This window comes from Pseudoalteromonas sp. Z9A6, assembly GCF_011378805.1.
GTDB lineage: Bacteria > Pseudomonadota > Gammaproteobacteria > Enterobacterales > Alteromonadaceae > Pseudoalteromonas > Pseudoalteromonas distincta.
This window is the reverse complement of sequence record NZ_WTKZ01000036.1, coordinates 1-42,054: the sequence shown is the minus strand read 5'-3', so window position 1 is coordinate 42,054 and position 42,054 is coordinate 1. Positions and strand designations below refer to the sequence as shown.

Genomic DNA, 42,054 nt, shown 5'->3' with positions numbered 1-42,054 from the left:
TTTCTTAATAATACTGAAATGACACAGATTTCTAAACACTACCAAAAAAATGGAACAATTGACTGATGAGCTAAATCACTTAGTGCATCGATTTAAAGTTTAAATAAGCTGATTATTTGGTTAGATAGCTCTTTAAGGTTTTGAAATATAACTGTACTTATGTTGTTTGCTAGCTCGAGTTCAGTTTGAATAGTCATTATAAATATAAAAAGGGACTTTAAAAGTCCCTTTTTTAATGCAATTTTAACCTTGAGAAGTCAACAAAGCCTAAAGTGAATTAGTATTATTTTTTATCAAAAGCGCGTTTCATGTAGTTAGGTGTAGCGAGTGCACCATGATGAATACCGCTGTTGTAGTATTCACTTTGCTCAGCTATTTGTGCTGCGCCGTCTTCTCTAAAACCGTCAAATGCTTGTGATTTACGTGCAAGTGTTACCGACCATAAACCGCTTGGGTAAATTGGTTGCGGGAATGGCAGTGTTTGTAAATCGTTAAAGCCTACGCTTAGCATTGCTTCGCGCATTTCAACTAATAATGGCATATGCATAAGAGGTGATTCGCTTTGTTGTACTAAAATACCACCTGGGCGCAGTGCATCTAAACAGCTTGTGTAAAACGCATGATTAAATAAACCTTCACCTGGACCCACCGGATCGGTGCCATCAACAATAACCACGTCGATAGATTCGCCAGCGGCTTCGCGCATGTATTTAATACCGTCGTCAAACATAACCGTTGCACGGGCGTCGTTGTTAGATTCACAAAGCTCTGGGAAGTATTTTAACGACATTTGCGTTACTACTTCGTCTATATCTATTTGCGTTACAGTTTCTACGCCTGGGTGTTTTAATACTTCGCGTAAAGTACCGCAGTCGCCGCCGCCAATAATAACGACGTTTTTAGGGTTTGGGTGCGCTAAAAGTGCAGGGTGGCTGATCATCTCATGATAAAAGAAGTTTTCGCGGGTTGTTACCATAGTACACCCGTCGATGATCATTAAATTACCAAAGTCTGTGGTTTCAAACATTTCTACCTTTTGAAAAGGAGACTGTTTTTCATCTAACTTTTTATTAATACGTAATGAAAATGCGCTGCCATCGCGGTCGCTAATTTCAGTAAACCACTTACTTTGATCTAAATTTGCCATAGTTACTATTACACTTTTTTAGGTTGAGTATGAAAAAGGGGCAATTCTGCCAGTGCTTGGCGTTTTGCTCAATGACATTTTAACTGATTTGACGAATAAAGTTAGTTAGGAGTGAGTGAAAGTTCAATTTTTGTTAGCCTAGTGGATAGTGACGTATTAAAATGCGCCTTTATACCTAATTGACTAAAGAAGAGTTGCCATGACCTGGGGTTTAGAAACAGCACGCGCCACTTATAACGTTGCTCATTGGAGTGATGGTTATTTTGATATTAACGCACAAGGCGAACTGGTGGCTTACCCAGATGGCGACCAAACAAAACCGGCCATTTCTTTAACGCAATTAACAGAGCAGTTTAAACAACAAGGTTTAACATTGCCGGTCTTAGTACGCTTTACTGATATTTTAAAAAATCGTGTAGACACCCTTACTAACGCGTTTACGCAAGTGCGAGCAAATCGTGAATATAATGGCAAATACACCTGTGTTTACCCAATTAAAGTAAATCAGCAACGCTCTGTAGTAAGTAAGCTATTAGCGCATCCAAGCGGACTTGTTGGCCTAGAAGCAGGCTCAAAGCCAGAACTTATGGCTATTTTGGGCGTAGCAAAAGAGCCAATCACTATTGTGTGTAACGGCTATAAAGACAGTGAGTTTTTACGCCTAGCGTGTATTGGTCAAGCAATGGGCCACAGCGTAAAAATTGTGGTAGAAAAGCTTTCAGAACTGACCACACTACTTGAAGAAATAGACAACCTAGGTATTGAACCGGCTATTGGTATTCGTATTCGCCTAAACTCAGTAGGCAAAGGCAAGTGGCAAAACACGGGCGGCGAAAAAGGCAAGTTTGGTTTAACGGCAGGCCAAGTACTAAGTGCTGTTGAAGTGCTGAAAAAGCATAATAAGCTGCACTTAATGCAAATGGTGCACTTTCATATTGGTTCTCAAGTCGCCAACATTCGTGATATTCACCGTGCTTTGCGTGAATGTGCACGCCACTTTGCTGAGCTTACACAATTAAACGTACCGTTAAACACCGTTGATGTAGGCGGCGGCTTAGGCGTTGATTACGAGGGCTCTGGCTCGCGCAGCGCGTGTTCAATGAACTACACCGTAGAAGAGTATGCGCGTAATGTAGTAAATGCATTTGCAGAGGTGTGCGATCAGCATAACCTTACGCATCCGGCCATTATCACCGAATCGGGGCGCGCTTTAACGGCTCATCATGCGGTATTAATTACTGATGTAATTGACGTAGAAAAAGCGCCCAATCATTTAAATCCAGAGCCACCGCTTGAAAATAGCGCATTAGTGCTTGATGAAATGTGGCAGTGTTTACAGCGTTTAAACCCGCGTATGGCACTTGAGATTTATCACGACGCTATGCACTTATTTAGCGAAGCGCACGATCAGTACGTGCATGGCTTAGTAAGCATGCTAGAGTGGGCGAAAATAGAGCTGCTTTACTTTACTATTTTACATCGTGTACGTGCATCGCTTAGTAATAATGCGCGCGCGCACCGTGAAGTACTCGACGATTTAAACGAAAAGCTTGCCGATAAACTCTTTGTTAACTTTTCATTATTTCAGTCGTTGCCTGATGTATGGGGTATTCAGCAGTTGTTTCCGGTTATGCCAATCGAAAACTTAACTCAACCATTGACTCAGCGCGCGATTATTCAAGATATTACCTGTGACTCTGACGGGCAAATCCGCGAATACGTTGAAGGCGCTGGTATCGAAACCAGCCTACCAATACCAGAATATAAGCACGGTGAGCAATACCACATTGCTATGTTTATGGTGGGTGCATATCAAGAAATTTTAGGCGATTTACACAACTTATTCGGTGACACTGATTCAGTGCATGTAGAGCTTAATGATGAAGGTTATGTGTTAACCAATGCCATAAAAGGTGATAGCGTTAAGGATGTATTAAAGTTTGTTGACTATGATAGCGCCATTTTAGCTGACAACTTTGCGTACCAAGTTAATAAACTTGATGTATCAGCGCAGTGTAAAGAAGGTTATTTAGCTGAGCTTAATGCAGGCCTTGAAGGCTATACCTATTTTGAAGATTAATTTGTAAGCAACTGAAAGCGCAGTATTAGTGGCTGCGCAATGTTTAAAGGAATGGAAGTAATGTCAGTTATTCGCGGTGTATTTAGTATTATTTTTTACACAATAAACACACTTTTTTGGTTTGTGCCTATTTTTATTTGTGGGCTTATAAAGCTTATACCTATTAAGCCTCTACAAAAGGTTATGAGCTGGGCTGCAAAGCAATTTGCAACTATTTGGGTGACCTTTAATAGCTTAAATCAAAAGTTATTTACGCCAACTAAACTTAATGTAACTGGCCTTGAAGACCTCAAGCTAAAGGATTGGTACCTAGTAATTGCAAATCACCAAAGCTGGGTCGATATTTTAGTATTGCAGCGCGTGTTTAACCGTAAAATTCCATTTTTAAACTTCTTTTTGAAAAAAGAGCTTATTTACGTGCCTATTCTAGGTTTGTGTTGGTGGGCGCTTGATTTTCCGTTTATGACCCGCACGAGTAAAAGCCAATTAAAAAAGAATCCAAAACTGCGTGGCAAAGACTTAGAAACCACGCGTAAAGCCTGCGAAAAATTTAAAGAGATGCCAGTAAGTGTGGTTAACTTTGTAGAAGGCACTCGTTTTACTACACAAAAGCACGCGCGCCAAAATAGCCCGTTTCCACATTTATTAAAACCAAAAGCGGGCGGTATCGCTTTTGTAATGCAAGCGATGGGCGAGCAAATTACTAAAGTGGTTAACGTTACAATTCATTACCCTGATGGCATTCCTACATTCATGGATTTTGCAGGTGGTAAGGTAAAAAATATCAACGTACACGTGGATGTAAGGCCTGTAAGCGAAGAGCTTATTGGTGACTACACCGGCGATTCTGAATTTAGAGTACGCTTTCAAAGCGAGCTAAATCGTTTATGGGAAAATAAAGAGCAAACATTACAATCGCTCGAAAAACACCCCAAATAAAAGGCAAAAATATGAGCTTACAGTTATGCTAAAAAAGTGGTTACCAAATTGGCTTAACGGCTTAATTGTGGGCTGCGTATTGTTTTCTAATGTAATGCTTTTTGGCTCACTAGTATTTGTACTAGGGCTTATTAAGTTATTACTGCCTTTGTCTGTTGTTAACTCTTTATTGCACAGCGCTTATCGAGGGTGGTGCAATGGCAATCGGTTTGGCTTGTGGTTAGGTTGTCCTAATATTATGGTTGATATAAGTGGCGATTTAAATTCAAAAAGTTGGTATTTACTTATATGTAATCACACGAGTTGGTTAGATATAACTGTGCTTAGCTCATTACATGCATTACCAGCCCCTAAGTTTTTTTTAAAAGATGAATTAAAATACGTGCCTTTTATTGGCACTGGTGCGTGGGCTATGGGTATGCCGTTTATGAAACGGGTAAGCAAAGCACAGCTTGCTAAAAACCCAAAATTGAAAGGGTTGGATGTAGAGCGCACAAAGCACAGCTGTCGCAATTTTCGTCACTATCCTACTACCATCGTTAATTTTGTTGAAGGCACACGCTTTACGCCAGCTAAGCATAATCTGCAGCAAAGTCCTTTTAAGCACTTATTAAAACCCAAAGCGGGTGGCATTGCTTTTGCGCTTGAAGTGCTAGCCAACCAATTTGATGCCATGCTAAATACAAGTTTAGTGTATAGCGGTAAAACAGATCACGTTTGTCGGAACTTACTCAAAGGCGAGCTAGATTCTATTTATGTTTCAATAGACGTAACGCCCATTAATGACAATATGCAGGGCAGCTATCAAACCGATGACGTATTTAAAGCTAATTTTCAACATTATGTGAATGAGCTATGGGTTGCGAAAGATCAGCAGCTTGCCGATATTTATGCTCAACAAGATTTACCTGAACCACAAATCAGTAAGGAAATTGAAACACTATGACCAACACCCACCTACAGGAGTTAATAGCTCCTTGGTTTGAAAAAGTACCCGATGCGGATTTTCTTAGTTCTATTACCGCAGTTTCAATAGGGATTTTTTCTTTATTAATTGTTTACTTATTTACTCGTAGGTTAATGTTACCAGGCATTCAAAAAGTGGTAACTAAGCTTTCGCCTCAACGTATTGGTTCGTTGTCGCCTATGCTTAATAAGCTTAATAGACGTATTGCAGGTATGCTTTGCTGCGTATTATTTTTGGCGACCTTTGACAGTGTTTATCCGGTTAATGAGCTGACCGCTGAAATTTTGAAAACGGTTGGCCAAGCCATACTAATTATTCATGTAGGTTTTATTTTTAGCAGTATTGTAAGCATTGCGGGTTCTATTTATAACCAATTGGAGTTTGCACGCGAAGTCCCTATTCAGGGCTTAATTCAGGTTGTTAAGCTAATCACCTTTATTGTGTGTGCTATTTTAATTGTAAGTATTTTCCTTGAGAAGTCACCCACTTATATTCTCTCTGGCTTTGGTGCTATTGCTGCTGTTACGTTATTAGTATTTAAAGACACTATTTTAGGCTTTGTAGCTAGTATTCAAATCGCAGCAAATCGCCTAGTAACCTATGGTGATTGGATTCAAGTAGAAAACTATGGCGCCGATGGCGAAGTAATTGATTTGGGTTTAAACACTGTAAAGGTACGTAACTGGGATAACACCATTACAACTATTCCAACTTATATGCTAGTTGCGGGTTCGTTTAAAAACTGGCGCGGTATGCAAGAGTCGGGCGGTAGACGTATTAAACGTTCACTTAATATAGATATGCACAGTATTTGTTTAGTAAGTGATGAATTTAGAAAGCAAATAGATGCGGCTATTCCGCTTCATGACTATATCCGAGTGACGACATTACCCGCTCAAGTTTCTAATTTAGGGCTGTTTCGTCGTTATGCTGAGGGCTATTTAAAGCAGCACAGTAAAATTAATACGTCGCTTACGTTAATGGTACGAGAGCTACAACCAATGAACCACGGGTTACCGATTGAGTTTTATTGCTTTAGTGAAGACAAACGCTGGATTTCGTACGAGCATCTACAAGCCGAAATAATGGACCATTTACTTGCAGTATTGCCAGTGTTTGGGCTTAGGGCATATCAAAGTGTGAGTGGGCAATTAAGCCCTCCTAACGAGCAACAAACAGATAAGCCAACATTTAGAGTGATGGCAAATAGTGCTGCAAAAGACCCACAGCAATAAATAAAGCTAAGAGCCACCAAATAGGTGGCTTTTTAAATGGCAGCCATGCAAATGTAATTATTAGTAACGCAACCTGCCAAAGGTTATGCACAGCCGATGTCCAAATTGGTGAATACAATGCGGCCGCTAAAAAACCGACTACCGCTGCATTAAGCGCCGCTATTGAACTTGCAAAACGTGGCTTACTTGCCAAATTAATCCAACTCTTCTGAAACGCCAGTATAAGTAAAAAACCAGGCATAAATATAAGCAGTGTAGCTATAAGGGCACCCACTAAAGGTTGCTCAGTAGTAAGTTGTGCGCCTAAGTAAGTAGCAATAGTAAACATTGGCCCTGGCACTGCCTGTGCACTCGCGTAAGCACTTAAAAACTGATCATCACTCAATGCTGGTACGCCAGCTTGAAGTACCGGCAGTACTACGTGTCCGCCGCCAAACACCATTGCACCCGCTTGGTAAAAAGGGGTAAACAAAGCAAACTCATGCCCTAGTGGAATAAAGCTAACCCCAAGTAAGAGCGCAAATAACCCCAGTGCAATCCAATTAATATTACTGTTTTTACTGCTAACATCGTCTGCTACTGTGCCAAGTTTTAATAAAGGCCATATAGCACCTACTGTTGCAGCGGTGATTAAAATCGCTATTTGAGTTCCCATCATTGGAAATAACACCAAGGCAAGTGTACTCATTATCGCAAGTAACTTAAGCGCAGCACTTGTACAAAAGCTTTTAGCCATACTAAGTGTTGCATCCGCGACTATAACAACGGCAAATAACTTTAAGCCTGCAATAATTGCAAAGTAAACAGCGTCAAACTGATGGGCACTAACCGCAAGCAGCACCATTATTAAAAACGAAGGCAAGGTAAAGCCTACAAAAGCAGCTATACCACCCAGTACTCCTGCACGCTCAACACCAATAGCAAAACTAACTTGGCTAGAGCCTGGCCCTGGTAATGCTTGGCTTAAACTAATAAGTTGTGCGTAACGGGTGTTAGTTAGCCAATTTAACGAATCTACAAAGTGGCGCTTAAAATAGCCTAAATGCGCAGCGGGGCCACCAAAACTCATGCACCCTAGTAAAAAAAATTGTCTAAAAATAGCAATTAACATTGCGCCAATATCCTTTGTAAAATTCATTAAATTGTCACAGCGTAGTATGACATTTTTATTAAAACGGCACATTAGTTTGAGGTCTGTTTAACAATCAAGCAAGATGCGCTGCTTTTAACACTCTCTTCATAGTTTGTTCATACATGTATTTGCATACTCTTGCTAAATTCTTAATGAATAGGGTATCACCATGACTTTAACTAAATCACTTTTAAGCGTAACCGTAGTAGCTGTATTACTTTCTGGTTGTGAAATGAATAACACCGGCAAAGGTGCGGCTATTGGCGCAGCAGCGGGTGGCGTATTAGGTAAAGCAACAAGTAACCATAAAGATAAGCGTATTTTTATAGGCGCTGCTATCGGCGCACTAGCTGGCGCTGCAGTGGGCAACTACATGGATAAGCAAGAAGAAGCATTTCGTGATGAACTTGCAGGCTCTGGTGTTGAAGTTGTACGTGAAGGCGATAACTTGCGTTTAGTTATGCCATCTAATATTACGTTTGCGACCGACCAATCTTATATTTCGTCTGGCTTTAACGATACCTTAGATGCGATTGCTAAAGTGATGAACAAATACGAAAAAACGTACCTAAGTATTGAAGGCCATACAGATAGCACAGGTAAAGACAGCTACAACATGAACCTATCGCGTGAACGTGCTCAAAGCGTTAAAAACTACTTAGTGAACCAGCAAATCATGGCTGAGCGTGTAAGTACTATGGGTTATGGCGAAACACGTCCAATTGCGACTAACGATAGTGCAAATGGCCGTGCTCAAAACCGCCGTGTAGAAATTCAAATAGTACCAAACACTGAAGAATAATTAGTCTTTATTAAACTGTAATTCACACAGTTTTTGATACAACGGGTTACTTGCTACTAATTCTTGGTGGGTACCCGTTGCTATAATCTCTCCATTTTCCATGACTACAATCACATCGGCATGTTTAACCGTTGCTAGTCTATGGGCAATAATAAGCGTGGTGCGGTTTTGCATTAAATGCTCAAGCGCAGCTTGCACGTGGTGCTCACTTTGAGCATCGAGTGCACTGGTTGCTTCATCTAAAAGCAGTATTTCAGGGTCTTTTAAAATAGCGCGTGCCAGTACAATACGCTGCTTTTGCCCACCCGATAACCTCACACCTTGCTCACCTAAAAAACTGTTATAACCTTGCGGTAATTGTTTAATAAATTCATCAGCATGAGCATGTTTGGCAGCGGCATATACTTGCTCGTCACTTGCTTTTGGGTTGCCGTAGCGAATGTTATGCATTACATCGGAGCTAAATAAAATAGGGTTTTGCGCTACCATACCCATTTTACCTCTGAGGGTATTAAGCGATAATTCTTTAATGTTTATATCTTTAAATTTGATGGCTCCGCTAGCCGGATCGTAAAAGCGCTGTAGTAATTCAAATAAGGTTGTTTTACCTGCGCCAGAAGGGCCAACAATAGCCACAGTTTGGCCTTGAAGTATATTTAAACTTATTTTATTAAGTGCGCTTACGTCTGGGCGAGAAGGGTAGTTAAAGCCTATATTCTCAAGCGTAATAGCAGGGCTGTTACTATTTTTTAGTAAGTTACTATCTTGTGGATTTAGTGGGTTTTCTATCTCACTTTTAACAGCAAGTAACTCAAGTAATCTTGCAGCTGCGCCTGCTGCGCGTTGTAGTTCGCCATATACTTCAGCAACGGTTGCCACCGACATTGCTACCATAATAGCGTAAAACACAAAGGCTCCTAGCTCACCGCCAGTCATGGTACCTGCTAATACGTCGCTGCCGCCGACCCACAGCATTGCGCTAATAGCGCTAAAAGTTAAAAATATTACCGCTGCAATTAAAAACGAACGTTGCTTAATGCGGCTTTTAGCCACATTAAAGGCTTTTTCGGTTTCAAGTGCAAAAGCGTGCTGCTCTTGCTCTTCGTGGCTATAGCTTTGCACTACTTTAATATTTTGTATGATTTCGCCGGCATAGGTACTTATGTCGGCAATAGCATCTTGGCTAGAACTTGCAAGTTTGCGCACCTTTTTACCAAATATCATCATAGGAACAAGTACCAACGGCACACAAGCAACAACTACTAAAGTAAGTTTTAAATTAGTAAACAACAGCATAGCAAGCCCACCAATCAACATAAGTACACTGCGAAGCGCCATAGAAAATGATGAACCAATAATTGATTGCAGTAATGTTGTGTCGGTTGTCAAACGCGACATAAGTTCGCCACTGCGGTTTTCTTCAAAGTAGCTTGGGTGCAAAGTAACAATGCGATTAAACACGGCTTTGCGAATATCGTTACTGACTCGCTCGCCAATCCACGACATTAAATAAAAACGGCTAAATGTGCCAACGGCCAATAAACTAATTAAACCAATAAGCACCAATACAGCTTGTTGTAACTGATCTTTAGAGCCTGCAATAAAGCCATGATCTATGACAAACTTAACACCTTGCCCTAATGACAAGTTAACGCCTGCCGTTACGAGTAATGCGGCTAGAGCGGCGACTACCATCCATCTATACGGTTTAATAAAAGCAAAAATAGGTAATAAACTACTAAAAGCGGCTTTTTCGGGCTTAGGTGTTGTTTTTGACATAGTGGATTCTTTTTAAAGGTTAAGGTATAGATATGGCACTAAGATAATAAAAATCAATACTCTTAAATATTAGCATCAATAAGGAAACGTTATGACTACTGCAACTGTAAGTGGAGAATTTAATGTAAATTTAGCCCCAATAGAAGGCTACGCAAGCGGCCAAAACGGCGTTAATTTAGGGCGCATGTCGATAGATAAAACATTTAAAGGTAGCTTAAATGCTACCAGCCAGGGCGAAATGCTAAGCGCCATGACACCCACGCAAGGCGGTGCCGGTTACGTTGCCATAGAGCAAGTAATAGGCGAGCTTGACGGCAAAAAAGGCAGCTTTGTACTGCAGCATTTTGGCACGATGGATAAAGGCCAAGACAGCCTAATTTTAAATGTAATTCCCGACTCAGGCACTCATGAGCTAGAAGGGTTAACGGGCAGTATGAAAATATGTATTGAGCAAGGGATTCACTACTACGATTTTGAATACACTTTATAATACCAATCCGCAATATTACTTAATCATTTTGCGGGCCTAAACGTGTCGCTACCTGCGTTAAAAAATTCTCATTTAGAACAACTAAATAGCGAATTTTTTGCCTAGCTATCAACACGTTTTTCCATCCTCAAAAAAGATCACTTAAATAAGCGAATTGGTATAAGACACTCAAGGATTAAAATGCAAAAAGTAATCGAATTTAGAAAGACCCGTTTTTTGGGTGGGGTAGATATAGTCGCACTGAATGACCGCATACAGGAATTAAACCAAGATGGCTGGAAAGTAATAAACGCAGTGCCATTGACAGGCTTTTATGGCCAAGTGCATGGTTATACTTTGTTTATTGAAACTGACGAGCTTTAAATGACATTTACAGTATGGTTAAGCCTAGCGGCTATTTGTATGATGGGCGCAATGTCGCCAGGACCAAGTTTAGCGGTGGTTTTAAAGCACTCACTTAACGGTAGTATGAAAAACGGTATGCTTGCCGCGCTCAGTCATGGTACTGGCGTTGGCTTGTATGCCGGTGCATCGTTATTAGGGTTAGGCGCTTTAATGACGCAGTTTCCAACTGTTTATCAAATACTCGTTTACTTAGGTGCGGCCTATTTGGCGTATTTAGGTATAAAAATATTGCTAGCAAAACCAAGTAATGACGAACTTGAAGTACAAAAAAGTGAGGTAAGTGCAGCTAAAGCATTACAAGATGGTTTTGCCATTGCTTTTTTAAACCCCAAGCTCGCGATTTTCTTTTTAGCCTTGTTCTCACAGTTTATTGACCCTCAGCTACTTACTTTAAGTGTGGGCATAATTATGTGCTTAACCGTGTTTGTAATTGATACCGGTTGGTACTTGCTGGTGGCGTTACTGACAGAGGTTTCAAAAAACCGCTTTGGATTTACCAAACAAAACCCGTGGCTTGATAAAATACTGGGAGTCGTATTTATTGCTCTTGCGATAAAAGTGGTGCTTAGCCTTTAAATAGCGTTCCAAATGCAGGTGTCTGTACGCGCATACACCTGCAGCCTAACCCTCATGCCCTGCATACGTATTCATCACATTAATTTTACCTTTTAGTTACAATTTGTTGGTTGTGTTTTGAACAACACAGCAACACCTGACAACAATAACTCAAAGGTTCACACACATGGACAAGTTTAAACTAAGTGCACTTATGCTGGCTTTATTTGCCGCAAATAGTGCATTGGCTGCAAACGAAGGCTCAACAAATCAATCACCCAGCACACAAGCTGAAGATTTAGAAATTATTGAAGTGCGAGGCTTTAGTCGCAGTTTAATCCAATCTTTAAATCAAAAGCGTTTTAGCGATACGGTGTCAGAACAAATTTCTGCCGATGATTTAGGGGCATTGCCTGATATTTCAATGGCCGATGCGCTTACACGATTACCAGGTATTTCAGCAGTAAGAACGGGCGGCCAAGCGGCGCAAATTAATATACGCGGGCTGTCGGGCGGGTTTGTATTTTCAACACTTAATGGCCGCGAGCAAGTATCTACAAGTGGCAGCCGCAGTATTGAGTTTGACCAATATCCGTCAGAATTAATTAGCTCTGCGGCGGTATACAAATCGCCAAAGGCATCGCTTATTGAAGGTGGCGTGGCCGGTACGGTAGAGCTTGAAACCGCCAGCCCACTCAATAACGACCAAACACATAAATTTGTAGCTAATGTGCGCGGTATGTATAACGACCGCGCCTCAGAGGTGTCGGATGCCACTGAGTTTGGCGACCGAATTAGTTTTTCGTATCAAGGCAAATACCTAGACGACACATTAGGCGTAGCGCTTGGCTATGCGCGTTTGTTTCAGCCAAGTGTAGCAACGCAGTTTATTGGCCTTGCGTACAACGATACAAAAGACGTTGATGGCGCAGCTAACGACACCAATGGCCCTTTAGCTAATCCAGAAAACGAATACATTAGCGAAGGCTTTGAGCTACAGCATTTAGGCGGCGAAGAAACCCGTAATGGTTACTTAGCAGCTGTAGAGTGGGCGCCGGTAGATAACTTTAAATTAAAAGGTGATGCGTTTTTATCGCGCTTTGATAAAGAGTCGTTTGCTCGCGGCTTGAGGGTTAAATTAGGCGGGCCAACAGCTGCATATGCTAACGCTCAGCTCGATGGTAATGCCGTAATAGGCGCAGCGGTTAACCGCACTTCGCAAAGCTATACCCGCGTTGAAATAGTAAACGACGACAACCAAGACTTTGACGAAGTAGATAGTTTTGGCGTTAATGCCGATTGGCAGGTAACCGATAGATTAAGCGTAAATGCCGATGTGTCGCTTTCTCGCGCAAAAAGTAATTTTAGAAATGGCTTACTGTGGAGCTTAGTAGCAGAAGATGCCAATGCAGAAACGCCAGTATTTGATAACAACGTAGCAATTAACTATCAATTAAACGGCTTAAATTTACCTGACGTTGGGTTTAATCAGGCGGCCGCCTTTAGCGATATAGACCGTGTAATGGTCAGCAAATATGGTATTTACCCAGATCAAACAGAAGATGAAGTAACGGCATTTAGGCTCGATTTTAAATACGAGTTAGAAAGCGATATATTTAGTTCCGTAGAGTTTGGTGCGCGCTACTCAGATAGAGAGTACAGCCGAAAACGATCGGTATTTGAGTACGGTAACGACGGGGCGTTTTCAGCAACGCAACCGCCTTTACGTTTAACCAACGATATGGCCTCTGTGGTTGACTGGCAGGGCGAGTTTAGTTATTTCCCATCGTATTTAGCGATTGATTTAGACAAAGCGCTCAATGCGTGGTTTCCAGATGGCACGCCCGAGCCTGTTCAAACATGGGGCAACGCCGATGGCGTAGACGACGCGCAAGGTTACACAAGTAACTATTCGTGGACAGTGCTACAAAGCGGCTCGGTGTTTGAAGATGTGCTAGCTGCGTACGTTATGGTAAACATTAACACGCAAATAGGGGGGCTCGACCTATCGGGTAATGTGGGTGTGCGCCGCGTTGAAACCGACCAATCAGCAACGGTACTAGAAAACGTAGCAGGCGATGCGCGCTTAGGTGCGCAAAATATTGTTGATGAGAACGGCATTGTAAATGATTTATACGCGCCTAATGTATTAGGCACTAAATACACCGACTACTTACCATCATTAAATTTAAATCTGCAACTTAACGACAATTCACTTGTGCGCTTTGCTGCGGCTAAAGTAATGTCGCGTGCGCCAATTAACCGCTTAGCGGGCGATGCCAGTGCAAACGTAAGCGATGATGGTGTTATTAATGGTTCAAGTACTAATAACCCATTTTTAAAACCCTTTTATGCCGACCAATACGACTTATCTTACGAATATTATTTTGAAGAAGGTAACGGTACTATCGCAGCAGCGTTATTTTATAAAAATATAGACTCGTTTGTTGAAACCTTATCAATCGAAAACTTCGACTTTAAAGGCAATGGCTTTAACGTACCTGACTCTATAGAAGACCCCGTTAGTGGCGAGCAAGTTGCGACAACAAACGGTATTTACACCACGGCAGTTAATAACGGTGAAGGTGGCTATATCAGAGGGCTAGAGCTTGCTTATACGCAAGTGTTTACCTTTTTACCTGAGCCATTTAATGGCTTAGGCGCTAACGCAAGTTACTCATACACCGAAAGTGAAATTGAATCGATTACCAGCTTAGGGGGCGACACGTTATCGCAATCTTTACCTGGGCTATCTAATAACGTGTTTAATGCCACGGTTTTTTACTCAATGGATGATTTTGAAACCCGCCTTAATGTGCGTTACCGCGATGAATTTGTATCAGAGCAGGTTGCCATTAACGAGCAAGTGGTTAATTTTGATGCTGAAACCGTAGTCGACTTTCAAACCTCTTATCGCTTTAGCGACTCGCTAACAATGCTTTTGCAAGTTAATAACTTAACCGATGAACCAACCCAAAGTTACTTTGGCTCAGAGCAACGAACAGGGACGACTCAGTACTTTGGTCGTCAGTTCTACCTTGGTTTTACATACAGTCATTAATTAGCAAACGGAGCGTTTAAAAATGAAAATTATAACTATGTCTAAATATTTGCTAATAACGTTAGCGTTAATGCTATTAGCAGCGTGTGGTGGAACAGGTGATGTTGAATCTGGTGAACCATTACTTACCTGTAATGTGCCACAAGTCCCTAATGAAGCGGGGTCACAATGTGTCGATCCCGAACCTATATCGTGCCCTGCACCTACAGTACCTGATGAAAATAACGAAAGTTGCGTGGTTGACGCCGACCCAACCCTGCCAGACCCTGTTGTATTTGCAGGGGAGGGAGAGGCGGTTTTATTTTATAACCGCTTAGCCGATGATAACTACGAAGGCTACCGATTACATTCGTGGAATAACGATGTGTGTGATGCTTATGCACCACCATTTGATACCAGTGATTGGGCTAACGGCCATGAATACGATGGTATTGATCCAAACTACGGTGCGTACTGGATAATTAACCTTAAAGAGGGTTATAACGAATGTGCTAATTTTATTATTCATATTGGTACAGAAGGGTCAGGTAAGGCGTTTGGTGATGTTGATTTAACCATGCCGCTGATGCAAGACGATGAAACCTTTCAGCGTATGAACTTTACCATTCATGGCGAGCCTTCGGTGTTTGAATACCCTATATTAAGTTTAGGCGAACGCGCAGTTGCTATAACAGGTGCTTCAGCGCATTGGATAGATTTAAATACTATTTTGTATAAACCAAGTAACGAGTTTACAAGCCTAATTAAGTTACATTCATCAGCTACGGCTGAGCTTGAAGTGGATATTGATACTGGTTTAAACGGCGATACTGTTACGCTGCAATCAAGCAATATAACTGATGAGCAAGCGTCAAAAGTACCGCATTTAACCACCTGGAACGCATACGAAGGAAGTTGGGATACAAGCACGGCTAAAGCACTTATTAAATCGCAGCTTGTTATTGCAGGTTACGATAGTGAAGGCACGCTGCTAGAAGCAAGCTATGTGCAAACCGCTAAAGCACTCGATGCCCTTTATACGCAAGGCGAAGACGATGCTAATGAAGCTGTGCTGGGTGTAAACTATGGCAATAACGCGATTGATGTAACTGTGTGGGCACCCACCGCTAATAACATGATGCTAAATGTGTTTGATGATGCAAAAACACAAGTGCACTCTACTCCAATGACATTAAATACACAGACAGGTATTTGGCAGGCAAGTTTAGATATGCAATACGACCGCCACTACTACCGCTTTAATTTTGATGTTTACCACCCACTGACTCAGCAAATAGAGTCGCTTTGGAGCACAGACCCTTACTCACTAAATGTATCTACCAATGGTTTATACAGCCAGTTGATTAATTTAGCCGATGAAGACACTAAACCCGAAGGCTGGGATACACGCCTTATTCCTACTGTAGAAAACCCAGAAGATGCGATTATTTACGAGGGCCATGTACGTGACTTTAGTGCGCGCGATAACAGCGTAACAGAGGCTAACCGCGGTAAATACCTTGCATTTACTGAGCTAAATAGTGCTCCTATGCAGCACTTACAAACTTTGGCTCAAAATGGCTTAACGCACTTTCATTTATTACCTATTACTGATATTGGCACCATAGATGAAGACGTCAGTAAGCGTGTAGATATTAGCGATACGCTAGGAGATTTATGTGAGCAAATCAACGATGAAGCCGATGCGTGTAAAACCCAAGATAAAAACAGCACCATTATTGATTTAATGGGCGGTTATTTACCAGGCTCAGATGACGCACAAGCACTTGCTGATGCTATGCGCAGCTTAGATAGCTTTAACTGGGGTTACGATCCGCATTACTTTATTGCGCCTGAAGGCTCGTACGCCTCAAGCCCAGAGGGCATTGCCCGCGTTAAAGAAACCCGCGCTATGGTGCAATCACTGCAATCTATTGGTCTGCGCGTAGTGCTTGATGTGGTTTATAACCATACAACATCGTCGGGTATTTGGGACAAGTCGGTATTTGATAAGCTAGTACCGGGTTACTACCATCGCTATAACGAAGTAAGCGGTGAAATAGAGCGCTCAACGTGTTGTGAAAATACAGCTACAGAGCATGTAATGATGGATAAGTTTGTTAGTGATTCATTAGTTATTTTGGCGCGTGAATTTGGCTATGACAGCTTTAGATTTGATGTAATGGGGCACATGCCAAAATCGTCAATTCTTGCAGCACGTGATGCAGTGCAAGCTGTTGATGAAGATAACTACTTTTATGGCGAAGGTTGGGACTTTGGTGAGGTGGCAAATAACCGCTTATTTGTGCAAGCCAAACAAGCCGATATGGCCGGTAGCGAAGTAGGTACCTTTAACGACCGTATTCGTGAAGCCGTTCGCGGCGGCGCATTATTTAGTAATAGCTCAACGGATGGCAATTTAGCAGAGCAAGACACGTTACGTTTGTCACTTGCGGGTAATTTACAAAACTACGTTTTAAAAGACTTTAAAGGTAACTCAGCAAAGGGTAATAGCTTTACTTGGAATACTCAGCCAACGGCGTATGCACTAGACCCTGCCGATAGCATTCATTACGTATCAAAACACGATAACGAAACACTATGGGATCAGCTGCAATATAAACACAGCACTAATATGAGTATTGAGCAGCGCGTTCGTGCTCATAATATGGCATTAGCACTTCCGCTTATGAGCCAAGGTATTCCATTTATGCAAATGGGCGCCGACTTGCTGCGTTCAAAATCGATGGATCGTAACAGCTACGACTCGGGCGACTGGTTTAACTTTGTGGATTTTACCCAAAATACCAATAACTGGAATATTGGCTTGCCACCCGCACAAGACAACGAAGTGAAATGGCAAGAAATTATGCCTATTTCTGCTAATACCCAAGCGGCTGCACAGCCACAAGATATTACCTTTGCACATGATGTATTTAATGAATTTTTACAAATACGTAGTAGCAGCCCACTCTTTAGATTAACCACAGAGCAAGATGTTATTGAGCGGGTGGGTTTTCATAACGTAGGTAAAGCGCAGCAACATGGCTTAATAGTAATGAGCATTGATGATGGCGAAGGGCTAACAGACTTAGACCCTGCATTTGATGCGCTTGTTGTCGTGATTAACGCAACCGAGCAAATCCTTAGCCATACTATTGCCACCGCAGCGGATTTTGAATTACACAATGTATTAAAAAACAGTGTTGATGCAAGTATGGCTAGCGCCAATTTTGCTGCTGGCGATAACGAAGGCACATTTACTGTACCGCCTTATACATTAGCTGTATTCACTAAAAACCAAGGTGAGAGCCAAGGTGTTGGTTTAAGTGCAAATGCGACCGTAGGCGCGCCTGATGTAGTACCTTATGGCAGCACCGCTGTGTTTGTGCGCGGTAGTTTAAACGACTGGGGCACACGCGATGCATTTGAATATATTGGCGATGGTGAATACCGTATAGCAATTGCACTGAGCGCTGGCGATTACGAATTTAAAATTGCCTCAGAAGATTGGTCTACGGTTGATTTTGGTGCGCTTTCTGACGCTGATAAAGATGTAGTTGAAAACCAAAGCGAGCCATTAACGCGCTCAGGTGCAAACATGACATTTAGCGCTGCCATTGATGCAACGTATGTATTTTCGCTTGATGCTTCAAACCCTGAAAATCCAACGCTTACTTTATACAACGAAGAGCCATTTATAGGCACCGCTATTTATGTGCGCGGTACGCTTAATGACTGGGGAGTAACCGATGAGCTAAGTTATAAAGGTAAAGGTATTTACACCTTTACTAAAACACTGAGCGCTGCAAGTTATGAATTTAAAGTAGCGTCAGAAGATTGGAGCACGGTTGATTATGGAGCGGCTGAGGGAGATGCCAGTGTTATGGTTGGCACTGTAGAGCAGTTGTCGGTTGCGGGCGCGAATATGACCATCGACATTGCAGAAGAAGGTGAATACCAGTTTATATTTGACGCCAGTGATTTAAATAACGTATCGCTAAAAGTGCTCAACGCTGAAATGTTTGCACAAACGACAGTGTTTATTCGTGGCAGCTTAAATGACTGGAGTACTGATAACCCGCTGATGTACGAGGGTGATGCAATTTACTCTACATCAATAGAGTTAGAAGCGGGTGACTACGAATTTAAAGTAGCGTCTGAAGATTGGAGTACCGTTGATTACGGTGGAGCAGGCGATACGCCGGTAGTGGCAATTGATGAACTAACACCACTTGAAGCCGTAGGTGCCAATATAGCACTAAATATTACCGAACAAGGTACTTACACGTTTAATGTAATAGGCCCAGATAGAGAAAATGTAAGCATACTTATTAATAAGCAGTAGCAGTTTGTTTTCCCAGACCTAAGCCGAGCATAGCCCTGTATGCTCGGCTTTTTTGTATGTACATAAGTGTGTGAAAGTATATTTGAATGCTAATTATAAATGTTTGGACTAAATTGCATTCAATATTAGATTGGCGTACTTTTATAAATCCCCAACCATACAAAAGAAAGCTAATGAGTAACTTAACCTTAAAAAGTGCTAATTTTGATCCTAAAGTAAAACAATACTGGATGGTTACTGCCTCGCTATTTGCAATGTTGGCTCTTGTTACTATACCGCTTATACCTATCATTTTACTGATTGTATGGCTGGTGGGCGGACGAATACTCGCAGCTATGTCAGCTGACTTATTACCACAAAAATTGGTAGTTAAACGTGGCATATTATTTAAAGAAGAAAAATCTATTCCGCTTGAAAAAATAACCGATGTTGGGTTAAGCCAAGGGCCGCTTATGCGAATTTTTGGATTATATCGTTTAAGTTTTGAAACAGCTGGGCAGTCAGGAAATGGTGCTTTAGTGTCTTTGCTTGGTGTAGTTAATGCGAGTGAGTTTAGAGAGGCGATACTTGAGCAAAAAGATGTATTGGCTAATCAAGGTAAAGCGTCGCAGCAGGCAACAGAACAAAGTGAGAAAGAGCTACTGAGAGCACTTACTTATAGTGTTAAAAATATTGAGCAGATGCTACTTGTTTTACTTGATGAAAGGCAGCAAAAGTAGCCTGTTTTAAAATTGTAAAGCTTATGAGGATATTTTTATGAATACGGAAATAGAAAATATATTTAATAATTATCCTGAGATAGCAAAAAGTAAGCTTATAAAATTACGAGAGTTAATTTATACCGTAGCACAAGAGCAAAACTTAGGATCTGTGGAGGAGTCATACCAATTCGCTTAATTAAGTGATCTATTCTGAGGTGAGAAAATCGTGTCGATAACCAGGCAAAAATTTCGTTATTTAGTTGTTCTATATCAGAAGTTTTTAACGCCGTTTGCGTCAGATTTAATCCCTCAAATTGATTAAGTATTATTGCGGATTGGTATCAATAAAGTGGGGAGAGCCAAGTTATAACACAATAAATGGCAGCCCCATTCGCGTAGGCTCTAAGGGCTCCTCGTGTTATTTGTTTTTTCATTGCCAATCAAAGCTAGTAAGCACATTTAGAGAGTTGTATTCCCACACTCTCACTTTCGAAGGTAACCGGGCAATTGTATTAAATAGTGAAAAGCCATTACCAGAATACCCAGTTAAAGAGTGTATTAAATTAGCACTGACTTATCACAAAGTTAAACGCCTACCTTTACTAGGCGCATCATTATAAGTATTCAGTTGATGTTTAAAACACACTACATATTTGGTTTGCGTCACAGGTAATAACGGTTACGTTTTCATAACCCACACGCGTTAACGCTTCTGCTCCCAACGTTGCGCGCGCACCACTTGCGCAGTGCACGTAAATAGGGCGAGCTGCGTCTTTTTCTATTTCCATCAGTTTCATCTCGAGTAATCCACGCGGAATATTTATAGCGCCGGCAGCCGATTTTGTCGCGTGCTCTGCAGGTTCTCGCACATCAATAAGTAAACCTTTATTTTGTTCAAGCTCGAGTTTTGCTTGCGCTGCGTCAATACGGCGTTGGTTAGGTGTGATAATTTTTAGTAAGTCAGGGATTGATGTAAGCATTAGTTTGTAAATCCTCTTTTTCTTAAAAAAGACATTAATAGGTGCTACTTGGTATAAGTAGGTTGAATTGAGTTAATACTTATAAATAACGTTAAAAACTGAAAGTTACTTTATACAAAGTAACTTAATAGCGCGGATACTGCCACAGCACTTCCGCCGATTAATAAAACGGCATCGTTAATTTTGTGATTGCCTTAATATTAGTAAAGTCTAATGTTAATTATATTAGAACCTACTAATATAAAAGTCTATACTTAAAAAGGTATCAAAAAGAGAAATAATAAAAATGAATATTGAACAACTAGCTGTCAACGCAGAGCAAGCCGAACAGTTTTTAAAATTAATGGCTAACAAAAATCGCTTAATGATTTTATGTAGTTTATTACAAGGTGAGCAAAGTGTAGGTGAGCTAAATAAAAATGTACCTTTAGCACAGTCAGCGTTATCTCAGCATTTAGCAAGTTTACGCAAGGCAGATATGGTTGCTACTCGCAGAGAAGGGCACACTATTTATTACTCGTTGACCGACCCAAAAGTTGAGTCGATCATTGCTTTGCTATATGAGTGGTTTTGCCGAGCAGAAAATACTAAATAAACGTAGCTATTTCATCGAGTGATTTTTTATCCAGTGCATGAGCAGGTATTGATGCATCATCACTTGGGTAGCCTGTAATAAGTAGCATGTATGGGCGTTCGTTATCTCTATCGCGATTACATATGTCGGTTAAAAAACTCATTGGCTTTGGAGTATGAGTAAGGGTTGCTAAACCACTGCGGTGCAAAGCTTGAATTAAAAAGCCGGTAGCTAAGCCAACAGACTCATGCACATAATAATTCGTATTTTTATCATCGGTGCTTACGCCCCCCTTTTTTTGACTAAATACAGCTATAAGCCAAGGTGCATGCTCTAAATAAGGTTTATTGGCGTCGGTACCTAACGGTTTTAGCGCATCTAACCATTCTTCACCTGCTCTGCCTTCGTAAAAAGAACGCTCTAATTTTTCTGCGGCTTCTCTTATTTGTTTTTTTACATCGCTACTTTTTATAGCCACAAAATGCCAAGGCTGATGATTCGCTCCACTTGGTGCTGTGCCAGCTGCTTTTATACATGCTTCAATAATATTTTTTGGTACTGGGCGATCGCTAAAGCTGCGAATGCTATGGCGGCGTTGGCTGGTTTGTAAAAACTCGTTAGCACGATTTAGCATTTCTTCATGTGGATATTCTATAAAGTCATTTAACGGCTGGCTTTGGTGATCTTGCATGGCTTTTCGCTTCTTATAAAAAGTATATGTGGTTTTTATACCGAGTGAATACAGTGCAGGCAAGTGTTATGAGTTTAAATTATGTTTATTTGTTGTTACAAATTTAACCAGTAAGTAACTCATGTTCCTATTTTCCTTGTGGTATAAAACATTATAAAAATAATTACTCATATTCAAGGAAGTAAAAATGCTATCAATAACAGGGTTATCTAAAACCTACGATAACGGCGTACATGCACTACAAGGTGTTGATTTATCTATCGGCAAAGGGATGTTTGGATTACTTGGGCCAAATGGCGCAGGTAAATCATCGCTAATGCGTACCATTGCAACACTGCAGTCGGCTGATTCAGGTTCAATTACTTTTGATGGCATTGATGTATTTAAAGACCCACAGGCTTTGCGCCAACGTTTAGGTTACCTACCGCAAGATTTTGGTGTATACCCACGGGTAAGTGCCTACGACTTGCTAGACCATATGGCTGTTTTAAAGGGAATTCATAATAAAGCAGAGCGTAAAGAGTCGGTTGAAGGATTACTTGCACATACTAATTTATATCAACATCGCTCAAAAGCGGTAAGTGGCTTTTCGGGCGGTATGCGCCAGCGTTTTGGTATTGCACAAGCCTTACTAGGTGACCCCGACTTACTTATCGTTGATGAACCAACAGCGGGGCTAGATCCTGAAGAGCGTAATCGTTTTCATAACTTGTTAGTAAGCTTAGGCGAGCAAAAAGTAGTTATATTATCGACCCACATTGTTGAAGATGTTGCAGAGCTTTGCCCAAATATGGCGGTGTTGGCTGGCGGTAAGATTTTACTAGAAGGTAACCCAATAGCGCTTACCGATAAGCTCCAAGGCCAAATTTGGCGCAAAGCCATGAGCCAAGAAGAAGCGCTAGAGCTTGAACCGCAGCTGCCTGTTATTTCAAAACGCTTATTTGCTGGGCAAACCATATTACATGTATTAGCCAATGAAGCCCCTGAAGGTTTTGAGCTCAGCAGTGCAAACCTAGAAGATGTGTATTTTTCTACGTTGCTTAATCATCGTAACAGCCAAGTAGCATAAAGGGGCGCTATGTTTTTTAATATGCTCGCGTTTGAGCTGCGCTATTTTATGCGTCAGCCTTCGTTTTATGTGACCTCATTAATATTCTTTTTTATGGCGTTTTTTATAAGCTCCAGTAGTCAGTTTCCGTTAGGTGGGGCTAATGTTCATATGAACTCGCCTTATACCATTATGGTTTTAACGGTTACCTTTTGTACGCTTGCTATGTTTTTAGTGGTTAACTTTGTTGCAAGCTCAGCGATTCGCAACAGCGAGACCAAAATGGATGAGCTGGTGTTTAGTAAGCCCGTTAACCCGCTTGCTTATCAATCAGGACGTTTTTTTGGTGCTTACTTGGTTGTGCTAGTTGTTTTTTTAACTGTGCCATTAGGCGTGTTTTTAGGGTCACAATTTGGTTTATTAGTTGGCTGGCTTGATAGTGAGCTAGTAGGCCCTAATAAGTTTATATATTATGGTGCACCTTATCTTTATTTAGCGGTGCCAAGTTTACTGGTACTTTCGGCTATTTTTAATAGTGTAGCGGTTTATTTTAAAACCATGATGGCGGTTTATGTAACAGCTGTTGTGATTTTTATAGCCTATCAAATAGCCGGCGTTTATTTTGATGATTTAGCATTTAGAAATATTGTTGTTTACGCCGACCCATTTGGCTCAGGTTCTTTAATTGACTTAACGCGTTATTGGATTGTGAATGATAAAAACACAAAGGTATTAACGCTTTCTGGTGACTTTTTAGCTAACCGTATATTGTGGGTGGCAATCAGTGTTGCAATGTTTTTTGGCCTCGGAAAGTTAGGTAATCGCGTAGTCACTAAAAAACAGAAAAAGCAATTTGCTGTCTCTACGTTTGTAAAAAATAAACAAGCAGCACTTATTAGCAGCGCTAAAAATTACAAGTCAAAAGGGGTAAATACGAAATCGCAATTAGTAATGCGCAGCTTATTTGAACTTAAGCAAGTTATATTAAGTGCCCCTTTTATGATTTTAGCGGGTGTCAGTATTACTATGTTACTCGCACCACTTTTTGCACCTATTGGCGCATATGGCACAACGGATTGGCCGCTCACACAAAACATGGTGGGCATAATTCAAAACTCCTCCGCTTTGTTTATGTTTATCATTATTGCTTATTACAGCGCAGAGCTGGTTTGGCGAGAACGCCACAGTGGTATGGGTGATATTGTTGATAGCTTCCCGGTGCATAACAGTGTGTTTTGGGTATCTAAAATTGTTGCGTTAATCACTGCAGTTTGTGGTCTTTATTTAGTGGGCATGATGTTTACCATTGCAGTGCAACTGTTTAAGGGGCAATTTAACCTAGAGCTTGGCCAGTACTTATTTAGGTTGGGTTACCTTACATTACTGCCTTTAATTATGATGGCTATATTGGCGTTCTTTTTACAAATAATTAGCCCTAATAAATACATAGGTATGGGTTTATTTATTCTGTATTACATTGCTCAAATGGTAATGGGTGCTTACGGGTTTGAGCATCATATGTATCATTTTTCTCAAAGCAGTAGCGTACCGTATTCTGATATAAATGGTTATGGACATTTTTTACAAGGCGCGCATTGGTATACCCTATATTGGGGGGCATTGAGTGTGTTTTTAGCTATTGTAGGGTTTGCTTTATGGCATCGCGGCCCGTCGCAAACATTGCGTACTCGTTTATCTTTAGTACGTTACAACATGTCTTTAAAAGGCCAGATTGCAGCCGTTATAAGTTTATTGGTATTTGTGGGCGCGGGTTATAACATTTATTACAACACCCGTGTAATCAACGAGTTTGTAACAAGTGATGATAACGAAGCGCTACAAGTAAGGTATGAGCAAGAGTTTTCACAATACAAAGACTTGCCACGGCCTATAATAACTGATGTTGATTTAAACATTGATATTTATCCTAAAAAGCGTGCTTTAAATGCCGTGGCTAAAATTAAGTTTACCAATACCGCAAACGAGCCAATAACCCGTGTGTTAATCAACGAGCCTAGCCAATCTAAAGCTGGGATGTAAAAATGGCGGGCGGAAAAATAGTAGAGCGTTTAACCGATTTTGGCATGGTATGGTTTGAGTTTGAACAACCGCTAATGCCCAATGAAGTGCGAGAAGGCGAGCTCTCAGTTTCTCGTGAACACGACGGTTTTGTTGATAGAAGATCTGATACTCAACTCGTGCACAACGGTACATTTGTAAATAATGGAGAATTATTACCAAATTTTGGTTATCAAAAGTATTTTCAAATTGCTGACAAGTATGAGCGCCGTAAGCACGAGTTACCTGAACTTGAGCTCGCACATAAACTAGAAGACAGCCGTTATTATACGCAAAATGAGTTTGGGCCTGCTAATGGGTTTATAAACTATAAGGCAACGGTAACCACCGATGAGTCACAATTTGTTATTACACCAGGTTACTTAAAAAGTGAGAGTGTAAAAGATGGACGCCGCACCTTTGTTTATGAAATGGATGCTCCAATTATAAACTTTTACTCTGTGCTTTCGGCAGAGCTTGAAAGTAAAAAGGTTGAGCATAATGGGGTAAATATTGAGGTGTACTACCACAAAGATCATGCATGGAATGTTGACCGCATGATTGAGTCAGTTCAAGACTCAATAGATTACTACACACAAGCCTTTGGCCCGTATCAGCATAAGCAGTTACGTATTATTGAGTTTCCTAAGTATCGCTCGTTTGCGCAAAGTTTTGCCAATACGGTACCTTACTCAGAAAGTATTGGTTTTATTACAGACCTAAGAGATGAGAGTAAAGTTGACCTACCTTACTATGTAACCGCACATGAAGTTGCGCACCAATGGTGGGGGCATCAAGTATCAGGGGCTAATGTAGAGGGTAGTGCTGTTATTTCTGAAACACTTTCCCAGTACAGTGCGCTTATGGTGCTAAAAAAACGCTTTGGCGCCGAGAAGCTCCGTAAATTCTTAAAGTACGAGTTAGATAAATACTTAATGGGCCATACTGGCGAAGCCTTTGAAGAAATGCCACTATATAAAACGCAGGCTCAACAATACCTTCATTACAATAAAGGCTCAGTTGCGATGATGGCGATTTATGATCGTTTAGGTGAAGTACGCTTAAATGCAGCACTTAAAGCGTTTTTGAATGAGTTTAAATATCAATCAACGCCATATCCAACCACACTTGATTTACTTAGTTATTTAAAGCGAGATGCAACACAAGCTGAACAACGTTTTATTGATGATCAGTTTAAATATATAACGCTTTATGAGCTTGAAATGAAAGAAGTGTCGGTTACAGATGATGTTGATGGCGAAGGTTTTTATACAGTAACACTGAGCGTTGAAGCAACTAAGCAGCATGCCGATGGACAAGGTGAAGAAACTGAGCAGCCGCTCGATGAGCTAATTGATATTGCATTGTTTAGCGACGACTCTGAAAACTTACTCGCTGAAGACTTTGTTATTTACTCGAAAAAGCATCAAATAGTATCTGGTACCAATACTATTGAGCTAAAAGTAAAAGAAAAACCATTATTTGCGGGGGTTGATCCTTACATTAAGCTGGTCGATAAAGACAGTAAAAACAACTTAACTAAGTTTTAAAGTCTATTTATTTACTAAGGACTTAAACTGACTACTTTAAAGGCCGCATTTATGCGGCCTTTATGTGTAATAAACTGTATAAAACTTCATAGCGTTTCTACATATTCCCCACAGCTTTTTACGCTAATATTTTATGTTCTCTTATAAAGTTACCTTACTGGTATTTAGTTTATAAGGAAGAGTATGAAACCATTAATCATAGGGGCGATAGCATTAAGCCTCAGTGCTTGTTCTGCGGTAACCATTCAGCCACGGGCAACAGCAAAAATAACGAGCCAAGCTAATTACGAAGATAGCCGCCCATTTTATTTATGGGGATTAGTGGGTGAGCAGCGGGTAGACGTAAAACAAATATGTTCAAATACACCGGTTATTCAAATGCAGTCACAGCAAACGTTTAGTGATGGAGCGCTGAGTTTAATTACGCTTGGAATATACTCGCCTCATACCATTAAAGTGTGGTGCCAAGAGCAAGTACTAGGGGAGACATTATGAGCATCAAGCTATTTGCAGCCGGTTGCACACTGATTATTTTAACGGGGTGTACAAATATTTACTTTGATAACGGTATGCAGAGCAAAGTAAGCAATAAGACGCTAAAAAGTTCACAGTGGCATCATAATTTTGCACTTGCGTTGTACGAGGGATCAGATCCGTTAGATTTAACAAAACATTGCCCACAAGGGGAGTGGCAAAGCGTTCATACGTATAAATCGTTTACTAATGGTTTAGCTGAGGTGGTTGTGAATCAAATTGGCCCAGCTTGGTACCCTAAAACAGTAGAAGTACAATGTAATAAGGTACCATTTAAAGCAAAACAGCTATAAAACAAGAAAAGGGCCAAAAGGCCCTTCATGTCGCAGCAAGTAACACATTCTTTCTTATAAATTAAAGTCTACAGAATAAGCAACGTAAGCTTTAATATCTGAGTCATCCATATCTGTATCAGATAAACCAAAAGTGAACCCATCTTTCGAAATTGATACACCGTAATCTAAGATATTATCATCGCCAATAAAGTCACCTGAGTAGTGGCCTAAGTGAAGTGCCATTTCAGTGCCGTTACTGCCAACAGCAAAACCGTAGTCAGCTGTCAGGTAAAGTGAATCACCAAAGTCTGTACCATCACCACTTGCAGCTGATGTTGCAAGTACTGAAGCACCAAATGTAAAGCCTTCAACACTGATGCTACCGTAAATTTCAGAGAAATCGGCGTCAGCTTCAGAAGCGGCATCTGGGTAAGCGTAATAAATATAGCCAACATCGTAGCTAACGCTTTCGTTAATGTCGCCACCAAAGCCTGCATATAAATCAAGCTCATAGGTCATTTCATCTGCCCACGATGCATTTGAAGCCCAAGTACCTGCATAAAAGCCCGATTCATTGGCGTAATCAATACCGCCTGAAATAGCTGCATCGCCCCCAGTTTGCTCTTGACCACGCCATAAGTAGTTTGATGTTGCCGCTGCGTTTGCTGTTACTTCAGCATGTACGGCTGTTGACGTTAAAGATGTTGCGCCCATTAATGCTATAGCACTTATAGCGATGGTTTTTTTTAGTTTTAGCATGTCCATTTCCCGTTATATGATTTTTTGCTCGCCAAGGTTTTTATTATGTATTCGGAACCTTTAGGCTGACGGCTTTTTATTGTTTAACTAACGGGATAATTGCACTGTATGTGCCAGCTTCATTATTTTTTATTAAAAATTATTTTTTATATATTAAAAACATGAGCTTGCATTTTATAGATTGAGAAGAGATATGGCATGTAGGAAGACGTTGCGCACACCGCTGGTGCATAAATTAACCTAGCCGCACCATATAAGTACGGCTAAATTAGAAGTTTTTATCCAAATATAGTGCGCATAAGGCTAATTGTTTCGTTTACACTACGACCTTTTTGAACTTCACTCACAATTGAATCGCGCTTACTGCGAATGTGCTCAGGAATATCGTCAGCAGCAAGTGCGCGGTCTACTAAAATTTCTGCAGACTCTTTACCTCTACGCTGAGTTTTACCTGTCGTAGTTGTAGTTCGTTTAGGCTTACTTAACAGTTTGATGTAGTTAGAGTTATCTGGTGTTTTAGCATCAGCATAGTGAAATAAACATGGGATTAGCGCTTTAATAGCAACTAATTGTTCTTCTAACTCATTACTAGGTTTAGCCATTTTGTACCATGACATAGCTTGAATACCTTTTACAATATCTTGCCAGTAACGCTCAAAATCACTATTTTTAAGTTTAGAAACACCAAGGGCACCGCATAATGCATCTAACCGATTGTTTGTGATCGGAGTAAATATATCAGGGCGACGCATTGCAAGCAGTCGTGTTGCAGGCGCAAGTGTTGGTTTTTCATTATTGTCGGTGAATATTTTTGAATAAGCAGCAACAAATTGTTGATATTCGTATTGAGTAATGTCACCTTCAAGTGGAATATTTACTAGTGCATCGTCAAAGGCACCTGGTAAATCGCCAAGCATTTGATGAAAGCTCTTCGCACTTTTTGTTGATGCAAACCATTCAACGTCAAAGTTGTATGTGCTTGGATCAAGTGATGCCATGTGCTTACCGCTAAACGCAAGTAAATCTTCAGGAATCATATCTTTAAGAGATTGTTCACGAATGCTCTTAATGTAGTCTACTAAGCGAAGCTGTTCATCAAGAGCAATAACGTCTTTGTGTTGTTCTACAAATACACTTACTACAGGCCACGGAGCAATACGTAAAGTTTTAACCTGTAAAAAGCTGATAGCTGAAATAAGCTGATCGTGTAGCTTCTTAAGTACTGGTAATTGCTGCGGCTCTAGTAAATCGTAGTTCATACGATCTCTGCTTGCACTTAGCAATTCGTAACACCAAGGTAAAAAATCATCAGGGTGGTTTTCTACTTTCACGGCCATAAGGTTAAGGCTTAATTCTGAAGATTGCTTCAGAATGTTCTGATAGATTTGATTTTCTTGTTCGCCTAGCGTCATTTTTGACGGTGAAATTAGCAGTTTTTTCATGCCTTGTAGAATCTCCGGTTTAGATATATATTTTTTTGCTGGTCTATTTTAGCGCAATTACGCTAATAACAACAGCGCTGTCCTCCATACGTTGTAATTGAAGTAGCTAAATCGGCGTTTTTGCTAATAGAATGAGGCCAACGTTTTAACATGTATCAATCATTTTTATCTAGTACAAAGAGACTTTCAACTGAGGTATTAAAATGCTTTGCTATTTTTAGAGCAATTATTACTGAAGGGGTAAATCGTGCCGTTTCTACTGTACTAATAGTCTTACGTGAAACCGCAATTAGATCAGCCAAGTCTTGTTGAGAAAGGCCTGCTTCTTTGCGGTATTTTGCAATTTTATTTTGCACTTTTGCTCCTAATCTTTGCTTTGCCAAAGAATTGATACGCCGTATATTAAACTCATTACAGCAAGGTAAAATGTAGCCATCATGCTGTGAGATACTTCTAAAGCAAGAGTATCGGAGAGTAAGTACACGCCACCCATACTAAAAAGTAAGCCAAGCACGACATGTTTATAGGCAATAGTGTCGATGGTATTTAAATACTCATCTTTATATGTAAGGTGGTATTTCATTCTCCATGTAAACCCGCCTCTGATCACAAACATAAAGAATGAACCTAAAAAAGCAGCAGTTCCTAAAAACAATAGTGGGGCTGATGTATGATTAAGCATTGGGTAAACACTAATGATTAATAAAGTGACCCCCATGAATAATGAAATCCATGCATTTTGGCCCATAAATTTTTCTTCACTTTTAATATCGTAATTAGACATAGCTCATTTCCTTTTAAAATTTTTACAATATGTAACCTATAGGTATCAATGTAACCTTAAGGTTTCATTGGGTCAATATTTATTTGTAACCTAAAGGTATCAAAATGTTTCAGGGGCGATTCAGGATAGGAATGTAATATCTAATAAAAAGCTTTTTTATCAGAACGACAATGATTTTAAGGCTAACACTCGCTATGATAAGAACATTATTTGCACGTTTGAAAGGACGATCATGAAAACCTTACTTAAAATTGTAGGTGTAATACTTTTACTATGTATAGCACTAATTGTTGCCGCACCGTTTCTAATCCCTACTGATACTATTTTTAACAAAGTTTCAGAACAGGTAGAACAAACAACTGGGCGCACTCTTACCATTAAAGGTGATAAAACACTTAGCGTATTCCCTGCATTAAAGTTAGAACTTAACGACGTGCATTTTGCAAATATGGAATCAGGTTCGCGCGCCGATATGGCGAGTATGAAACAGCTTGCTGTACACATACCTTGGTTTTCATTATTTGGTGGTGAGTTTAAATTAGATAAGTTTGTTATAAACGAACCAAATATCCTATTAGAAACCGACAAAAATGGTAAAGCCAATTGGCAGTTGTTTGATGCAGTTGCAGAGCAACCAAAAGAGCAGAGCCAATCAGGTGAAGCGATTAAGCTTCCAGATAACTTTGATATTGAGTTAGGTGAAGTTGCTATTTATGGCGGCACATTTACTTATCTAGATGGTCAAACAGGTGCCAAACAACAAATTAGCGATTTAGAACTCGCTATTTTACTTCCTTCACTTCGTAAAACATTAGAAGTAAAAGGGGGTATTACTTATATGCAAGAGCGTTTTGATCTTGATATAAAATTAGATACTCCTGCTAAAGCAATTGAAGGTGCTACTTTTAATGTTAAACAAACCTTAGATTCTCGTTTAGTTGATTTAACGTTCGAAGGGAGCATAGCTAAGCAAGGCCAAGATATTAAAGGTCAGTTAGCACTAAGCGGTGAGTCTGTTAAAAGTATTGCAAAATGGCAAGGTGTAGAGCTAGACGCTAAAGACAATGCATTTAACGGATTTAGTGTAAACGGTAAAATGCACCTACTAGGTGAGAAATTTAATCTAGAAGATTTAGTTGCGACGTTAGACGCATTAGAAATAAAAGGTAAGAGCGAGCTTAACCTAGGTAAGCGTTTAGCAGTAAATGCTGATATTGATTTAGGTATGCTTGACTTAAACCCGTATCTACCTGAAGCAGTGGCAAAACAAGAAGAGCCAGAAGAGCAAGAAGATAAACCTGCAGAGCCAATAGTATGGGATGACACTAAAATTGATTTAAGTGCATTAAATTCACTAGATGCAAATGTAGTGATTCGTTCAAGTGGATTAAAAGCAAATGATATTAAATTAGGCGCAAATCAATTTACTGTTGCTTTAAAAAATAGCGTTGCAAAACTAAGCCTAGATAGCTTTTCTGCTTATGAAGGGTCAGGTAAAGGCGTTATCAATGTAAACGCACAGCAAGTACCTTATAAAATATCAACTAACTTTGACTTAGCTGGAATAGATGCACAGCCTTTATTAACGGATGCGGCAGGTTTTGACAAGCTAATGGGTAAGGGGTCTTTAAATTGGAACCTAAACACAACTGGCCAAAGTCAAAAGTCGTTTATTGGTGCGCTTAATGGAAAGCTTGGATTTGAGTTTGCTGATGGAGCTGTAAAAGGTGCGAATATAGCTGAGATGGTTCGTAAAGGTAAGGAACTCATTTCAGGTAACTTTGGTGCTGCATCTGAAGGGCTTGATACCGGATTTGAAGAATCTGAGCAAACAGATTTTTCAGCATTAACTGGAAGTTTTAACTTTACTAATGGCGTTGGCAAAAATACCGACCTATCACTTATCAGCCCACTTATTAGAATATCAGGTGAAGGCGACGTTGATTTACCGCAAACAACGGTCAACTATCGTTTGGTTACAGGTATAGTTGGATCTATCGAAGGTCAGGGAACTACCGATGACAGCACTGGCTTTAAAATACCACTACGTATAAAAGGGCCTTTCCACGATGTAGGTATAAAGCTAGATGTTGGTGATGCGCTCAAAGATGAAGCTAAGCAGAAGGTCGATGAGGCAAAAGAAAAAGCCAAAGACAAAGCAAAAGATAAAATTAAAGATAAATTAAAAGGTTTATTTGGTTAATTTATTACACTTTAAACAAACAAGGCACATTACAGGTGCCTTGTTTGTTTTGTAACCACCTGTAAAATAGCTACATAGCCGTAATTACTCAGCTTTAATTTCCCATCACTCCAAATTAATTAAAAAATAACCTATCGCTACCCCCTCAATGCTGGTACAATTGCCCGCCCTTAAGAGACAACTCGTTTGTTTTTGAGTGGGATTTAATCGAAATGTCTTGATTTTAAACAAATTTAAGACACGTTGTAATTACTACACCGGAGGTCATTAACATGATCCAAATGCAAACTCAGCTGGAAGTTGCTGATAACAGCGGCGCTCGCAAAGTGCAGTGTATAAAAGTCCTTGGTGGTTCTCACCGTCGCTACGCAGCGATTGGCGACATCATTAAAGTTTCTGTAAAAGAAGCTATTCCTCGCGGTAAAGTGAAGAAAGGTGATGTTAAAAACGCGGTAGTTGTGCGTACCAGAAAAGGTGTTCGCCGTCCAGATGGTTCTCTGATCCGTTTTGACAGCAACGCTGCTGTTATCTTAAATGATAACTTACAGCCAATTGGTACACGTATTTTCGGCCCTGTGACTCGCGAACTTCGTAATGATAAGTTCATGAAAATCGTTTCACTAGCCCCAGAAGTACTGTAAGGAGCCAATCATGGCAGCAAAAATACGTCGTGATGACGAAGTAATCGTACTAGCAGGTAAAGACAAAGGTAAGCGCGGAAAAGTGCTTTCAGTTGTTACTGAATCTGGTCGAATCTTTGTCGAAGGCATAAACTTGATCAAGAAACACCAAAAGCCGGTTCCACAATTGAACCAAGCTGGCGGCATTGTTGAGAAAGAAGCATCTATGGATGCATCAAACGTTGCGATCTTCAACTCGGAAACGAGTAAAGCTGATCGTGTAGGTTTCAAGATTGAAGATGGTAAGAAATTACGTATCTTTAAATCTACTGGTAAAACTATCTAATAGTTGGAGTAGAATGATGGCGAAACTGCATGAAGTATATAAAGACAAAGTAGTTGCTGAACTTCAAGAGAAGTTTGGTTTCAGCTCTGTCATGCAAGTCCCTCAGATCGAAAAGATCACATTGAATATGGGCGTGGGCGAAGCCCTAGCTGACAAGAAGATTTTAGATAACGCAGTAGCGGATCTAGCAGCAATCTCTGGTCAGAAACCTTTAATCACTAAAGCACGCAAATCTGTTGCTGGCTTTAAAGTGCGTGAAGGCTACCCGATTGGTTGTAAAGTAACCCTACGCGGCGAGCGTATGTGGGACTTTTTTGAGCGTTTGGTATCAATCGCTATCCCACGTATTCGTGACTTCCGTGGCGTAAGTGCAAAGTCTTTTGATGGACGTGGCAACTACAGCATGGGCGTACGTGAACAAATCATCTTCCCAGAAATCGATTACGATAAAGTAGACCGTGTACGCGGTATGGATATTACTATCACTACTTCTGCGAAATCTGATGAGGAAGGCCGTGCGTTGTTAGAAGCGTTTAACTTCCCATTTAAGAAATAAGGGTAGGGTTATGGCAAAGAATTCTATGAAAGCGCGCGAAGCAAAGCGCACAAAACTAGTTGCTCAGTACGCTGAAAAGCGCGCTGCACTAAAAGCTATCATCAGTGATGTTAACACATCTGAAGATGATCGTTGGGACGCGGTACTTAAGCTACAAGCTTTACCACGTGATTCTAGCCCTGCACGTCAACGTAATCGTTGTAACATTACGGGCCGCCCACATGGTTTCCTTCGCAAATTCGGCATGAGCCGTATTAAAGTTCGCGAAGCAGCTATGCGCGGTGAAATTCCTGGCCTTAAAAAGGCTAGCTGGTAATAGAATCATGGGAGTAAGACTATGAGCTTGCAAGATCCTATCGCGGATTTGTTCACACGAATTCGTAACGGTCAATCAGCGAAGAAAGTATCTGTAACGATGCCAACTTCAAAGCTGAAAGTAGCATTAGCTAAAGTACTAAAAGACGAAGGTTATATCGTAGATTTCGCTGTTAACGGCGAAACTAAACCTGAGCTTTCTATCGAGTTGAAGTACTTCGAAGGCAAAGCTGTAATTGAAAATATCCAGCGTGTAAGTCGCCCTGGTTTACGTATCTATAAGAAACGTGACCAATTACCTAAGGTAATGGGTGGTCTTGGTATCGCTATCGTATCAACTTCTAAAGGCCTAATGACAGACCGCGCAGCACGTAGTGCTGGTGTTGGTGGTGAAATCATTGGTTTTGTAGCTTAATCGGAGGGGAACTATGTCTCGCATAGCAAAGGCACCAATTACTGTTCCTGCCGGTGTAGAAGTTACATTAAAAGGCCAGGAAATCACAGTTAAAGGCAAAAACGGTGAACTTACTCGTACAATCAACAACGCTGTTGAAGTACAAGTTAATGACAACGTTATTACTACTTTACCTCGTGATGGCGTAGCTAATGCATGGGCTCAAGCAGGTACTGCTCGCGCTCTAATCAACAACATGGTTGTTGGTACGCATGAAGGTTACGAGAAGAAACTTCAGTTAGTAGGCGTGGGTTACCGTGCTGCAGCGAAGGGTAAAACATTAGATTTAACTCTTGGCTTCTCACACCCAGTTAATTTCGCAGTTCCTGAAGGAATTACGATTGAAACTCCAAGCCAAACAGAAGTTCTAGTTAAGGGCGTAGACAAGCAGTTAGTTGGTCAAACAGCTGCTAACATTCGTGCATACCGTAAACCTGAGCCTTATAAAGGTAAGGGTGTTCGTTATTCAGATGAGAATGTACGCCGTAAAGAGGCTAAGAAGAAGTAAGGTAAGACGATGGATAAAAAAACAGCTCGTCTACGTCGTGCTAAACGCACTCGTAGAAATTATATTGAACAAGGCACAACGCGTCTTGTTATCCACCGCACGCCACGTCACATATACGCTCAAGTTGTAAATGCTGAGGGTAATGTACTGGCTGCTGCTTCTACTGTTGAAAAGGCTATTAGCGAAACAGTTAAAGGCACCGGTAACGTTGAAGCTGCGCAAGCAGTTGGCAAAGCGGTTGCTGAACGTGCGGCTGACAAAGGCATCGAAAAGATTGCTTTTGATCGCAGTGGCTTTAAATATCACGGCCGTGTGAAGGCGCTAGCTGATGCTGCGCGTGAAGCCGGTTTGCAATTCTAGGAGTAGACTATGGCTAACGTAGAAGCAAAGCAACAACAGCCTGATCTAGCTGAAAAGCTAATCGCGGTGAACCGTGTGTCTAAAGTAGTTAAAGGTGGTCGTATCTTTAGCTTTACTGCACTAACTGTAGTTGGTGACGGCGCAGGTAAAGTAGGTTTTGGTTATGGTAAAGCACGTGAAGTTCCAGCTGCTATTCAAAAAGCAATGGAAAAAGCACGTCGCAACATGATCAATGTAGACCTAAATGGCAATACATTACAGCATCCTGTTAAGGGACGTCATGCTGGCTCACTAGTGTTCATGAAACCAGCCTCTGAAGGTACTGGTATCATCGCAGGTGGTGCTATGCGTGCAGTACTAGAAGTGACTGGTGTTCAGAACGTACTTTCTAAATGTTACGGTTCTACTAACCCAATCAACGTAGTACGTGCAACGATTTCGGCTCTTGAGAATATGAATTCTCCACAGTCAATCGCTGCAAAACGTGGCCTTCGCGTAGACGAAATACTGGGGTAACCATGGCAAATCAAACTGTAAAAGTAACACAAGTAAAAAGCTCTATCGGTCGTTTACCGAAACATAAAGCTACATTACGCGGTCTTGGTTTACGTCGTATCAACCACACTGTTGAGTTAGAAGACACAGCATGTGTACGTGGTATGATAAACAAGGTTTCTTACATGGTTAAGGTAGAGGGTTAATTCGATGCATTTGAATACACTTTCACCTGCTGCAGGTTCAAAAACTGCTCCAAAACGTGTTGGTCGTGGTATCGGTTCTGGTCTAGGTAAGACTGGTGGTCGTGGTCACAAAGGTCAAAAATCACGTTCTGGCGGCAAAGTACGCGTTGGTTTTGAAGGCGGTCAAATGCCTATGCAACGTCGTCTGCCTAAATTTGGTTTTACTTCTCGCAAATCTTTAGTATCTGCAGAAATAAACCTTTTTGAAATCGCTAAAGTTGAAGGCGATGTGGTAGACCTAAGCGCGTTACAAGCAGCTGGTCTAGTTAAAAAGAACGTTCTTTTCGTTAAAGTTGTTAAATCTGGCGAAGTTTCACGCGCTGTTACCGTTAAAGGCCTTAAAGCCTCTAAAGGTGCTCGCGAAGCTATTGAAGCTGCCGGAGGCAAGGTAGAAGACTAAGGAAGTACTAATGGCTAAACCAGGTCAAGATACAAAAAGTGCACAAGGTGGACTTTCGGAATTGAAGCGCCGATTACTCTTCGTATTGGGTGCTATCATAATTTACCGTCTAGGTTCATTTGTGCCGATCCCTGGGATTGACGCCGCTGTACTTGCCGATTTCTTCGAGCAACAAAAGGGCACCATTGTTGAAATGTTCAACATGTTCAGTGGTGGTGCACTTGAGCGAGCTTCAGTGTTAGCACTGGGTATTATGCCGTATATCTCGGCTTCGATTATTACGCAACTATTAACGCATATGTATCCTCCGTTTATAGAGCTTAAGAAAGAAGGTGAGCAAGGGCGTAAAAAAATTAGCCAGTACACACGCTATGGCACGCTTGTGCTAGCTACTATTCAATCAATCGGTATTGCTACTAGCTTACCGGGCATGATGGAGGGGTTAGTTGTTAACCCTGGTATGGGTTTCTATTTCACCGCTGTGGTGAGTTTAGTTACTGGTACTATGTTCCTTATGTGGTTGGGTGAACAAATAACAGAGCGTGGTATCGGTAACGGTATCTCTGTTCTAATATTTGTTGGTATTGTAGCTAACTTGCCGTCTGCTATTGGTTCGACAGTCGAAATGGCGCGCCAAGGTGATTTGAATGTTTTTGTACTGTTGATGGTTGCGGTAATCGTATTCGCTGTTACTTATCTTGTAGTGTTTTTCGAACGTGGACAACGTCGTATTGTTGTTAACTACGCTAAACGCCAACAAGGTCGTCAAGTATTTGCTGCCCAAAGCACGCATTTACCACTAAAAGTAAATATGGCGGGTGTTATTCCACCAATCTTCGCTAGCAGTATAATTCTGTTCCCTGGTACAATTGCTAGCTGGTTCGGCCAAGGTGAAGGTCCAGTCGCTGATGTATTACAAGCTGTTGCTACTACGTTGACTCCAGGTCAACCGTTGTACTCGCTTGTTTTAGCTGCGGCTATTATCTTCTTCTGCTTTTTCTACACAGCGTTGGTTTTTAACCCACGTGAAACAGCAGATAACCTTAAGAAATCTGGCGCATTTATCCCAGGTATTCGTCCAGGTGAGCAGACATCTAAATACATTGATAAAGTGATGACACGCCTGACATTGGCAGGTGCTTTGTATATAACCTTTATCTGTCTGGTGCCTGAATTCATGACGATGGCGTGGCAAACGCCATTCTACTTCGGCGGTACATCAGTTTTGATTATCGTTGTAGTAATCATGGACTTTATGGCACAAGTACAGACTCACCTGATGTCTCATCAGTATGATTCTGTGCTGAAAAAAGCGAACCTTAAAGGCTACGGTCGATAAGGTCAGTTTACGGAGTTGAGCAATGAAAGTACGTGCTTCCGTTAAGAAAATATGCCGTAACTGTAAAGTTATTAAACGTGCTGGTGTAGTACGCGTAATTTGCAGTGAGCCTAAGCATAAGCAAAGGCAAGGCTAAGTAAACAGTCGTGCAGGCTGAGTTTTCTCGGCCTGTGTTTTTAGTAGTGATTTGGTCTTCGTTTGAGTATCCTTACGGGCTTTTCAAACTTTTGATTACCAAATTCGAATATAGGAGATGTGTTAGTGGCCCGTATTGCTGGCATTAACGTCCCTGATCATAAACATGCAGTTATTGGTTTAACAGCTATTTATGGCATAGGTAAGACTCGCTCTAAGGCTATCTTAGAAGCGACTGGTATCGCCGAAACCACAAAAATCGGTGAACTTTCAGACGAAATTCTTGACGTACTGCGTGATGCAGTTGGCAAGTACACTGTTGAAGGTGATCTTCGTCGTGAAGTTACTTTAAATATCAAGCGCCTAATGGACCTTGGTTGTTATCGTGGCCTACGTCACCGTCGCTCTTTACCACTACGTGGTCAAAGAACTAAGACTAACGCGCGCACCCGTAAGGGTCCTCGTAAGCCTATTAAGCGATAAGGGGATAGTATTATGGCTAAGACACCAATTCGTCGTAAAAAGGTTAAAAAACAAGTTGCTGATGGTATGGCTCATGTTCATGCGTCTTTCAACAACACTATTGTAACGATTACCGACCGTCAAGGTAATGCACTATCATGGGCTACTGCCGGTGGTTCAGGTTTCCGTGGTTCACGTAAATCTACACCATTTGCTGCTCAGGTTGCTGCAGAGCGTGCAGGTACTGCTGCTCAAGAATACGGTTTAAAAAATCTAGAAGTTTTCATTAAAGGTCCAGGTCCAGGTCGTGAATCTGCTGTACGTGCTTTGAATGCTGCTGGTTACCGTATTACCAACATTACTGACGTGACGCCAATACCACATAATGGTTGTCGTCCACCGAAGAAACGTCGCGTTTAACAATAGGTTAGGAGAAATAACATGGCAAGATATTTGGGCCCTAAGCTCAAGCTGAGTCGTCGTGAAGGTACTGACCTGTTCCTTAAGAGCGGCGTAAGAGCTATCGACTCTAAGTGTAAACTTGAGACTGCACCTGGTCAGCACGGCGCTCGTAAAGGTCGCTTATCTGATTACGGTTTACAATTACGTGAAAAGCAAAAAGTACGTCGTATCTACGGTGTATTAGAAAAGCAATTCCGTAACTACTACAAAGAAGCTGCTCGCCTTAAAGGCAACACAGGTGAAAACTTGTTACAGCTTTTAGAGCAACGTTTAGACAATGTTGTATATCGCATGGGTTTTGCTAGCACACGTGCAGAAGCACGTCAGTTAGTAAGCCATAAAGCGATTTTAGTTAATGGTCGTGTTGTGAACATTCCTTCATACGTAATTACTCCAGAAGATACTGTTGTAATCCGTGAGAAGTCTAAGACGCAAGCACGTATTATCGCTGCTCTAGAGTTGGCTGAGCAACGTGAAAAGCCGACTTGGGTTGAAGTTGACGGTAAGAAATTGGAAGGCAGCTTTAAGCGTCTACCTGAGCGTTCAGACCTGTCTGCGGACATTAATGAACAACTAATCGTCGAACTTTACTCTAAGTAAAGTTAAGAGTTAAGAGAGGATAAAATGCAGGGTTCTGTTACAGAATTTCTAAAACCAAGGTTAGTCGACATCGACGCTATCAACCCAACGCGTTCTAAAATAGTTTTAGAACCATTAGAGCGTGGCTTTGGCCATACTCTGGGTAATGCTTTACGCCGTATATTACTTTCATCTATGCCTGGATGTGCAGTAACTGAAGTTGAAATCGACGGTGTATTACATGAGTACAGCGCGAAAGAAGGCGTTCAAGAAGACATCATTGAAATACTATTAAACCTTAAAGGTTTAGCAGTAACGTTAGAAGGCAAAGATGAAGTTTTTCTGACCCTGACTAAATCTGGTGTAGGCCCTGTTACTGCGGCTGATATTCAGCACGATGGCGATGTAACAATTGCTAATCCAGATCACGTTATTTGTAATTTAACTACAAATAACAGCGAGATCAGCATGCGTATTCGTGTTGAACGTGGTCGTGGTTATGTGCCGGCATCTAGTCGTTTATCCTCTGATGACGATGAGCGTCCAATTGGTAGATTGTTGCTTGATGCATCATTTAGCCCAGTTGAACGTATTGCGTACTCGGTTGAATCAGCTCGAGTTGAGCAACGTACAGATTTAGACAAGTTAATCATTGATATGGAAACAAACGGCACTTTAGATCCAGAAGAAGCGATCCGCCGTGCGTCTACTATCTTAGCTGAGCAATTAGATGCATTCGTAGATTTACGTGATGTAACTGAGCCAGAAGAGAAAGAAGAGAAGCCAGAATTCGATCCTATTCTACTTCGTCCAGTTGATGATCTTGAATTAACAGTACGCTCAGCAAATTGTTTGAAAGCCGAGCAAATTCAATATATCGGTGATTTAGTTCAGCGCACTGAAGTTGAGCTTCTTAAAACGCCTAATTTAGGTAAGAAGTCTCTAACTGAAATTAAAGACGTGCTAGCTTCACGTGGACTTTCTCTAGGCATGCGCCTAGAAAATTGGCCACCTGCAAGCTTAGCTGAATAATCTAAATCACTATATTAGTTTAGTTAGAAGGATAGGGTCATGCGCCATCGTAAGAGTGGTCGTCAATTAAACCGTAACAGTAGCCATCGTAAAGCGATGTTTAGCAATATGGCAGGTTCTTTGGTGAAACATGAAATCATCAAAACTACTTTGCCAAAAGCGAAAGAGTTACGTCGTGTAATTGAACCTTTAATCACACTGGCTAAGACTGACAGTGTAGCAAATCGCCGTTTAGCGTTTGCTCGCACGCGTGATAATGAAGTTGTTGGTAAATTATTCAGTGAAATCGGTCCACGTAATGCGGATCGTCCAGGTGGTTACACTCGTATTCTTAAGTGTGGCTTCCGTACTGGTGATAATGCACCAATGGCTTATATTGAACTAGTTGGTCGCCCAGCGACTAGCGAAGCAGTTCAAGAAGACGCACAGTCTGCAGAGTAAGTCTTAAAGAAACCTAAAAGCCGAGCTTATGCTCGGCTTTTTCTTGCCTAAAATTTGCCAAACTATATGAACCAGTAATTACCTTCTATTATGTGCATCGACTCATAGATTCTGAATCGATAGGTTGTTTTTACAGTTATTTTAATAGCTCTGCCTAGTTACCCTTTACTTACCATCGATCCAAAATAGCCTATCCGGTTTTAGTTAAAGAGCATTTTTACTTTATATAGTGATTTACAGTTATTAATAATAGAACTTCGAATTTAACTGCCATTAAGTAATCCCTAACGAAGTTTTTATTGATTAGAGCTGATCAGAAGATATAAGGGTCGCTCTCTTATCTATATACCGGTACTAAGAACCTCATAGAAAAGCTAACCATTGGGGCCTTAGTAAATTCACTTCTCAAATAAAAATATAGCCCAATGAATTTAAATCTCAGCTTTTGACTATTTCAAATGATTTTAGTAACACGACTCTTAACTTATTGGTTGGCTTTTTCAGCATTGATGATCCAAATATGCCTCTACTGATCACTAGTTACCATAACTTTGACTTTAAATAGCTCTATAAACTCCTCAATACAGGTGGTTTAGTTGTGTTTTTGAGCGTTTAGCTCAAATACTCAGCGAACAGCACATTATTTCAAGTTTTCTTCAAAAAAGGGTTGATCTGTTTTCGGATCTCCCTATAATGCGACCCCACTGAGACGGGATATGGCGACGCGCAGCGGAAGAAGCATAGCGAGGCACGAACTACTCAGAGAGTTAAATAAAACTTCGGTTTT

General features: G+C 40.9%; 43 protein-coding genes and 1 pseudogene. 35 read left to right on the top strand and 9 right to left on the bottom strand.

Going from position 1 to position 42,054, the window contains the following annotated elements; translation table 11 throughout:
• Positions 1–283: 283 nt before the first annotated feature.
• A complete protein-coding gene (gene speE / locus GQR53_RS13705) occupies positions 284–1,147 on the bottom strand; it encodes a polyamine aminopropyltransferase (protein ID WP_008138747.1) in 864 nt (287 codons plus the stop codon).
• Between the two features lie 199 nt (positions 1,148–1,346).
• On the opposite strand from speE, the gene speA reads away from it, so the two are divergent.
• Genes speA through GQR53_RS13685 form a run of 4 tightly spaced genes read left to right on the top strand, consistent with a single transcriptional unit; the run spans position 1,347 to position 6,368 of the window.
• On the top strand, positions 1,347–3,227 hold the full coding sequence (gene speA, locus GQR53_RS13700; protein WP_165744198.1) for a biosynthetic arginine decarboxylase: 1,881 nt from the start codon (positions 1,347–1,349) through the stop codon (positions 3,225–3,227).
• Positions 3,228–3,287: 60 nt separating this feature from the next.
• Positions 3,288–4,166, top strand: coding sequence for an acyltransferase (locus GQR53_RS13695; protein WP_024604493.1), 879 nt, complete (start codon positions 3,288–3,290; stop codon positions 4,164–4,166).
• 25 nt (positions 4,167–4,191) lie between these two features.
• The gene (locus tag GQR53_RS13690; protein WP_165744197.1) at positions 4,192–5,112 is read left to right on the top strand and encodes an acetyltransferase; all 921 of its coding nucleotides are present in this window, start codon (positions 4,192–4,194) and stop codon (positions 5,110–5,112) included.
• Positions 5,109–6,368, top strand: a complete 1,260-nt coding sequence (locus tag GQR53_RS13685; protein WP_002959539.1) for a mechanosensitive ion channel domain-containing protein — start codon at positions 5,109–5,111, stop codon at positions 6,366–6,368. Before GQR53_RS13690 ends, GQR53_RS13685 begins: the two co-directional genes overlap by 4 nt.
• Here the strand turns inward: GQR53_RS13685 and chrA are convergent.
• A complete protein-coding gene (gene chrA / locus GQR53_RS13680; protein WP_165744199.1) occupies positions 6,325–7,479 on the bottom strand; it encodes a chromate efflux transporter in 1,155 nt (384 codons plus the stop codon). The genes GQR53_RS13685 and chrA overlap by 44 nt on opposite strands.
• Positions 7,480–7,669: 190 nt before the next feature.
• Here chrA and GQR53_RS13675 point away from each other — a divergent pair, with 190 nt between their 5' ends.
• A complete protein-coding gene (locus GQR53_RS13675; RefSeq protein ID WP_002959537.1) occupies positions 7,670–8,302 on the top strand; it encodes an OmpA family protein in 633 nt (210 codons plus the stop codon).
• Here the strand turns inward: GQR53_RS13675 and GQR53_RS13670 are convergent, their stop codons facing one another.
• Positions 8,303–10,081 (bottom strand): ABC transporter transmembrane domain-containing protein, encoded by a 1,779-nt coding sequence (locus GQR53_RS13670; protein WP_165744196.1) that lies wholly within the window; start codon positions 10,079–10,081, stop codon positions 8,303–8,305. It abuts the gene before it with no gap.
• Between the two features lie 91 nt (positions 10,082–10,172).
• Here GQR53_RS13670 and GQR53_RS13665 point away from each other — a divergent pair, with 91 nt between their 5' ends.
• The 7 genes from GQR53_RS13665 to GQR53_RS13635 all read left to right on the top strand — a co-directional run bounded on the left by GQR53_RS13665 (position 10,173) and on the right by GQR53_RS13635 (position 19,816).
• On the top strand, positions 10,173–10,571 hold the full coding sequence (locus GQR53_RS13665; protein ID WP_165744195.1) for a DUF3224 domain-containing protein: 399 nt from the start codon (positions 10,173–10,175) through the stop codon (positions 10,569–10,571).
• A gap of 180 nt (positions 10,572–10,751) precedes the next feature.
• A complete protein-coding gene (locus GQR53_RS13660; RefSeq protein ID WP_024599480.1) occupies positions 10,752–10,934 on the top strand; it encodes a hypothetical protein in 183 nt (60 codons plus the stop codon).
• The gene (locus GQR53_RS13655; protein WP_039490504.1) at positions 10,935–11,552 is read left to right on the top strand and encodes a LysE family translocator; all 618 of its coding nucleotides are present in this window, start codon (positions 10,935–10,937) and stop codon (positions 11,550–11,552) included.
• A 166-nt stretch (positions 11,553–11,718) separates the two neighbouring features.
• Positions 11,719–14,592, top strand: a complete 2,874-nt coding sequence (locus tag GQR53_RS13650; RefSeq protein ID WP_165744194.1) for a TonB-dependent receptor — start codon at positions 11,719–11,721, stop codon at positions 14,590–14,592.
• 22 nt (positions 14,593–14,614) lie between these two features.
• Positions 14,615–18,919 carry an alpha-1,6-glucosidase domain-containing protein gene (locus GQR53_RS13645; protein WP_165744193.1) on the top strand — a complete coding sequence of 1,435 codons (4,305 nt, stop codon included), beginning with the start codon at positions 14,615–14,617 and terminating at the stop codon, positions 18,917–18,919.
• Positions 18,920–19,092: 173 nt separating this feature from the next.
• On the top strand, positions 19,093–19,638 hold the full coding sequence (locus GQR53_RS13640; protein ID WP_039490497.1) for a PH domain-containing protein: 546 nt from the start codon (positions 19,093–19,095) through the stop codon (positions 19,636–19,638).
• Between the two features lie 37 nt (positions 19,639–19,675).
• Positions 19,676–19,816 (top strand): hypothetical protein, encoded by a 141-nt coding sequence (locus GQR53_RS13635; protein WP_240917478.1) that lies wholly within the window; start codon positions 19,676–19,678, stop codon positions 19,814–19,816.
• A gap of 439 nt (positions 19,817–20,255) precedes the next feature.
• Here GQR53_RS13635 and GQR53_RS13630 read toward each other — a convergent pair whose 3' ends face one another.
• Positions 20,256–20,600: a rhodanese-like domain-containing protein gene (locus GQR53_RS13630; protein ID WP_024591370.1), complete on the bottom strand. Its 345-nt coding sequence runs from the start codon at positions 20,598–20,600 to the stop codon at positions 20,256–20,258.
• Between the two features lie 286 nt (positions 20,601–20,886).
• On the opposite strand from GQR53_RS13630, the gene GQR53_RS13625 reads away from it, so the two are divergent.
• Complete coding sequence (locus GQR53_RS13625) at positions 20,887–21,195, top strand: metalloregulator ArsR/SmtB family transcription factor (RefSeq protein ID WP_024594836.1); 309 nt, start codon at positions 20,887–20,889, stop codon at positions 21,193–21,195.
• Here GQR53_RS13625 and GQR53_RS13620 read toward each other — a convergent pair.
• On the bottom strand, positions 21,188–21,865 hold the full coding sequence (locus tag GQR53_RS13620; RefSeq protein ID WP_165744192.1) for a nitroreductase family protein: 678 nt from the start codon (positions 21,863–21,865) through the stop codon (positions 21,188–21,190). The genes GQR53_RS13625 and GQR53_RS13620 overlap by 8 nt on opposite strands.
• A 187-nt stretch (positions 21,866–22,052) precedes the next feature.
• Here GQR53_RS13620 and GQR53_RS13615 point away from each other — a divergent pair, with 187 nt between their 5' ends.
• The 4 genes and pseudogenes from GQR53_RS13615 (at position 22,053) to GQR53_RS13600 (ending at position 27,348) form a co-directional block, all read left to right on the top strand.
• Positions 22,053–22,934 (top strand): ABC transporter ATP-binding protein, encoded by an 882-nt coding sequence (locus GQR53_RS13615; protein ID WP_002959519.1) that lies wholly within the window; start codon positions 22,053–22,055, stop codon positions 22,932–22,934.
• 9 nt (positions 22,935–22,943) lie between these two features.
• Positions 22,944–26,521, top strand: a pseudogene (locus GQR53_RS13610) (M1 family aminopeptidase).
• Positions 26,522–26,704: 183 nt separating this feature from the next.
• Positions 26,705–27,016, top strand: a complete 312-nt coding sequence (locus GQR53_RS13605; protein WP_165744191.1) for a Bor family protein — start codon at positions 26,705–26,707, stop codon at positions 27,014–27,016.
• On the top strand, positions 27,013–27,348 hold the full coding sequence (locus tag GQR53_RS13600) for a hypothetical protein (protein WP_165744190.1): 336 nt from the start codon (positions 27,013–27,015) through the stop codon (positions 27,346–27,348). The genes GQR53_RS13605 and GQR53_RS13600 overlap by 4 nt, the downstream gene beginning before the upstream one ends.
• A gap of 54 nt (positions 27,349–27,402) precedes the next feature.
• On the opposite strand, the gene GQR53_RS13595 is transcribed toward GQR53_RS13600, so the two are convergent.
• The 4 genes from GQR53_RS13595 to GQR53_RS13580 all read right to left on the bottom strand — a co-directional run bounded on the left by GQR53_RS13595 (position 27,403) and on the right by GQR53_RS13580 (position 30,315).
• Positions 27,403–28,089, bottom strand: a complete 687-nt coding sequence (locus GQR53_RS13595) for a TorF family putative porin (protein ID WP_024591363.1) — start codon at positions 28,087–28,089, stop codon at positions 27,403–27,405.
• 278 nt (positions 28,090–28,367) lie between these two features.
• Positions 28,368–29,531 (bottom strand): hypothetical protein, encoded by a 1,164-nt coding sequence (locus GQR53_RS13590; RefSeq protein ID WP_165744189.1) that lies wholly within the window; start codon positions 29,529–29,531, stop codon positions 28,368–28,370.
• A 155-nt stretch (positions 29,532–29,686) separates the two neighbouring features.
• On the bottom strand, positions 29,687–29,887 hold the full coding sequence (locus GQR53_RS13585) for a helix-turn-helix transcriptional regulator (protein ID WP_002959505.1): 201 nt from the start codon (positions 29,885–29,887) through the stop codon (positions 29,687–29,689).
• 8 nt (positions 29,888–29,895) lie between these two features.
• Entirely contained in the window at positions 29,896–30,315 is a 420-nt protein-coding gene (locus GQR53_RS13580) for a hypothetical protein (protein WP_165744188.1), read from the bottom strand.
• A 232-nt stretch (positions 30,316–30,547) separates the two neighbouring features.
• Between GQR53_RS13580 and GQR53_RS13575 the strand changes: the two genes are divergently transcribed.
• From GQR53_RS13575 to rplQ, 18 genes are all read left to right on the top strand, one after another.
• Positions 30,548–32,518: an AsmA family protein gene (locus GQR53_RS13575; protein WP_165744187.1), complete on the top strand. Its 1,971-nt coding sequence runs from the start codon at positions 30,548–30,550 to the stop codon at positions 32,516–32,518.
• A gap of 272 nt (positions 32,519–32,790) precedes the next feature.
• Entirely contained in the window at positions 32,791–33,159 is a 369-nt protein-coding gene (gene rplN, locus GQR53_RS13570; protein WP_002959498.1) for a 50S ribosomal protein L14, read from the top strand.
• A gap of 10 nt (positions 33,160–33,169) precedes the next feature.
• Positions 33,170–33,484, top strand: coding sequence for a 50S ribosomal protein L24 (rplX, locus tag GQR53_RS13565; RefSeq protein WP_002959496.1), 315 nt, complete (start codon positions 33,170–33,172; stop codon positions 33,482–33,484).
• 16 nt (positions 33,485–33,500) lie between these two features.
• Complete coding sequence (gene rplE / locus GQR53_RS13560) at positions 33,501–34,040, top strand: 50S ribosomal protein L5 (protein WP_010554915.1); 540 nt, start codon at positions 33,501–33,503, stop codon at positions 34,038–34,040.
• Positions 34,041–34,050: 10 nt separating this feature from the next.
• Entirely contained in the window at positions 34,051–34,356 is a 306-nt protein-coding gene (gene rpsN, locus GQR53_RS13555; protein ID WP_006794245.1) for a 30S ribosomal protein S14, read from the top strand.
• Between the two features lie 21 nt (positions 34,357–34,377).
• The gene (gene rpsH / locus GQR53_RS13550; protein WP_002959491.1) at positions 34,378–34,770 is read left to right on the top strand and encodes a 30S ribosomal protein S8; all 393 of its coding nucleotides are present in this window, start codon (positions 34,378–34,380) and stop codon (positions 34,768–34,770) included.
• Between the two features lie 13 nt (positions 34,771–34,783).
• On the top strand, positions 34,784–35,317 hold the full coding sequence (rplF, locus tag GQR53_RS13545) for a 50S ribosomal protein L6 (RefSeq protein WP_002959488.1): 534 nt from the start codon (positions 34,784–34,786) through the stop codon (positions 35,315–35,317).
• Between the two features lie 9 nt (positions 35,318–35,326).
• On the top strand, positions 35,327–35,677 hold the full coding sequence (rplR, locus tag GQR53_RS13540) for a 50S ribosomal protein L18 (RefSeq protein WP_002959486.1): 351 nt from the start codon (positions 35,327–35,329) through the stop codon (positions 35,675–35,677).
• 9 nt (positions 35,678–35,686) lie between these two features.
• Positions 35,687–36,193: a 30S ribosomal protein S5 gene (gene rpsE / locus GQR53_RS13535; protein ID WP_002959485.1), complete on the top strand. Its 507-nt coding sequence runs from the start codon at positions 35,687–35,689 to the stop codon at positions 36,191–36,193.
• Between the two features lie 2 nt (positions 36,194–36,195).
• Entirely contained in the window at positions 36,196–36,378 is a 183-nt protein-coding gene (gene rpmD, locus GQR53_RS13530) for a 50S ribosomal protein L30 (protein ID WP_002959482.1), read from the top strand.
• Between the two features lie 4 nt (positions 36,379–36,382).
• Positions 36,383–36,817, top strand: coding sequence for a 50S ribosomal protein L15 (gene rplO / locus GQR53_RS13525; RefSeq protein WP_002959480.1), 435 nt, complete (start codon positions 36,383–36,385; stop codon positions 36,815–36,817).
• A gap of 10 nt (positions 36,818–36,827) precedes the next feature.
• Entirely contained in the window at positions 36,828–38,156 is a 1,329-nt protein-coding gene (gene secY, locus GQR53_RS13520; RefSeq protein WP_002959478.1) for a preprotein translocase subunit SecY, read from the top strand.
• 22 nt (positions 38,157–38,178) lie between these two features.
• Positions 38,179–38,292 (top strand): 50S ribosomal protein L36, encoded by a 114-nt coding sequence (gene rpmJ / locus GQR53_RS13515; RefSeq protein ID WP_002959476.1) that lies wholly within the window; start codon positions 38,179–38,181, stop codon positions 38,290–38,292.
• 125 nt (positions 38,293–38,417) lie between these two features.
• On the top strand, positions 38,418–38,774 hold the full coding sequence (gene rpsM / locus GQR53_RS13510; protein ID WP_002959473.1) for a 30S ribosomal protein S13: 357 nt from the start codon (positions 38,418–38,420) through the stop codon (positions 38,772–38,774).
• Between the two features lie 12 nt (positions 38,775–38,786).
• Positions 38,787–39,173 (top strand): 30S ribosomal protein S11, encoded by a 387-nt coding sequence (rpsK, locus tag GQR53_RS13505; protein ID WP_002959471.1) that lies wholly within the window; start codon positions 38,787–38,789, stop codon positions 39,171–39,173.
• 21 nt (positions 39,174–39,194) lie between these two features.
• Complete coding sequence (gene rpsD / locus GQR53_RS13500; RefSeq protein WP_002959461.1) at positions 39,195–39,815, top strand: 30S ribosomal protein S4; 621 nt, start codon at positions 39,195–39,197, stop codon at positions 39,813–39,815.
• A 24-nt stretch (positions 39,816–39,839) separates the two neighbouring features.
• Positions 39,840–40,826 (top strand): DNA-directed RNA polymerase subunit alpha, encoded by a 987-nt coding sequence (rpoA, locus tag GQR53_RS13495; protein WP_002959452.1) that lies wholly within the window; start codon positions 39,840–39,842, stop codon positions 40,824–40,826.
• 39 nt (positions 40,827–40,865) lie between these two features.
• Positions 40,866–41,267: a 50S ribosomal protein L17 gene (rplQ, locus tag GQR53_RS13490; RefSeq protein ID WP_002959450.1), complete on the top strand. Its 402-nt coding sequence runs from the start codon at positions 40,866–40,868 to the stop codon at positions 41,265–41,267.
• The last annotated feature ends 787 nt before the right edge of the window (positions 41,268–42,054 follow it).

What these genes read in the sequence shown, in the direction of transcription:
- chrA (WP_165744199.1), bottom strand. Translation starts at nt 7,479, where the DNA reads ATGTTAATTGCTATTTTTAGACAATTTTTTTTACTAGGGTGCATGAGT.
- rplX (WP_002959496.1), top strand. Translation starts at nt 33,170, where the DNA reads ATGGCAGCAAAAATACGTCGTGATGACGAAGTAATCGTACTAGCAGGT.
- GQR53_RS13655 (WP_039490504.1), top strand. Translation starts at nt 10,935, where the DNA reads ATGACATTTACAGTATGGTTAAGCCTAGCGGCTATTTGTATGATGGGC.
- GQR53_RS13630 (WP_024591370.1), bottom strand. Translation starts at nt 20,600, where the DNA reads ATGCTTACATCAATCCCTGACTTACTAAAAATTATCACACCTAACCAA.
- rpmJ (WP_002959476.1), top strand. Translation starts at nt 38,179, where the DNA reads ATGAAAGTACGTGCTTCCGTTAAGAAAATATGCCGTAACTGTAAAGTT.
- rplR (WP_002959486.1), top strand. Translation starts at nt 35,327, where the DNA reads ATGGATAAAAAAACAGCTCGTCTACGTCGTGCTAAACGCACTCGTAGA.
- GQR53_RS13670 (WP_165744196.1), bottom strand. Translation starts at nt 10,081, where the DNA reads ATGTCAAAAACAACACCTAAGCCCGAAAAAGCCGCTTTTAGTAGTTTA.
- GQR53_RS13600 (WP_165744190.1), top strand. Translation starts at nt 27,013, where the DNA reads ATGAGCATCAAGCTATTTGCAGCCGGTTGCACACTGATTATTTTAACG.
- rplO (WP_002959480.1), top strand. Translation starts at nt 36,383, where the DNA reads ATGCATTTGAATACACTTTCACCTGCTGCAGGTTCAAAAACTGCTCCA.
- GQR53_RS13645 (WP_165744193.1), top strand. Translation starts at nt 14,615, where the DNA reads ATGAAAATTATAACTATGTCTAAATATTTGCTAATAACGTTAGCGTTA.
- GQR53_RS13640 (WP_039490497.1), top strand. Translation starts at nt 19,093, where the DNA reads ATGAGTAACTTAACCTTAAAAAGTGCTAATTTTGATCCTAAAGTAAAA.
- GQR53_RS13635 (WP_240917478.1), top strand. Translation starts at nt 19,676, where the DNA reads ATGAATACGGAAATAGAAAATATATTTAATAATTATCCTGAGATAGCA.
- rpsH (WP_002959491.1), top strand. Translation starts at nt 34,378, where the DNA reads ATGAGCTTGCAAGATCCTATCGCGGATTTGTTCACACGAATTCGTAAC.
- GQR53_RS13675 (WP_002959537.1), top strand. Translation starts at nt 7,670, where the DNA reads ATGACTTTAACTAAATCACTTTTAAGCGTAACCGTAGTAGCTGTATTA.
- rpsD (WP_002959461.1), top strand. Translation starts at nt 39,195, where the DNA reads ATGGCAAGATATTTGGGCCCTAAGCTCAAGCTGAGTCGTCGTGAAGGT.
- GQR53_RS13690 (WP_165744197.1), top strand. Translation starts at nt 4,192, where the DNA reads ATGCTAAAAAAGTGGTTACCAAATTGGCTTAACGGCTTAATTGTGGGC.
- GQR53_RS13665 (WP_165744195.1), top strand. Translation starts at nt 10,173, where the DNA reads ATGACTACTGCAACTGTAAGTGGAGAATTTAATGTAAATTTAGCCCCA.
- rpmD (WP_002959482.1), top strand. Translation starts at nt 36,196, where the DNA reads ATGGCAAATCAAACTGTAAAAGTAACACAAGTAAAAAGCTCTATCGGT.
- rpoA (WP_002959452.1), top strand. Translation starts at nt 39,840, where the DNA reads ATGCAGGGTTCTGTTACAGAATTTCTAAAACCAAGGTTAGTCGACATC.
- GQR53_RS13650 (WP_165744194.1), top strand. Translation starts at nt 11,719, where the DNA reads ATGGACAAGTTTAAACTAAGTGCACTTATGCTGGCTTTATTTGCCGCA.
- GQR53_RS13660 (WP_024599480.1), top strand. Translation starts at nt 10,752, where the DNA reads ATGCAAAAAGTAATCGAATTTAGAAAGACCCGTTTTTTGGGTGGGGTA.
- speA (WP_165744198.1), top strand. Translation starts at nt 1,347, where the DNA reads ATGACCTGGGGTTTAGAAACAGCACGCGCCACTTATAACGTTGCTCAT.
- rpsE (WP_002959485.1), top strand. Translation starts at nt 35,687, where the DNA reads ATGGCTAACGTAGAAGCAAAGCAACAACAGCCTGATCTAGCTGAAAAG.
- GQR53_RS13625 (WP_024594836.1), top strand. Translation starts at nt 20,887, where the DNA reads ATGAATATTGAACAACTAGCTGTCAACGCAGAGCAAGCCGAACAGTTT.
- GQR53_RS13685 (WP_002959539.1), top strand. Translation starts at nt 5,109, where the DNA reads ATGACCAACACCCACCTACAGGAGTTAATAGCTCCTTGGTTTGAAAAA.
- GQR53_RS13615 (WP_002959519.1), top strand. Translation starts at nt 22,053, where the DNA reads ATGCTATCAATAACAGGGTTATCTAAAACCTACGATAACGGCGTACAT.
- GQR53_RS13605 (WP_165744191.1), top strand. Translation starts at nt 26,705, where the DNA reads ATGAAACCATTAATCATAGGGGCGATAGCATTAAGCCTCAGTGCTTGT.
- rplF (WP_002959488.1), top strand. Translation starts at nt 34,784, where the DNA reads ATGTCTCGCATAGCAAAGGCACCAATTACTGTTCCTGCCGGTGTAGAA.
- speE (WP_008138747.1), bottom strand. Translation starts at nt 1,147, where the DNA reads ATGGCAAATTTAGATCAAAGTAAGTGGTTTACTGAAATTAGCGACCGC.
- rpsN (WP_006794245.1), top strand. Translation starts at nt 34,051, where the DNA reads ATGGCAAAGAATTCTATGAAAGCGCGCGAAGCAAAGCGCACAAAACTA.
- secY (WP_002959478.1), top strand. Translation starts at nt 36,828, where the DNA reads ATGGCTAAACCAGGTCAAGATACAAAAAGTGCACAAGGTGGACTTTCG.
- GQR53_RS13595 (WP_024591363.1), bottom strand. Translation starts at nt 28,089, where the DNA reads ATGCTAAAACTAAAAAAAACCATCGCTATAAGTGCTATAGCATTAATG.
- rplQ (WP_002959450.1), top strand. Translation starts at nt 40,866, where the DNA reads ATGCGCCATCGTAAGAGTGGTCGTCAATTAAACCGTAACAGTAGCCAT.
- rplE (WP_010554915.1), top strand. Translation starts at nt 33,501, where the DNA reads ATGGCGAAACTGCATGAAGTATATAAAGACAAAGTAGTTGCTGAACTT.
- GQR53_RS13590 (WP_165744189.1), bottom strand. Translation starts at nt 29,531, where the DNA reads ATGAAAAAACTGCTAATTTCACCGTCAAAAATGACGCTAGGCGAACAA.
- GQR53_RS13575 (WP_165744187.1), top strand. Translation starts at nt 30,548, where the DNA reads ATGAAAACCTTACTTAAAATTGTAGGTGTAATACTTTTACTATGTATA.
- rplN (WP_002959498.1), top strand. Translation starts at nt 32,791, where the DNA reads ATGATCCAAATGCAAACTCAGCTGGAAGTTGCTGATAACAGCGGCGCT.
- GQR53_RS13695 (WP_024604493.1), top strand. Translation starts at nt 3,288, where the DNA reads ATGTCAGTTATTCGCGGTGTATTTAGTATTATTTTTTACACAATAAAC.
- GQR53_RS13620 (WP_165744192.1), bottom strand. Translation starts at nt 21,865, where the DNA reads ATGCAAGATCACCAAAGCCAGCCGTTAAATGACTTTATAGAATATCCA.
- rpsK (WP_002959471.1), top strand. Translation starts at nt 38,787, where the DNA reads ATGGCTAAGACACCAATTCGTCGTAAAAAGGTTAAAAAACAAGTTGCT.
- GQR53_RS13580 (WP_165744188.1), bottom strand. Translation starts at nt 30,315, where the DNA reads ATGTCTAATTACGATATTAAAAGTGAAGAAAAATTTATGGGCCAAAAT.